The 56,587-nt window shown below is 60.0% G+C and carries 57 protein-coding genes and 2 tRNA genes (2 of these 59 only partly in view); 31 read left to right on the top strand and 28 right to left on the bottom strand.

Features of this window, described 5'->3' with window-relative positions; genetic code table 11:
- From MD273_RS15240 to MD273_RS15225, 4 genes are all read right to left on the bottom strand, one after another.
- Positions 1-99 carry the beginning of an FKBP-type peptidyl-prolyl cis-trans isomerase gene (locus MD273_RS15240; RefSeq protein WP_239038655.1) on the bottom strand. 372 nt of this gene lie to the left of the window's left edge, so only the first 99 of its 471 coding nucleotides appear in the window; its start codon is at positions 97-99; its stop codon lies off the left edge, out of view.
- Positions 99-2,306: an acetyl-CoA hydrolase/transferase C-terminal domain-containing protein gene (locus MD273_RS15235; protein ID WP_239038654.1), complete on the bottom strand. Its 2,208-nt coding sequence runs from the start codon at positions 2,304-2,306 to the stop codon at positions 99-101. The genes MD273_RS15240 and MD273_RS15235 overlap by 1 nt, the downstream gene beginning before the upstream one ends.
- 174 nt (positions 2,307-2,480) lie before the next feature.
- Positions 2,481-2,807: a hypothetical protein gene (locus MD273_RS15230; protein WP_239038653.1), complete on the bottom strand. Its 327-nt coding sequence runs from the start codon at positions 2,805-2,807 to the stop codon at positions 2,481-2,483.
- A gap of 221 nt (positions 2,808-3,028) precedes the next feature.
- Complete coding sequence (locus MD273_RS15225) at positions 3,029-4,066, bottom strand: NADP(H)-dependent aldo-keto reductase (RefSeq protein ID WP_239038652.1); 1,038 nt, start codon at positions 4,064-4,066, stop codon at positions 3,029-3,031.
- Between the two features lie 114 nt (positions 4,067-4,180).
- Here MD273_RS15225 and MD273_RS15220 point away from each other — a divergent pair, with 114 nt between their 5' ends.
- Positions 4,181-5,401, top strand: a complete 1,221-nt coding sequence (locus tag MD273_RS15220) for a glycosyltransferase family 4 protein (protein ID WP_239038651.1) — start codon at positions 4,181-4,183, stop codon at positions 5,399-5,401.
- Positions 5,367-5,939: a phosphatase PAP2 family protein gene (locus MD273_RS15215; RefSeq protein ID WP_239038650.1), complete on the top strand. Its 573-nt coding sequence runs from the start codon at positions 5,367-5,369 to the stop codon at positions 5,937-5,939. The genes MD273_RS15220 and MD273_RS15215 overlap by 35 nt, the downstream gene beginning before the upstream one ends.
- Here the strand turns inward: MD273_RS15215 and dinB are convergent, their stop codons facing one another.
- Positions 5,940-7,004: a DNA polymerase IV gene (gene dinB, locus MD273_RS15210; protein ID WP_239038835.1), complete on the bottom strand. Its 1,065-nt coding sequence runs from the start codon at positions 7,002-7,004 to the stop codon at positions 5,940-5,942.
- A gap of 115 nt (positions 7,005-7,119) precedes the next feature.
- Here dinB and MD273_RS15205 point away from each other — a divergent pair, with 115 nt between their 5' ends.
- The 5 genes from MD273_RS15205 to minE all read left to right on the top strand — a co-directional run bounded on the left by MD273_RS15205 (position 7,120) and on the right by minE (position 9,648).
- Positions 7,120-7,398 carry a DUF1244 domain-containing protein gene (locus MD273_RS15205; RefSeq protein WP_239038649.1) on the top strand — a complete coding sequence of 93 codons (279 nt, stop codon included), beginning with the start codon at positions 7,120-7,122 and terminating at the stop codon, positions 7,396-7,398.
- Positions 7,398-7,781: a HopJ type III effector protein gene (locus MD273_RS15200; protein WP_239038648.1), complete on the top strand. Its 384-nt coding sequence runs from the start codon at positions 7,398-7,400 to the stop codon at positions 7,779-7,781. The genes MD273_RS15205 and MD273_RS15200 overlap by 1 nt, the downstream gene beginning before the upstream one ends.
- Entirely contained in the window at positions 7,778-8,515 is a 738-nt protein-coding gene (minC, locus tag MD273_RS15195; RefSeq protein WP_239038647.1) for a septum site-determining protein MinC, read from the top strand. Before MD273_RS15200 ends, minC begins: the two co-directional genes overlap by 4 nt.
- 65 nt (positions 8,516-8,580) lie before the next feature.
- Positions 8,581-9,393, top strand: a complete 813-nt coding sequence (minD, locus tag MD273_RS15190) for a septum site-determining protein MinD (RefSeq protein ID WP_239038646.1) — start codon at positions 8,581-8,583, stop codon at positions 9,391-9,393.
- Between the two features lie 3 nt (positions 9,394-9,396).
- Positions 9,397-9,648 (top strand): cell division topological specificity factor MinE, encoded by a 252-nt coding sequence (gene minE / locus MD273_RS15185; RefSeq protein WP_239038645.1) that lies wholly within the window; start codon positions 9,397-9,399, stop codon positions 9,646-9,648.
- A gap of 10 nt (positions 9,649-9,658) precedes the next feature.
- Here minE and MD273_RS15180 read toward each other — a convergent pair whose 3' ends face one another.
- Complete coding sequence (locus MD273_RS15180) at positions 9,659-10,660, bottom strand: DUF2804 domain-containing protein (RefSeq protein ID WP_353050323.1); 1,002 nt, start codon at positions 10,658-10,660, stop codon at positions 9,659-9,661.
- Positions 10,661-10,897: 237 nt separating this feature from the next.
- On the opposite strand from MD273_RS15180, the gene MD273_RS15175 reads away from it, so the two are divergent.
- From MD273_RS15175 to MD273_RS15160, 4 genes are all read left to right on the top strand, one after another.
- Entirely contained in the window at positions 10,898-11,545 is a 648-nt protein-coding gene (locus MD273_RS15175; protein WP_353050330.1) for an START domain-containing protein, read from the top strand.
- Between the two features lie 68 nt (positions 11,546-11,613).
- Positions 11,614-12,105 (top strand): CBS domain-containing protein, encoded by a 492-nt coding sequence (locus MD273_RS15170; RefSeq protein WP_239038642.1) that lies wholly within the window; start codon positions 11,614-11,616, stop codon positions 12,103-12,105.
- 24 nt (positions 12,106-12,129) lie between these two features.
- Positions 12,130-13,515, top strand: coding sequence for a PhoH family protein (locus tag MD273_RS15165; protein ID WP_502846066.1), 1,386 nt, complete (start codon positions 12,130-12,132; stop codon positions 13,513-13,515).
- 130 nt (positions 13,516-13,645) lie between these two features.
- Positions 13,646-15,574 carry an alpha/beta fold hydrolase gene (locus MD273_RS15160; RefSeq protein ID WP_239038641.1) on the top strand — a complete coding sequence of 643 codons (1,929 nt, stop codon included), beginning with the start codon at positions 13,646-13,648 and terminating at the stop codon, positions 15,572-15,574.
- Here the strand turns inward: MD273_RS15160 and MD273_RS15155 are convergent.
- Entirely contained in the window at positions 15,564-17,714 is a 2,151-nt protein-coding gene (locus MD273_RS15155; protein ID WP_239038640.1) for a cation-translocating P-type ATPase, read from the bottom strand. The genes MD273_RS15160 and MD273_RS15155 overlap by 11 nt on opposite strands.
- Positions 17,715-17,750: 36 nt before the next feature.
- Positions 17,751-18,047 carry a cation-transporting P-type ATPase gene (locus MD273_RS15150; RefSeq protein WP_239038639.1) on the bottom strand — a complete coding sequence of 99 codons (297 nt, stop codon included), beginning with the start codon at positions 18,045-18,047 and terminating at the stop codon, positions 17,751-17,753.
- 282 nt (positions 18,048-18,329) lie between these two features.
- On the opposite strand from MD273_RS15150, the gene MD273_RS15145 reads away from it, so the two are divergent.
- Positions 18,330-18,851 carry a cytochrome b gene (locus MD273_RS15145; RefSeq protein WP_239038638.1) on the top strand — a complete coding sequence of 174 codons (522 nt, stop codon included), beginning with the start codon at positions 18,330-18,332 and terminating at the stop codon, positions 18,849-18,851.
- A 19-nt stretch (positions 18,852-18,870) separates the two neighbouring features.
- Here MD273_RS15145 and MD273_RS15140 read toward each other — a convergent pair whose 3' ends face one another.
- From MD273_RS15140 to MD273_RS15095, 10 genes are all read right to left on the bottom strand, one after another.
- Positions 18,871-20,223 carry a sigma-54-dependent transcriptional regulator gene (locus tag MD273_RS15140; RefSeq protein WP_239038637.1) on the bottom strand — a complete coding sequence of 451 codons (1,353 nt, stop codon included), beginning with the start codon at positions 20,221-20,223 and terminating at the stop codon, positions 18,871-18,873.
- Complete coding sequence (locus MD273_RS15135) at positions 20,220-22,034, bottom strand: sensor histidine kinase (RefSeq protein ID WP_239038636.1); 1,815 nt, start codon at positions 22,032-22,034, stop codon at positions 20,220-20,222. Before MD273_RS15135 ends, MD273_RS15140 begins: the two co-directional genes overlap by 4 nt.
- A 93-nt stretch (positions 22,035-22,127) precedes the next feature.
- On the bottom strand, positions 22,128-24,314 hold the full coding sequence (locus MD273_RS15130) for a TRAP transporter permease (protein ID WP_239038635.1): 2,187 nt from the start codon (positions 24,312-24,314) through the stop codon (positions 22,128-22,130).
- Positions 24,315-24,395: 81 nt separating this feature from the next.
- Positions 24,396-25,373, bottom strand: a complete 978-nt coding sequence (locus tag MD273_RS15125) for a TAXI family TRAP transporter solute-binding subunit (protein ID WP_239038634.1) — start codon at positions 25,371-25,373, stop codon at positions 24,396-24,398.
- A 265-nt stretch (positions 25,374-25,638) separates the two neighbouring features.
- On the bottom strand, positions 25,639-26,064 hold the full coding sequence (locus MD273_RS15120; protein ID WP_239038633.1) for a secondary thiamine-phosphate synthase enzyme YjbQ: 426 nt from the start codon (positions 26,062-26,064) through the stop codon (positions 25,639-25,641).
- A 16-nt stretch (positions 26,065-26,080) separates the two neighbouring features.
- Entirely contained in the window at positions 26,081-27,145 is a 1,065-nt protein-coding gene (locus MD273_RS15115) for a succinylglutamate desuccinylase/aspartoacylase family protein (RefSeq protein ID WP_239038632.1), read from the bottom strand.
- A gap of 3 nt (positions 27,146-27,148) precedes the next feature.
- Positions 27,149-28,054, bottom strand: a complete 906-nt coding sequence (gene rimK, locus MD273_RS15110; RefSeq protein WP_239038631.1) for a 30S ribosomal protein S6--L-glutamate ligase — start codon at positions 28,052-28,054, stop codon at positions 27,149-27,151.
- A complete protein-coding gene (locus tag MD273_RS15105; RefSeq protein WP_239038630.1) occupies positions 28,051-28,548 on the bottom strand; it encodes an ATP-dependent zinc protease family protein in 498 nt (165 codons plus the stop codon). Before MD273_RS15105 ends, rimK begins: the two co-directional genes overlap by 4 nt.
- On the bottom strand, positions 28,529-29,419 hold the full coding sequence (locus tag MD273_RS15100; RefSeq protein ID WP_239038629.1) for a mechanosensitive ion channel family protein: 891 nt from the start codon (positions 29,417-29,419) through the stop codon (positions 28,529-28,531). The genes MD273_RS15105 and MD273_RS15100 overlap by 20 nt, the downstream gene beginning before the upstream one ends.
- A 21-nt stretch (positions 29,420-29,440) precedes the next feature.
- Positions 29,441-30,256, bottom strand: a complete 816-nt coding sequence (locus MD273_RS15095; protein WP_239038628.1) for a DUF432 domain-containing protein — start codon at positions 30,254-30,256, stop codon at positions 29,441-29,443.
- A 145-nt stretch (positions 30,257-30,401) separates the two neighbouring features.
- Between MD273_RS15095 and phrB the strand changes: the two genes are divergently transcribed.
- On the top strand, positions 30,402-31,805 hold the full coding sequence (phrB, locus tag MD273_RS15090) for a deoxyribodipyrimidine photo-lyase (protein ID WP_239038627.1): 1,404 nt from the start codon (positions 30,402-30,404) through the stop codon (positions 31,803-31,805).
- Positions 31,806-31,936: 131 nt separating this feature from the next.
- On the opposite strand, the gene MD273_RS15085 is transcribed toward phrB, so the two are convergent.
- Genes MD273_RS15085 through hemA form a run of 4 tightly spaced genes read right to left on the bottom strand, consistent with a single transcriptional unit; the run spans position 31,937 to position 35,928 of the window.
- Positions 31,937-32,683: a HesA/MoeB/ThiF family protein gene (locus tag MD273_RS15085; protein WP_239038626.1), complete on the bottom strand. Its 747-nt coding sequence runs from the start codon at positions 32,681-32,683 to the stop codon at positions 31,937-31,939.
- 17 nt (positions 32,684-32,700) lie between these two features.
- Positions 32,701-33,564: a peptide chain release factor N(5)-glutamine methyltransferase gene (gene prmC, locus MD273_RS15080; protein ID WP_239038625.1), complete on the bottom strand. Its 864-nt coding sequence runs from the start codon at positions 33,562-33,564 to the stop codon at positions 32,701-32,703.
- Positions 33,554-34,642: a peptide chain release factor 1 gene (gene prfA / locus MD273_RS15075; protein WP_239038624.1), complete on the bottom strand. Its 1,089-nt coding sequence runs from the start codon at positions 34,640-34,642 to the stop codon at positions 33,554-33,556. Before prfA ends, prmC begins: the two co-directional genes overlap by 11 nt.
- A complete protein-coding gene (gene hemA, locus MD273_RS15070) occupies positions 34,639-35,928 on the bottom strand; it encodes a glutamyl-tRNA reductase (RefSeq protein WP_239038623.1) in 1,290 nt (429 codons plus the stop codon). Before hemA ends, prfA begins: the two co-directional genes overlap by 4 nt.
- A 221-nt stretch (positions 35,929-36,149) precedes the next feature.
- Between hemA and MD273_RS15065 the strand changes: the two genes are divergently transcribed.
- The 14 genes from MD273_RS15065 to lipA all read left to right on the top strand — a co-directional run bounded on the left by MD273_RS15065 (position 36,150) and on the right by lipA (position 47,862).
- A complete protein-coding gene (locus MD273_RS15065; RefSeq protein ID WP_239038622.1) occupies positions 36,150-37,901 on the top strand; it encodes a tetratricopeptide repeat protein in 1,752 nt (583 codons plus the stop codon).
- A complete protein-coding gene (gene lolB, locus MD273_RS15060) occupies positions 37,901-38,542 on the top strand; it encodes a lipoprotein insertase outer membrane protein LolB (protein WP_239038833.1) in 642 nt (213 codons plus the stop codon). The genes MD273_RS15065 and lolB overlap by 1 nt, the downstream gene beginning before the upstream one ends.
- The gene (gene ispE, locus MD273_RS15055) at positions 38,539-39,402 is read left to right on the top strand and encodes a 4-(cytidine 5'-diphospho)-2-C-methyl-D-erythritol kinase (RefSeq protein ID WP_239038621.1); all 864 of its coding nucleotides are present in this window, start codon (positions 38,539-38,541) and stop codon (positions 39,400-39,402) included. Before lolB ends, ispE begins: the two co-directional genes overlap by 4 nt.
- A gap of 19 nt (positions 39,403-39,421) precedes the next feature.
- Positions 39,422-39,496, top strand: a tRNA-Gln gene (locus tag MD273_RS15050).
- A gap of 52 nt (positions 39,497-39,548) precedes the next feature.
- Positions 39,549-40,499, top strand: coding sequence for a ribose-phosphate diphosphokinase (locus MD273_RS15045; protein ID WP_239038620.1), 951 nt, complete (start codon positions 39,549-39,551; stop codon positions 40,497-40,499).
- Positions 40,500-40,670: 171 nt separating this feature from the next.
- The gene (locus MD273_RS15040) at positions 40,671-41,315 is read left to right on the top strand and encodes a 50S ribosomal protein L25/general stress protein Ctc (protein WP_239038619.1); all 645 of its coding nucleotides are present in this window, start codon (positions 40,671-40,673) and stop codon (positions 41,313-41,315) included.
- A 21-nt stretch (positions 41,316-41,336) separates the two neighbouring features.
- Positions 41,337-41,927, top strand: coding sequence for an aminoacyl-tRNA hydrolase (gene pth / locus MD273_RS15035; RefSeq protein ID WP_239038618.1), 591 nt, complete (start codon positions 41,337-41,339; stop codon positions 41,925-41,927).
- A gap of 83 nt (positions 41,928-42,010) precedes the next feature.
- Positions 42,011-43,102, top strand: coding sequence for a redox-regulated ATPase YchF (gene ychF, locus MD273_RS15030; RefSeq protein ID WP_239038617.1), 1,092 nt, complete (start codon positions 42,011-42,013; stop codon positions 43,100-43,102).
- Positions 43,103-43,194: 92 nt separating this feature from the next.
- Positions 43,195-43,271 (top strand) — tRNA-Met (locus tag MD273_RS15025).
- A 201-nt stretch (positions 43,272-43,472) separates the two neighbouring features.
- On the top strand, positions 43,473-43,670 hold the full coding sequence (locus tag MD273_RS15020; RefSeq protein ID WP_239038616.1) for a hypothetical protein: 198 nt from the start codon (positions 43,473-43,475) through the stop codon (positions 43,668-43,670).
- An 84-nt stretch (positions 43,671-43,754) separates the two neighbouring features.
- Positions 43,755-43,937: a hypothetical protein gene (locus tag MD273_RS15015; protein ID WP_239038615.1), complete on the top strand. Its 183-nt coding sequence runs from the start codon at positions 43,755-43,757 to the stop codon at positions 43,935-43,937.
- A 68-nt stretch (positions 43,938-44,005) separates the two neighbouring features.
- Positions 44,006-45,220: a serine hydrolase domain-containing protein gene (locus MD273_RS15010; RefSeq protein WP_239038614.1), complete on the top strand. Its 1,215-nt coding sequence runs from the start codon at positions 44,006-44,008 to the stop codon at positions 45,218-45,220.
- Positions 45,221-45,403: 183 nt separating this feature from the next.
- A complete protein-coding gene (locus tag MD273_RS15005) occupies positions 45,404-46,681 on the top strand; it encodes an O-acetylhomoserine aminocarboxypropyltransferase/cysteine synthase family protein (RefSeq protein WP_239038613.1) in 1,278 nt (425 codons plus the stop codon).
- A 131-nt stretch (positions 46,682-46,812) separates the two neighbouring features.
- Positions 46,813-47,862 carry a lipoyl synthase gene (gene lipA, locus MD273_RS15000; RefSeq protein ID WP_239038612.1) on the top strand — a complete coding sequence of 350 codons (1,050 nt, stop codon included), beginning with the start codon at positions 46,813-46,815 and terminating at the stop codon, positions 47,860-47,862.
- Positions 47,863-47,964: 102 nt separating this feature from the next.
- Here lipA and MD273_RS14995 read toward each other — a convergent pair whose 3' ends face one another.
- Entirely contained in the window at positions 47,965-48,426 is a 462-nt protein-coding gene (locus tag MD273_RS14995) for a Spy/CpxP family protein refolding chaperone (RefSeq protein WP_239038611.1), read from the bottom strand.
- Positions 48,427-48,668: 242 nt separating this feature from the next.
- On the opposite strand from MD273_RS14995, the gene ylqF reads away from it, so the two are divergent.
- A complete protein-coding gene (gene ylqF / locus MD273_RS14990; protein ID WP_239038610.1) occupies positions 48,669-49,607 on the top strand; it encodes a ribosome biogenesis GTPase YlqF in 939 nt (312 codons plus the stop codon).
- Positions 49,608-49,637: 30 nt separating this feature from the next.
- On the opposite strand, the gene MD273_RS14985 is transcribed toward ylqF, so the two are convergent.
- Positions 49,638-50,132, bottom strand: coding sequence for an Mpo1 family 2-hydroxy fatty acid dioxygenase (locus tag MD273_RS14985; protein WP_239038609.1), 495 nt, complete (start codon positions 50,130-50,132; stop codon positions 49,638-49,640).
- A gap of 149 nt (positions 50,133-50,281) precedes the next feature.
- Between MD273_RS14985 and fabB the strand changes: the two genes are divergently transcribed.
- Together fabB and fnr are read left to right on the top strand one after the other, a co-directional pair.
- Positions 50,282-51,490 carry a beta-ketoacyl-ACP synthase I gene (gene fabB, locus MD273_RS14980; protein WP_239038608.1) on the top strand — a complete coding sequence of 403 codons (1,209 nt, stop codon included), beginning with the start codon at positions 50,282-50,284 and terminating at the stop codon, positions 51,488-51,490.
- A 136-nt stretch (positions 51,491-51,626) separates the two neighbouring features.
- Complete coding sequence (gene fnr, locus MD273_RS14975; RefSeq protein ID WP_239038607.1) at positions 51,627-52,376, top strand: fumarate/nitrate reduction transcriptional regulator Fnr; 750 nt, start codon at positions 51,627-51,629, stop codon at positions 52,374-52,376.
- 75 nt (positions 52,377-52,451) lie between these two features.
- Here fnr and MD273_RS14970 read toward each other — a convergent pair whose 3' ends face one another.
- Positions 52,452-53,327, bottom strand: a complete 876-nt coding sequence (locus tag MD273_RS14970; RefSeq protein ID WP_239038606.1) for a sugar nucleotide-binding protein — start codon at positions 53,325-53,327, stop codon at positions 52,452-52,454.
- A gap of 162 nt (positions 53,328-53,489) precedes the next feature.
- Here MD273_RS14970 and MD273_RS14965 point away from each other — a divergent pair, with 162 nt between their 5' ends.
- On the top strand, positions 53,490-53,846 hold the full coding sequence (locus tag MD273_RS14965) for a hypothetical protein (protein WP_239038605.1): 357 nt from the start codon (positions 53,490-53,492) through the stop codon (positions 53,844-53,846).
- Positions 53,847-53,861: 15 nt separating this feature from the next.
- Here the strand turns inward: MD273_RS14965 and alr are convergent, their stop codons facing one another.
- The 3 genes from alr to rplI all read right to left on the bottom strand — a co-directional run.
- Positions 53,862-54,938, bottom strand: a complete 1,077-nt coding sequence (gene alr / locus MD273_RS14960) for an alanine racemase (protein WP_239038604.1) — start codon at positions 54,936-54,938, stop codon at positions 53,862-53,864.
- The gene (dnaB, locus tag MD273_RS14955) at positions 54,938-56,344 is read right to left on the bottom strand and encodes a replicative DNA helicase (RefSeq protein WP_239038603.1); all 1,407 of its coding nucleotides are present in this window, start codon (positions 56,342-56,344) and stop codon (positions 54,938-54,940) included. Before dnaB ends, alr begins: the two co-directional genes overlap by 1 nt.
- A 138-nt stretch (positions 56,345-56,482) precedes the next feature.
- Positions 56,483-56,587 carry the 3' end of a 50S ribosomal protein L9 gene (gene rplI / locus MD273_RS14950; protein WP_239038602.1) on the bottom strand. Its footprint extends 342 nt past the window's final position, so only the last 105 of its 447 coding nucleotides appear in the window; its start codon lies beyond the right edge, outside the window; its stop codon occupies positions 56,483-56,485.

The raw sequence follows: 56,587 nt of genomic DNA, 5'->3' as shown, positions 1-56,587 counted from the left end.
GGGCTCACTGCCCTCGGACGTATCGACGAGTTCCCCCGCCTTGTTTTTCAGGACGTAGTGAACGGTAAAGACATCGGGCTTGGTATCGGGTTCTTGCATCAGGTTTCCGAGTTTCCTGTATCCGGTGGTGTTTCAAGCTGCTGCAGGCCGTGGATAACCAGGCGCTGGTCCAGTTTTTCCCGCAGGCCGCGGGGGTTCTGCAAACCCATTCGCTCCAGAAGGTGCTGATAGCGTCCTTCCTCATCACTGGCCCTGACAGCCTGCCAAAGGGTCGACAGTTTACCACGACGGGTGGCTGTTGCGGCCTTGAGCCCCTTAAGGGCTTTCCCTAACGCCAACTCTTCGTCCGTAAAGTCCCGGCCAAACGGAAAGGGAGGGAACCTGTCACCGTCACCCGCTGCAGCAAGCGCCGACCGCACCGCCTGTGGCGTGTTGTTGCACCACGAGGCCGGCAACCGGAAAGAGGGATCCACCTTGCCCGCCTTCTGGGCCTGCTTGAGCAACTCCGGCTGGAACCGCGAGTCGGCGATTCGAATCAAGCGCAGATAGACCTGTTCGTCTGACTGCCCACGCAGATCCGCGATGCCATATTCGGTCACCACAATGTCCCGCAGGTGGCGGGGTATGGTGCAGTGGGCGTAGTTGAAGACAATGTTGGATAGCGTTTTGCCTTTCGAGTTCCGGGTGGCCCTCATGGTCAGTATCGAGCGGGCGCCGGGCAATTCATGAGCCATGGCGACAAAGTTGTATTGTCCGCCCACGCCGCTGACTACCCTGCCATCATCCAGACCGTCAGAGACTGCCGCCCCGTTCAGGGTATACATCATTGCCGAATTGATGAACCGGCCATGACTGCGCTGTGCCACTTTCAGTTTCTGGTCGCCGAAGGGGTGATCGTACAGCTGGTTAATGAAATTCACGCTGGTCATGCAGATGCGTTCGCGCTGGGCTTTGGGCATCTCCCGGAGCGACTGGTAGAAATTCTCCGGCCCCACATAGAAGCCCCCGTGCATGGTGATGCCGCCCTTGAGGTGCTCGCCGAGCATCACGGTTTCGATGGCCTGCCGGGTCTCGGGGTTATCCAGATCACCGTCCACCGACTGCTCCGAAACCGTCAGGCGGCCTCCCTTGAACTCGACCCGGGCACTGAATATCCCCCAACTCACCAGCCAGTTCACATCCCGTGCCCGCAGCGGGGAATCAATCAGCCCGGCCTCGCGCAGCGTATCCAGCATGGCGAGGCTCGGTGTGGTATTGATCTCGCCCCGATTGATCAGCTCCTGCAGGCCGGCATGGTGATAGACCGCCCGGGACAGGATGCCGGCTTCCATCAGGTACAGGAACCCGTCCACCATCATTTCGCTGCAACCATAGAGTCCTTCATCAAACCGACCGTAGCCGCCAATCTCCTGCACCACGGGAAACTCGTCACTGACCCGGAGATGGTCGAAAACCGCCCTCCAGGCCTGGTTGTGTTGATGGCGGATAATGGTGCTGTGCACCAGGGCTGCGCCCAGGGATCCGATACCGACCTGCAAGGTACCGCCATCCTTCAGCAGGCAGCTCGCATAGAACCCGATCAGGTGGTCTTCGGGGCTGATCGCCATCTGTGGCGCAGAGAAGAGCGGGTAATCGGTCGACGGCTGATCCAGGACCAGGTCAAAACGACTTTCCTCGATCTCGGCATGGTGACCCATGAACGGGAGGTTGGTGTTCAGCTCCGCAACCAGCGCTACCGGTGTCCCCCCGGCTTCCAGTTCCCGCAATCGGGGAATGAGATCCAGGGTCAGATCCGGGTTGCAGCTGAGGCTCACCTTGCCGGGAACGTCCACGTTGTCGCCTGGCGACACCATTTGCGCAACAACATTCACGCCCTGGCCCATCAGATCCCGAACGGCGTGCGTGTAATTGCTGCACACGTAATGCCGTTGCTGCGAGCGATTATTGAGAAAGGAGCCGGCCTTGAAGAAGAACTCGGAAACGGTGACGTTGTCCGGCAACCGGTTCCTGGTCACATCCCGGGCGTAGGCCAGTTCCGGTATCTGGCCATAAAGCCGATCGGCAAAGGGCCCCATGAACCGCTTCTCCAGGGAGGAGCTGCCCTTTGGCGCGAGAAGCGACAAAGCGGTGACGATGTACAGCCGGATCTCCGGGTCCTGTTTCGCCCTCTCATACACTGCGTTGACAAAGCGGACCGGCTTACCCAGCCCCAGCGGAAGCCCGAGGGTTATCTGCTTGCCGACCCGACGGATCACCTCGTCCACACAGGCATCCACATCTTGCAGGCGTTTACTGCTTTCCGACATCACCAAGCTCCTTCTTGTTTTCCGGACCTGAACAGGATTACGGGCAAATCATCACACGGGAATGCGACCCAGACAATGCGCCAGATCAGTTACCGGGCGAGTTGGACATTTCAGGTGGAAGCAGAGAGAGGAACAGGAGAAGCGCAAATGCGGAAATCGGGGAATACCTGAGAGTCAGAAATTCCATTTCAGGTTGAGACAGGCGCCCTCATTCAGCAGGGCAATACCGTGGTCCGGCTGTGCGGGATCGGAGGCGTACTGTTTGCCCTCAGACCGGGACCGGGTGAAGGTGAGACTGAGCAGTCGGGAGCCGATTTCGGTCACGGCTTCGGAGCTGTCATCTTCGAAATTCCCCACCATCCGCTCCTGGATCTGGTAGATCTCCTGAGCGGTATTGACCGGGTCATGATCCTCGCCAAACGGGCGCTCGGCTGCATCGGCGCGGACGACAAAAGCGACGAGATTGAGAGCAAGCAGGGCGACAAAAATTCGAATAATCATGACACTGACAAAGACCTGTGAACCGGGAAAATATTGCTGAATGACCTAGGCTAAAGTCTAATGAATGATCCCGGAAAAGATGTGACTTTGCACACAATCACGCCGACTTTTTGTCAATTTTTGACCACTTTTTTGTCAAAAAATAATCCCCGATATTACAGAATGTAACCGCCGTTTCGAGCCCGGGGCCGGGCCCGAAACGGCGGTTCCCTGATCGAGCGTCAGGGGCAGGGATAGGTAAATTCCCGGTGAATCTCCTCGATTGCCTCAAGAACCGGCTCGCCGAGAGTGACACTGGCGGAACCAACATTTTCCCGAAGCTGATCCATGGTGGTCGCACCAATGATGTTGCTGGTCACGAAACTCCGGCTGTTCACATAGGCAAGGGCCAGCTGGGTCGGCGTCAGATCGTTCTGGCGGGCCAGCTCCACGTAGGCGCGGGTTGCTTCCATGCCACGATCCGAGGTGTAACGGCTGAAGCGCTCGAAAAGTGTGAGCCGCCCCTTTTCCGGCCACTTGCCACCGAGGTACTTGCCTGAAAGCATGCCAAAGGCCAGGGGCGAATAGGCCAGTAACCCGGTCTGCTCACGGTGGGCAAATTCCGCCAGCCCCGCCTCGAACGAGCGGTTGAGCAGATTGTAGGGGTTCTGGATGCTCACTACCCGGGGCCAGTCCTTTTCCCGGGACAAACGCAGGTATTCCGAGGTTCCCCACGGGGTCTCGTTGGACAGGCCAATGTGCCGCACCTTCCCTTCCCGGACCAGCTCGTCCAGCGCTGACAGCGTTTCCTCAATCGGCGTGGCGTCCTCATCGGCCTTGTGCACATAGCCGAGTTTGCCGAAGAAGTTCGAGTTCCGGTCCGGCCAGTGCACCTGGTACAGATCGATGTAATCCGTCTGCAAGCGTTTGAGGCTGTCCTCGCAGGCCTGTCGAATATGATCCCGAGTCAGTCGAGGACCGCCGCGCAGATAGCCCAGGCCATTGCCCGGACCCGCCACTTTGGAAGCGATCACCAGATCGTCACGACGCCCGCGCCGGGCCAGCCAGTTGCCCACATAGGTTTCCGTCAGCCCCTGGGTCTCCGGCTTCGGCGGCACCGGGTACATCTCCGCCGCGTCGATGAAGTTGATGCCCTCCCCCGTCGCATAATCAAGCTGCTCGAAGGCTTCCTGTTCGCTGTTCTGCTCGCCCCAGGTCATGGTTCCCAGGCAGATCATGCTCACATCAATGTCGGTCTTACCTAGCTTTCGCGTCTGCATATTGTCTCCGCTTCAGTTCATTGCACGGGTAAAAGGAATGTCACGGGAGTGTCGCATAACTGTCATGCGCGCTTTCCATAGTGAACGCATGTAGGAGGAACCACAGGAAACACCGTGACCCAGACCACCCAGCCCAACCTGCGCCAGCAACACATTACCATTGTTTCCGAGACTTTTCCGCCGGAAATCAATGGCGTGGCCAATACGCTGAGACACCTGTGCCAGGGGCTGATGCAGCGGGGCCACCGGGTAAGTGTGGTCCGGCCCCGGCAACATCACGAGGTGGCAGGCGCTGTCGCAAGTGCGGGAGAGGCCCTGTTCAATGAGGAACTCGTGGTTTCGGGGCTCCCTCTTCCTGGCTATGCCGACCTCCGGTTCGGCATAGCCAGCGCCCGTCGGCTGATGCGCCTGTGGCGGGATGCCCGCCCGGATGCAGTCTATGTGGCAACCCAGGGGCCGCTGGGCGTGGCTGCCGTCAGCGCAGCAAGACGGATGGGTATCCCGATCAGCTCCGGCTTTCACACGAACTTCCACCAGTACAGCCGCTACTACGGCGTGGGTGCCCTGGAACGTCTCCTGTGTGCCTACGGTCGCTGGTTCCACAACCGGACAGATATAACCCTGGTTCCGACCCACAAGATGCAACAGGTGACACGAGCCATGGGAATTCCGGCCACGGGGCTGTGGAGCCGGGGCATCGATTGTCACCGGTTCTCCCCTCACAAACGGGATAACGAGCTTCGTCGACAATGGGGGCTGGCCCCGAACGACAGGGCTGTCATCTATGTGGGGCGCCTGGCCCCGGAGAAGAACCTCCGTCTGGCCGTGGCCTGCTATGAACGGATCCGGGGACTGCACCCCAACTCCCGATTCATCCTCGTTGGCGAAGGCCCGTTGCGTCGCGAGCTGGCTGAACGCCACCCTGAGTACCTGTTCTGTGGCATCCGACGGGGCGAGGAACTGGCGAAGTTCTACGCCTCCGGTGACCTGTTTCTGTTCCCGAGCAAGACCGACACGTTCGGTAACGTCGTGTTGGAGGCCATGGCCAGTGGACTGGCGGTAGTGGCGTTTGACGACGCAGCCGCCAGTGAACACATCCGGAACGAGGAGAACGGTATGAAGATTGCCATGGATGATGACGAAGGCTTTATCGACTGCGCCCTGAGACTCGCGGACCAGCCTACGCTGCTCAGCCGACTGCGCGCCCAGGCCCGGCTCGATGCCCTGGAACTCAGCTGGTCGACCCAGATCGAACAGTTCGAACAGCTGGTTCTGAACCCTGACAACAAGGCGGGATACCATGCCCTCAGCAAGCAAAGCATCTCGATTCTTTGAGCGGGCCGACCAGCGGGAATACCTGCTGTGCCGGGCGATCAACCGTTCGCTGAGGTTCCGTCCGGTGCTGGGCTACTTTCGCGTCGTGAGCCGGTTGGGCGATGGCTGGCTCTGGTACGCGCTGATCCTGGCACTGCCTTTGGTGGAGCCGGCATCCGGTCCCGGGCTGGCACTGCTGATGGCCCTGACCGGCCTGGCCTGCACACTGAGTTACAAGCTACTCAAGCGATGGCTGATCCGGGAACGGCCGTTCATTTCCTTCCCGTCCATAAACTGCGGTACGCCGCCGCTGGACCGGTACAGCTTTCCCTCAGGCCACACACTTCATGCTGTGTGCTTTCAGGTCATGTTGTTGGCCGCGTTGCCCGGCCTGGCCCTCTGCCTCCTGCCGTTCACCTTTAGCGTTGCGGCTTCACGGGTGGTGCTCGGTTTGCACTATCCCAGTGATGTACTTGCCGGCGGGCTGATCGGTGGCGCAATCGGCTATCTGTCAGTTCACCAGTTCTCAGAGGCGACCATGGCCCTCATCGGCGGCTGATCAGTCGAACAACCTGAGCTGGGTTACCGGCGCATCGTCGTTACGAAACCGCACCCCGACACCCAGTAGCCGGACCGGTCGTTCCGTGTTGGTGACCAGTTCATCCAGAAGAGGCTGGTAATCAGCAACCAGGGGCTCCTTCACCTGTTCACGAACCCGTTCCAGCGTATGGGTGGAGAAATCACTGTAACGGATCTTGATAAACAGCTTGTGAATCGGCTTGTTACGGCCCTTGCGACCAAGGCGGAGGTTCAGGTCGGCCACCAGCGCGGGCAAGACCGACTCGCATGCTGTCTTGTCCGGTAAATCCTGGGAAAAGGTGCGTTCGACACTCACCGACTTGGCGATTCGGGACACCACCACCGGCCGATCATCACGACCATGCGCCATCTCGTGCAGGCGATAGCCCTGCTTGCCAAAACGCTCCAGCAGTACATCGGCGCCCAGTGCCTGCATGTCCCCGCAGGTCTTTACCCCAAGAGCATTGAGCTTGGAGGCGGTCACCTGCCCTACTCCGAACAGCTTTTCCACCGGCAGATCCCGGACAAACTCCTGAACCTGATCCGGCGTGATGACGAAGAGGCCATCGGGTTTTTGCCAGTCGCTGGCAATCTTGGCCAGGAACTTGTTGGGCGCCACCCCGGCAGAAACGGTGATGCCCACTTCGCGGCGGATGCGCTCCCTCAGGTAACGGGCCATCAGGGTCCCGCTACCTTTCTGGTCCGTGACATCAGAAACGTCCAGGAAGGCCTCATCCAGGGACAGCGGTTCCACCAGATCCGTCAGCTCCCGCAGAATATCCATGACCTGACGGGAAACCGCCCGGTACTTGCCCATGTCCGGCGGCACGGTCACCAGACCGGGACACAAACGCCTCGCTTCGCTACCGGGCATGGCGGAACGCACCCCGAAGGCGCGGGCCCGATAGTTACAGGTGGTTACCACGCCGCGGCCACCCTCACCACCCACCGCCAGGGGGACGTCCCGCAGGCTGGGGTCGTCTCGCATTTCCACGGCGGCGTAAAAGCAATCACAATCCAGATGGATGATCTTGCGCTGGGGCATGGTCAGGGGGCTCGCGTCCATACTCTGTACATATATACAGCCTTGTATATTACGCTAACATGCCGAGAATGTCAGGAACTCCAACAACTCCATCAAGGACTACCGCGAGGTCCCCATGAGCAACCCGATTCCCGAGTCTGAACGCACTGAAATCGAGGCGGCCGCCTTCCGCCGCCTGGTCAGGCACCTGCGTGACAACACCGAGGTGCAGAACATCGATCTGATGAACCTGGCCGGCTTCTGCCGCAACTGCCTGTCCAAATGGTACCGGGCCGAGGCCCAGGAACGTGGTTTCGAGATCTCCGACCCCGACGCCCGGGAAGAAATCTACGGCATGCCCTACGAGGAGTGGAAGGAGCGCTATCAGATCGGCCCCAAGCAGGAACACAAGTAATGAATGTGAATGAGGCGGTGCGGATTCACCTGGCGGCCCTGGAGGCGGGCCGCAGCAATTTCGAGGACACCCTGGCGCTGATCGATCGTTACTTCGACTACCAGCCCACCGCGTTTCACAATGGCCCCCTGTCCAATGCCGCCGGAGAAAATGCCGGTTCCTGCCGGGTATTTGCCCTTGGTCGTCACTGCAATCTCAATGAGTCCGAGACCCTGCGCCTGTTTGCCCAGCATTATGACCAGGTTCTGGCTGACCCGGCCGGTGACAGCCACGGCAATATCCGCCAGTTCATCAGTACCGGCTGGTCCGGCATCCGTTTTGACGGCGAACCACTGCGATCACACACTGCGCCCATCACCAGGGAAGAAGAGACACGTTCATGACCGATACCGCCAGCACCGGGGTACAGCAGAGTTTCCAGTTCAAGAGCGCCAATATCTCGATGACCGCGCTTGAACTCTATTACTTCGACAACGACGAGTTCGAGGCCAACCTGCGGGAAAAGATCAACCAGGCACCGGGATTCTTCAAGGACATTCCGCTGATCATCAGTCTGGAAAAATACGAGGGCCTGGACAGCGAGCTGGACTTTTTCAAGATTATCGGCGCCTGTCGCCGGCACAATATTCAGGTCATCGGCGTGCGTGGGGGAAATGAAGATCAGCGTCGACTGGCGCGGGGGGCATCCCTGGCACTGCTGCCCGGCTCCAGCCAGCGGGGAAAACCCGAAGAGCCCGAGGTGGCGACCGAACCCGAGAGCGAGCCGCCGTCCGTCGGGCCGGCACCTGCCCGGATCATCAGCCACCCTGTCCGTTCAGGCCAACAGATCCATGCGCCGGAAGGCGACGTGATCGTTCTCGGGCCGGTCCAGGCCGGTGCCGAAATCCTGGCCGCGGGCAACATTCATGTTTACGGCCCGCTTCGGGGCCGGGCGCTGGCGGGCATCTACGGCAGCGAATCCGCAAGGATTTTCTGTCAATCGCTCGAGGCAGAGCTTGTGTCCATCGCCGGACACTATAAAATCTCCGAAGATCTTCAGGATAACGGCTGGAAAAACGCTGTGCAGATCCAGCTCAGGGACGACCTGCTGGTGGTAACGCCACTGGAAAAGGCCTGATGTTTACACCCAACAATAACGACCAAGAAGACACGACGAATCCACCGCGAAACAGGAACTGAACCTTGGCTAGAATCATTGTCGTAACCTCAGGAAAAGGCGGCGTTGGCAAGACCACCACCAGCGCCTCAATCAGCACCGGCCTTGCCAAGCGCGGTCACAAGACTGTCGTCATCGATTTCGACGTGGGACTGCGCAACCTGGATCTGATCATGAATTGCGAGCGCCGGGTCGTCTACGACTTCGTCAACGTCATCCAGGGCGAAGCCTCACTCAACCAGGCCCTGATCCGGGACAAGCGGGTGGATACGCTCTACATCCTTCCCGCCTCCCAGACCCGGGAAAAGGAAGCGCTGACCCGCGAAGGTGTGCAGCGGGTCATCAACGAGCTGTCGGAAACTTTCGACTACATTGTCTGCGACTCCCCGGCCGGTATCGAACATGGTGCCCTGATGGCCCTGTACCATGCCGATGAGGCTATCGTTGTGACCAACCCCGAAGTCTCCTCCGTGCGTGACTCGGACCGCATCCTGGGCATTCTCCAGAGCAAGTCCCGGCGCGCGGAAATGGATATGGACCCGGTGAAGGAGCATCTGCTGCTGACCCGTTACAACCCGGACCGCGTTGCCAGGGGTGAGATGCTGTCCGTAGGTGATGTGGAGGAAATCCTCGCCATCCCGCTGTTGGGCGTGATCCCTGAAAGTCAGGTGGTGCTCAATGCCTCCAACCAGGGCCTTCCGGTTATTCTTGAAGAGGACAGCGATGCCGGCCAGGCTTACGAGGATGCCGTGGCGCGACTGCTGGGCGAGGAGCGGGAGCACCGTTTCATGACAGCCCAGAAGAAAGGGTTCTTCACGCGGATGTTCAAGGGAGGCTAAGGGATGAGTTTCCTCGATTATTTCAGGAGCAAGAAAAACGCCAGCGCCAGTGTCGCCAAAGAGCGGCTGCAGATCATCGTGGCCCACGAGCGGGGCCAGAGAGAACAGCCGGACTACCTGCCACAGCTTCAACAGGAACTGCTTGAGGTCATCCGCAAGTATGTGCAGATTTCCGACGACATGGTGCAGGTGGAAGTCGACCGTAACGAACGCTGTTCGGTGCTGGAACTGAACGTCACCCTACCCGAAAGCTAGCCCGACTCCGCTACCAGCGGGCGAAATGGTCCTCCATCAGTCCCCGTAGGCCTGCTACGGGGACTTTCTTGCCCGAGTCATCAATGATGGTGCCGTGAAAGGTTCCCACGTACTGGCGGAAGTTGGAGGCCAGAATACCGGCGTTCAGCCGTTCTTTCCGGACGCCGGCCGGCACGAAGTTCAGCTCCACCCGGCCATCGGTGGTACTCACCTGCCAGACTCCGTCCGGCCTATACCGGTCAAACCGGAACCTTGCCACATCCAGCTTCGAACAAATGCCATCAAACCAGACGGCGTTCTCAGTCATACCGGTTTCGTTGACGCCGGCCGCCAGGTTCAGCCCGAACGACCGACCGTCGGGAAGTACGCCCGCTATGCAGGCCCAGTTCCATGCCGTTTCCCGACGCATGAAGCCGCAACTCCAATCAATGGAACCGCGGGTATCACTGTCACAACGCCAGATTCGGTGATCCCAACGGATTTCACCCTCGACTCGCAGGCCAGCGGTCTTCCGCGTGAACACCCAGCCGTTGTAGCCGGCCGGACACACCAGTCGCAGCGGGTTTCGGTCCTCCCGTAACTCCAGATCAATCCGGATGCCGCCGGGCGCCGACACCGAAACATTCCGCCCACCCGTTGCCGGTGCAATCTGCAGAGTCACCCCACCTTTCCGGAACCGGGCGAGGCCATGCTCGGGATGCGGTTCCAGGTGCGTTCCAATCGCCAGAGGCTGCAGGAACGAACGCTCCAACAGCGTGCCGGACTCAAAGTCGTATAGGTAGAAGAAACCGTTGCCGATCAGATTGAGGTCCACCAGAGCCATACCGAACACCCAGCCCGGGGCCATGGCACTGACAAACTGGAACTGGTTGAACCGCCATCGGCGCGCCAGCCGGGATCGGGGCCGGTCCATGACCGAGCGCAGGTCATAGTCGAGATAATTGATTGTGTCTACCGGTTCCGGAAGTATTCCGGAGGGAACTCGCCCCTTGTCGTCAATCAGTTTTTTCATGGTCATGGCAGTCGTCAGATCGGGCCAATTCGCGGAACCATCAGCCAGTGAAGTTACCTGGTTCACAATCCCCTGTGTTCGTGCCTTTGCCGGCCTGCGCCCCATGCTAGACTCGGCGGCATTGTCTTCAAGGAAGTGTACTCTATGAGAAAGCCGAGAGCCCATGGATTTGCAGGCCGAGTCGCTGTTTGTACCATCGCGTTCCTGGCCTCGCTGGCTACCACCCTGACCGGTGCGATGGTAACGGCAGGGGAACTGCCCGATGAGCAGACAGCCGACTGGCGGTTGCGCAAGGAAGCCGGCAACATCCGGATCTACACCACCGAGCAGCCGGGTTCCAAATTCGAGGCTTTCAAGGCCGAAGCGCTGCTCGACACCCCGATCGAGAATGTCATGGCGGTCATGATCAACCCCGGCTCCTGCACCGAATGGGTCCACAACTGCAGCGAATCCTATGCCTTCGGTCGCGGCGACTTCCATGATCGTTATGCCTATTCGGTCAATGATATGCCATGGCCGGTGACCGACCGCGATTACGTCCTCCGCATCCGGACCCGGGGCGACCGCAGCAGTGGCGAGATCGTCATGGATCTGAACGCCACGCCCGGACAGCGGGCCGAGAATAGCAACCGGATTCGGGTGGATCGCTCCGACACGCTTTACCGGTTCATACCCGAAGGCAACCGCACCCGCATGATCTGGGTCCAGCACACCGACCCCAACGGTGCGTTACCCGGCTGGCTGGTGAATTCCCTGCTGGTGGACATCCCGGTGCGCTCGATACAGGCGCTGGAGGAGGTTGCGGGGAAATCCCGTTATCAGGGATTCGAGCTGCTCTGGGATGAACGGGGAAAACTGACGGATGTGGTGCACTCGGACTCGTGAGGGGTGACGCACCTGACAACACGCGCTAAGCTTTGTGAAAAAGTACAGCAAGAGGCAGGCTTCGCCAGATGACCGTTCTCGCCCACGAGATCATGACCCCCAGCATCAAGGCCGTACCCCAGAACTGGACGATGGATCGTCTGGCCCGTTTCCTCACCGATAACGAAATCACCGGCAGTCCCGTGACCGACGAACACGGGGATATCGTTGGCATCGCCACCCTCAAGGACATTACCGAATTTCGCTGGAATGCGAGCCGCTCGGACACCAACCCCGGACTGACGCCGGAAGAAGAAATCGAGGCACGGCGTCTGCGCCTGGCCATCTTCGAGGAAATGGGCAAGGTTCCGGTGGAAGTCCGCGATATCATGACTCCCATTGTTTTATCCGTTGACGAGCAGACGCCGGTGCGAGACATTGCCAATATCATGATGCGTGAGCACCTGCACCGGATATTTGTCACCCGGGACACGAAAATTACCGGCATCATCACGACTTACGACATGCTCAAACTGATTTCCGACAAGGAACTGACGCAGCGCTGCGCCGAGAACGACTGAGCAACCAGAGAGGTAGCCTCCCCTATGCCAAGAGCACCGCAAGCTCGGAAGAAGATGTACGTCCTCGACACCAATGTCCTGATCCACGACCCCAACGCCCTCCTCAATTTCGAAGAACACGATGTCATTATCCCGATGACCGTCCTGGAAGAGCTGGACAGCCTCAAGTCCGGAAAACAGACGGTAGCCGCCGATTGCCGCCAGGCCATCCGCAACATCGACAAGGTCCTGGGCGACGCCAGCCCCAAGGAAATCGAGAAAGGCGTCCCCATCGTGCGGGGCAAGAAAGCGCAGCCACTGGGCAAGCTGCAGATCCTGATGAGTACCGAGCATCTGGATTCCCACTCACTGCCCGAACACCTGAACGACAACAAGATCATCAACACCCTGGCCGCGCTGCAGAACCGACACAAGTCCCGGGATATCATCCTGGTGAGCAAGGACATCAACATGCGGCTGAAGGCCCGGGGGTTCGGAGTCGAGGCGCAGGACTACCACAACGACCAGCTGCTTGACGACATCGACCTGTTGCCCAAGGGCTACCACGAGTTCAGCAACTCCTTCTGGGACAACATCGAGAAGGTGGAAACCGTGCAGCGGGAGGGAGTCACCGAACACATCCTGCGTCGGGAAGGGCCGTTGGCAAAGATCAACATCAACGAATTCGTGCTCGACGAGCTGGGCTTTGTCGGCAAGGCCGTGGACCTGGACGAGGAACGGATCATCATCCGGGATCTGCACCAGCACGACCTGATGAACGAGGAAGTCTGGGGACTCGTACCCCGGGATATCTACCAGGCCATTGCCCTGAACCTGTTGCTCGATCCGGACGTGCACATGGTCAACCTGACCGGCTCGGCCGGCTCGGGCAAGACCATCCTGGCCCTGGCCGCCTGCATCGAGATGACGGTCGCCAGCAAGCTCTACAAACGCATCATTGCCACCCGCTCCACCCAGGGCCTGGACGAGGACATCGGTTTTCTGCCGGGCACAGAGGCGGAAAAGATGGAGCCCTGGCTCGGTGCCATCGTGGACAACCTTGAGGCCCTGCATGAGGACGACGAGAACATGACCGCCTCGGTGGACTACATCCTCAGCAAGGTGCCGCTGCACTTTAAATCAATGAACTACATCCGGGGTCGCAGCTTCCAGCACAGTCTGATCATCATCGACGAGTGTCAGAACCTGACTCCGCACCAGATCAAGACCATCATTACCCGGGCGGGCAATGGCTCCAAGGTGATCTGCCTCGGCAACCTGGCACAGATCGATACGCCTTATCTGAGCGCCCTGAGTTCCGGCCTCACCTACATGACCGAGCGCTTCAAGGGCTTCCGGCATGGTGCGCACGTACACCTGCAAGGGGTTCCCCGCTCGGTTCTGGCGGAGTACGCCGAAGCCAATCTCTAAGCCCACCTCTGTTGACCCTGGCGACATATGCCAGGGTCGATCCTGCCATCGCCGCGGGTTTGTTATCGAATTAATGTGATCCCTATCTCAAACGTGACACATCGTAATAACAAACGACAAAGGCGATATCATGAGGAAGTCCATCCTGTTCACCCTTGCCGGTCTCTCAGCAGCCGCCCTGAGCGGCTGCGGCGATTCCTCCGGTGACTCCGGTACCGAAGCCCGGACCCAGCAGAGAGAACCGGTCGTCAGCAGCTCCGATCCCACTCACTTCAGACGCCCCCTGCCCGAGAGTCGTGCAGAACTGGCTGCAGCGTCCTGCTCCGATGGCACCGATCTGAGTGGTGGAAGAAGCTACCGGGTGGAGATGCCCTCGAGAGTCGATGGCGCTGCGATCGTCTTCCAGGTATTCGAACCGACGCAGTTTGACTGCCAGACCCGCCACCCGCTGATCCTCCAGGGGCATGGTTTCAGCGGCTCCCGTACCACCGCAGCCGGCAATGACCCGCTGGCCCCGGTTGAACCCCTGATTGATGCCGGCTACGCGGTGATCAGCATTGACCAGCGAGGGCACGGGGAAAGCGGTGGATCCATCCGCGTTATGGACCCGGACTTCGAGGGCCAGGATCTGGTGCAAATCGTGGACTGGGCCGAAGCGAACCTCGACTATCTGAAGTACGAACAAAACAACCTGCTGCTCGGCGGCGTCGGCGGCAGTTACGGCGGCGGCTTCCAGTACCTGCTGTACAACGTCGATCCGGATCAGCGCATGGATGCCATGGTGCCCCAGATCACCTGGCATGATCTCACCTACAGCCTGAATCCCGGGAATGTCACCAAGAACTACTGGCTGGCCTTCCTCTCGACAATGGGGGATACCCAGACCGGGCTGTCCATGGATCCGTATCTGCGCAGCTCGCTCCTGGACGGCATTATCACCGGCCTCTTCCCCGACAGCGCCCTGGATTTCCTGCACTACCACAGCCCTAGCTATTTCTGGCAGAACGAACGCGACCTGGCGCTGCTGGATAGCGGCAGCACCGACGACTACCTGCTGGACCCGGTCACCGGCCAGCTTCCCCTGACCCGCGATGGCCGCTATATCGTCAAGACACCGCCCCGTGCTCCCTACCCGGTGGACGTGCTGATGTTCCAGGGCATGCGCGACAGCCTCTTCCCGTTCAATGAGGCCGTTGAAAACTATCGCACTCTCAAGGCTGCGGGCGGCGACGTTCGGCTGCTGACCTACCCGTTAAGTCACCATTACCTGGCACCCAATGTCGGCCTGATTCAGGAGACCCTCGCCAACCTCGCCTTCTACACTGGCGAACTGCCGACCCTGGCCAATGGTGACCTCAATGCCCTGGCCAAATGCGGTGACATTGGCTCCAACCAGGCGGCCGTGGCCTGGTTCAACGATAAACTGCTCGGCCGCGGCAGTGCCGACAACGTGATCACGACCGGCCAGCAGATCTGTTATACCCTGGCACCGGGCGATGCCATATCGGCCCCGGATATCACCACCGGCGGCACCACCTTCGAGGTTGGCTTTGATGCCCTGGGCAACCCGCTGCCGGCCTCGGTACTCATTGGCGCCGCGGGCATCACACCCACGGTGGTTCCCCTGGAAACCCTGGACACCGAAGCGGTTATCGCCGGCATCCCGACCGCCAGCCTCCGCGTCAGCACCGGCCTGCCGGAACTGGATAGCCAATGCCTCGAGAGTTCAGATCCGATCCTGCATGCGGGCACCTGTGACAGCATTGTCTTTGTCGGTGTCGGCATCATGCGCCAGGACCTGCCGGTACCGGAGCTCATCGACGAGCAGGTCCACCCCCTGCGTGGCCTTGGCCAGCACACGGTCGAGCTGACCGGAATCGCCGAGCGGCTCAACGCCGGCGACCAGCTGGTACTGATGCTCTACGGTCAGCACCCGACCTTTGCCGGAGCCTTCTCCCGGGATCCGGTGGTACCGGCGGTTCAGGTTTCCGGAGAAGTGGCCCTGCCCCTGCTGGCCCCGGACGGTCAGTCGCCACTGTCGTCCGGCGCTATGAACTGACATCGAGAGTACGCCAGCGGCGAACGGCCCTGGAAATGAAAGGAATGGCAACGAGCGCGCCGGTGAATGCCGCTCGTAGCCAGTCCTCCGCGTGCAGGGGGCTGAGGTGTAGCCAGTGAGCGGTAAACGGAATCTGGATCAGCACCAGTGCTGACAGCACTCCGCCAGCCGTCACAACCACAGCCACCCTCCCCCTCAAACGGCTGAGCGCGGCGGTGATCACGCCACCTGCGACAATGAGCGCTGCCAGAGCCATCGAACGCGCGTGCCCTACGTCCTGGAGTTCCTCCAGGCTCCGCAGATAACTCCAGTACACCAAACCGGTGGTGAGAAATCCGACCAGCAGGATCTGCAGCGTATCTGTCCGGGAAAGAAGGCGCACCCGCTCGCCAGGGGCTGTCGTCGGTAACCTGGCATGCTCCGGGAGATTCTGAAACACCAGCATGGCGGTCGGATGGATGATCAGCTCCAACCAGACGATGTGAATCGGCAGGTAAAGCACCGGAAACCCGAGCAACGGAATCAGGGAGGCCGTCAGTACCAGAGGAATGTGGATCATCAGCAGGTACTGGAAACTCAACCGGAGATTCCGGAACAACTGCCATCCTTCTTCCATGGCCCTGACAATCGTCCGGAAATTGTCATCCATAAGGACGATGGCGGATACCTCCCGTGCGCTCCTGGTACCTCGCTCACCCATTGCGATACCAATGTCCGCCGCCTTGAGGGCCGGCACATCGTTCACGCCATCGCCGGTGACCGCGACGATCTGACCCCGTCGTTGTAAAGCCTGGACCAGCTTCAGTTTGACCGAAGGCACGGCGCGAGCCACCACGTCCACCTCATCCAGCACGCTGTCGTCCCCGGCCGAAAGCCTGCCCAGAAAGTCTTCCCCGGTAATGACACGCGGATTACCGCCCCCCAGGCCAATCTGCCGCGCCACTGCCTCCGCCGTGCCGGCATGGTCTCCGGTCACCATGATCACCCGGACGCCCGCCGACCCACAGCTGGCAAGCGCCTCGGCAACACCCTCCCGGACCGGGTCTTCAAACGCCAGTAGCCCCAAGAACTGGAAACCTGATTCCGGTTCTTCGGTCGATTCGTTCCCTTCAGCCATTTCCTGCTGCGCGCAGGCGACAACCTTGTGTCCGGATTCAGCCAGCTTGTCCACCTTCTCCCGCCAATACTGTTGCCCGGCCTGCGATTCCGTGCTCATGGCGAGCACCGTCTCCGGCGCCCCTTTGACGGCGGCATAGACCTTATCGCCATGGAGGACGAGGGTGATCTCGCGCTTACGCTCCTCGGTGAAGGGAAAGGCGGACACGACCGACGCCTCCGGAGGTGACCCTGTCTCCTCCAGAATCGCACGGTCCATGGGATCACCGGAGTCGGGACGGCTGGCCCAAGCGGCGGTACGCAGAAGCACAGATTCCGGCACCTGGCCAGCCGGATACCAGTGGGCGAGAACCAGGCGCCCTTCCGTCAGGGTGCCCGTTTTGTCACAGCAAATGCAGGTGGTCCGGGTGATGTTCTCGACAGCAACAGCACGCCGCACCAACGCGTCACGTCGAGCCAGACGAAAGACGCCCAGGCCGAGGAAAAACGTCAGTACTACCGGAAATTCCTCTGGCAGGGCTGCGACGGCCAGAGTAACAGCACTCAACACTGCATCCATCAGACCATGGCCCTGCCAGAGACGGGTCATGGCCAGCAGGCCACAGATCGCCAGCGCAATCCCGAGCAATACCTTGACCAGGTTCGCAACAGCTTGCTGCAGGGGTGTCCGGCCCTGGGTTCCTTCCACCGCCGTGCGCACTATCTCACCGTACAAGGTCTCGTGGCCGGTGTAGGCAACACGCACTTGCGCGACCCCGGTGAGCACCCGGGTGCCGGCAAACGCCCAGTTGATCTCCCGGGCCTGTTCACCAGGCTGTAGCGCGGTCTGGTTCGGAAAACGGGATTTTCTGACAGGGTAGGCTTCACCGGAGAGAACCGATTCATCAACCTGGAGGTTCTCGGCATCAGCAACCACACCATCCGCTGGGAAAGGCTCACCACTGCGCACCTCCAGAAGGTCCCCGGGGACCACCTCTTCCGAGGGGACCAGTAACACCTGCCCGTCAATCCGGACCCGCGCCACCGAGGCCAGCTGACTCCTGAGTGTGGCGATGGAAACCTAGGTGCGATGATGCAGGAAGGCGTCCATACCCAGAAACGGAATCAGCGCCACCAGAAGAACCAGCGCCTCGGTCAGCTCACCAACCAGAAGAAAGAGGATTGCCGTGCCGACAAGAAACCAGAGCATTGGATCCTTCAGCGTATCGGCGAGGACACTCCAGACCCCATGTCGCGCCGATTCGACAATGATATTGGCTCCATAGAGTTTTCGACGCGCCAGCCGCTCCCGGGTGTCCAGGCCTACCGGACTACCCAGGAGACCCTCGAGACGGTCTCGGGGAAGTAACTGTTTCATCACGGTTGAGATTCACCCTGTGCGGCACGCTGCCAAGTAACTATAGCTCCTGCCCCGCTGTGGTGACCCCGATTCTGCAGGCTTCTGTCGCAAGATGTATCCCAGCGCCGGGCAAAGCGACAAATTGCGACAAACCCCCTGCCTCACCGACATAGTTCCGCGACAAATCCAGTGTCCAATAACCTCAGCAACCTGCAGTTGCCAATACGTGCCGGAGCAGCAGTAGGTGATCCTGCCTGTTACTTCCGGACTGGCAAAACGATCCCCTGAGGAGAGAGCGACATGAATTGGATGGATTCAGACAACCGATACGGAATGGTATCCCGGATCATTCACTGGCTGATGGCGGCCCTCCTGATTCTTATGCTGTTCAGTGAGGCCTGGATGGAAGCCCTGGGCGACCACGCCGGCGAACCCGGCATGGCCTGGCACCAGAGCATCGGCATCACGCTGCTCGTGCTGCTGGTCGGCCGTCTGGCCTGGAGGGCTCTCAACAGGGGGAAGGTGACGCCCCCGGAGCGCTGGCGAACAGCTGCACGGCTCGGGCACCTGGCACTTTACGGTGTCATGCTGGCCATTCCCCTGACCGGAGCGCTCACGGCCCTGGGCGAAGGTCACGGCATTGAACTGTTCGGTTGGGGAATCGTGGCCCCGGGTCCGGAAATCGAATGGATGGAGGAAGCCGGGGAAGAAACCCATGAGGTCATGGCAAACCTGCTTTGGGTCATTCTTGCCGGACATGTTCTGGCGGCCCTTGCGCACCAGCACCTGCTCGGGGACAACACCCTGAGGAAGATGGCCTGACGGCAGCAGACAGCATGGCTCAGTCCTTGAACTGAGCCTTGTCCAGGCCGTGCTTTTTCATCTTGTCGTACAGGGTCTTGCGGGCAATACCCAGTTGCACCATGGTGTCCTTGATACTGCCGTGACATGCATTCAGGGCACTGATGATGGCCGTTCGTTCGAAACCGTCCATCATCTCGGCAAGCGTTTGGCGTCCGGAGATGTTGCCTTCGCCTCCGGGTTCGCTCTCATCGAGGGCTGCAGGGCCAAGCAACACGTAGCGTTCGGCCAGATTCCGCAGTTCGCGCACGTTCCCCGGCCAGGACCGCTGCATCAGTCGTGCGGCCTGGCCCGCATCCAGGGGCACACTCTCCCGATCGTACCGGGCCGCAGCAATGAGCACGAAATGGTGGAACAGCAGCGGAATGTCTTCCTTGCGCTCCCGCAGCGGCGGGATGTCCACCTTCACCACGTTCAGGCGGTAATACAGGTCCGCCCGGAACTCCCCCTCGTCGCTGAGTTTTTTCAGGTCAGCCTTGGTGGCGGCAATGATGCGGACATCCACATCCTGTACCTGGTTGCTGCCCAGCCGTTCCACCTTCTGCTCCTCCAGCACCCGCAGCAACTTGATCTGCAGCGGCATTGGCATGCTTTCGACCTCGTCGAGGAACAGGGTGCCCTTGTGAGCGTGTTCGATCTTGCCGATCCGCCGCTTGTCCGCACCGGTGAATGCTCCGGCTTCATGGCCGAAGAGCTCGCTCTCGATCAGGTTCTCAGGGACTGCACCGCAGTTGATGGCTACAAAATTGTGGCTGCTACGCGGACTGTTCTCGTGGATGTAACGGGCCAGGGCGTCCTTCCCGGAGCCGGTTTCCCCGTGCAACAGAATGTTGGCGGAGATGTCCAGGATCGGATCAATGGTTGCCATCACCTTCTGCATGGTCGGTGAATCCCCGAGGATTCGGGGGCCCGGCTTGGCCATCTGGCGCAACTGGGCCTTCAGGCGACGGTTCTCCAGAGCCAGGTGGCGTTTTTCCAGAGCGTGACGGAGTAGCTCGATCAGCTCCTCATGGTCAAACGGCTTCTCGATAAAGTCGTAGGCCCCCTGCTGCATGGCTGTTACCGCCGTGCTGATATCGCCCTGGCCGGTGAGAATGATCACGGGAATGCTGTCGTCCACCTCGCGGACCCGCTCCAGCATTTCCAGCCCATCCATTCCCGGCATGTTGTAGTCGCACAGAACGATCCCCGCAAAGTCAGCCGTGATCATCTTGAGCGCCGAGGGGGCATCCTCAAAGCAGGCCACCGGCAGTTCCTCCAGAGTCAGACTCTGAGCCATGGCCTGCAGGATGTGCGGGTCATCATCCACAAAAAGAACCGAAGGTTGTGTCATTCCGTTGCCTCCCGCTTTTGCAAGGTCAGAACAAATTCCGCGCCGGGACCGTCGGGGCGGTTACGACCGGTAAGTGTGCCGCCCAGGGCATCGACAATCTGCCGCGAAATCGACAGACCGAGTCCCAACCCCTGCTTGACGGACTTGGTGGTAAAAAAGGGTTCAAATATCTGTTCAGTATTGCCCGGCAGTCCGTAACCGTTATCCCTTACGGTGCAGCGCCATTGACCATTGTCGGGTTCAACCTCGATGGTGACCACCGGCGCTTCACGCTCCTCAACCGCCTGTACCGCGTTGGCCAGGAGATTCACCATCACCTGTTCGATCCGGATCAGGTCACCATGGCACATCACCGGCTGTTCGGGACGGTTCCAGCGGATATCGATACCGGAAGTGTGTTTCTGGGCCTTAATGATTTTCAGGGCCGCATCCACTGACGATCGGAGGTCCACGCCCGATGGCGGTCCTTCGGACTTGCGGGCGAAAACCTTGAACTGCCGGGTCAGCTCGGCCATCTTGTCGCACAGCGTGATGATCTCGGCAAGGTTGGCGTCGACCATGTCCTCAGCGCCCTTCTCGAGAAAGCGGCGGCTGTTGCGGGCGTATGTCTGGATGGCCGTCAATGGTTGGTTCATCTCGTGATTCAGGCCGGCAGACATCTGGCCCAGCACGGCCAGCTTGGCGGCCTGGATCAGTTCCTGCTGGGTTTCCCGTAGCTCGCTCTGGGCCCGTTCCCGCTCACTGATCTCTTCCAGCAACTGCTGGTTCGAACGCTCCAGATCCCGGGTGCGTTCAGCCACCCGGCGTTCCAGCTGTTCACCCCGCAGCGCGAGCTCGGCCTCACGGCGATACCGCTCCCTGAGGTATAACCAGGCGAGCAGGATACCGAGGTAAATCGCAATGCCGCCAACCACAAAGGCAAGCCGGGTCCACAGCACCGGCGCCGTGGAGACCATCACCTGGAGTGTCCAGTCCAGGCGCGGCAGCGGGGTCTGGACGGTCAGGTAGTCCTGGCCGCCTTCCGGAGACTGGATCCGGATCTTGGCGGACCTTTCAGATAATCCCCAGGGCAGCCCCAGCTGCTCGATCTGCATGGGCCGAAGTTCGCGGTCCGGGTAGCGCTGTCGGGTTTCCAGCGGCAGCTCTCCCTGGCGACTCACGGTGAAATCCCGGTAAAGCCACGCCGGTCGGCTGGCCAGAAAGCTCACCCCGGAACCGTCGAGCACCACCATCTCTGCCTCGCTCAGCGACGCCGGCCGATGCCACTGGGATTCCAGCTCATGGACCAGCACTTTCACCGCGATCACACCGAGGATCTTGCCCCGGTCGCTTCGAATCGGGTGTGAAAAGTACAGACCCCGGACACCGGACATCAGGCCCAGGGCAAAATAGATGACCGAATCCCCGCGCGCCATGGCTTCAGAAAAATACGGGCGGAAGGAATAGTTGCTGCCAACAAAACTGTCCTCCTGAAGGTAGTTGTTGGCGGCAATGGTCAGGCCGGAGGTGTCCATCAGGTAAACATCGGAACTGCCGACGATGGTTGCCATCCTCTGCATTTCCTCGTTGGCCTGCAGAATAACCTGCGGATCCCCGGGGTTCAGCAGTGCCCGCTCCATGAGCGGATGCTCTGCCATCAGTTCCGGTATGGGAAGGTAACGGTTAAGTTCATTGGCAACCAACTGCCGGTAGCGGAATGACTCCTCGAGACTTTCCTGCTCCACCTGCCGGTACCCGGCCCAGCCACCCAATAGCCAGGACAGACCCAGGGTAATCAGCAATAGCAGGAAGGCACCGATACGGAGAGGCATGGCAGTCAGTTCCGGAAAATCGTTAGCCTAGCGCCCCGGTCGAGCGGAAACAACCAGCGCTGCGCCCGCCCGACCGGAATGCGACTCAGCCTGTCATGAGACTGCCGGTGCCAGACGGTCCCGACGCTGACGCTGAATCAGGAAGGCTACGACCGCGGCGCCTACGCCACCGAGATCGGTCCAGAGACCGCCTTCAATCATCATCAATGCGGCAAGAATCAGCAGCAAGCGGGTGGCCCAGGGCGCCGCGACCCGCGCAAACCATCCCATGACACCACCGGACAACAGGTAGACACCAAAAGTGGCGGTCACCAGGGCCCGACCGATCTCGAACCAGCCAGCTTCCATCAACAGTGCATCGTTGTAGAAGAACATGAACGGCACGATGAAAGCGGCAATACCGATGCGGAAGGACGCTACCGATGTCTCCATGGCGTTGGCCCCGGAGATACCAGCCGCCGCATAGGACGCCAGCGCCACTGGCGGCGTGATGGCGGAAACCACCGCAAAGTAGAACACGAAGAAGTGTGCGGTCAGCGGCTCAATCCCCAACTGCACCAGGCCGGGCGCCACCACTGAAGCCGCTACCGCATAGGCCGCCGTGGTTGGCATGCCCATCCCCAGCAGAATGGAAATGAACATCGCGAAGATCAGCGCCAGCAGATTGCTGTGTTCGGCGACATCCAGCAGCAGCACGGAGAACCGCGCACCGACACCGGTCAGGGAAATCACACCCACGATGATACCGGCGGCGGCGCAGACCACGATGATCTGGATCGACATGATCGACGCGATATCCAGCGCCCTCAGAATGGCGCGAATCCCCATCTTGTTCGGCGAAATCCAGCTGACCACTGCGGCGGACACGGTCGCCAGGGTACCGGCGCGAATGACCGAATAGCCCATGAACAGCGCCACCACCAGGATGATGATCGGGACAAACAGGTAGCACTGCTTCATCAGGCGCCCCAGCTTGGGCAACTCGTCCTCGCGCATACCGCGCATCCCGGTCTTGGCGGCTTCAAAATCCACCATGAAGTAAACGGATGCGAAGTACAGTATCGCCGGGATGATCGCGGCAATGGCAATTTCGGTATACGGAATGCCGGTAATTTCCGCCATGATGAAGGCGCCGGCCCCCATGATCGGCGGCATGATCTGGCCACCGGTCGATGCAGCGGCTTCCACCGCGCCGGCGGAAGTCTTCTTGTAGCCCACCTTCTTCATCAGCGGAATGGTCAGGGAACCGGTGGACACCACGTTACCGGCACTGGTGCCGTTGATCATACCCATCAGGCCAGACGCGAAGATGGACACCTTGGCGGGACCACCACGGGAGCGACCGGCCGCGGCAAAGGCGAAGTTGACGAAGTAGTCACCCACCTTGGACGCCTGCAGGAAAGCGGCAAAGATGATGAACAGAATGATGTACGTAGAGGAAACCGCGGTAGTCGGGCCGAGGATGCCGGCATCGGTGTACACCTGACTGAAGAAGCGCTTAACGCTCAGTCCCGGATAGCCCAGGAACCCGGGCAGATAGGGGCCGGCAAAGACATAGGCCAGGAACACCAGGCCGATGATCACCAGCGCCATGCCTGCCACCCGTCGGGTCAGCTCGAGAATCAGGGCGGAACCGGCAACCGCCGCAAAAGAAATCCCCACCGGAGAGAACGGGGTGCCGGTGGACATCCGGATCGGGGTGTTGAACACCACCAGTAGATAGGCCGCAACCGCGACCGAACAGACCATCAACACCAGGTCTGGAAGGCTGAAACGCCCCCGACCACGCTGATGGAACCAGCTCATCACAATACCGACTGCCGTCGCCGCAATCAGCGGCCAGCCGTAGTGCCAGGTTTCCAGCTCTGGCGCGATGCGCATCGCACCGCCGTTCAGCATCTGGTAGAAAGCGAAGCTCTGATACAGCGCGTACAGCGCGGGGAGCATGGCTACCCCGGCAATCCAGGTGGTCCACCGGTGGCGTGCCTCGCCCTCCTCAGCAGAGGCAAAACGGGCTCCTGCATAGAGCATGAAGCCGAGGAAAAGAGCGCCCGCAACGTGGATGATCCGGAAGGACCAGGTTTCGAGCGGCGCAATGTTCAGCGTGTATAGATGGAATGACGAGTAGGCGATCGTCAGCAATGTGACGAGTTTGAGCAGCCCGCCTTCGAACAGACGTCGATTCGCCTCAACAGGTTCCTCGTCGACATTGTGAGCAAGGATATGATCTTCGTCCTCGGTAACCCGGGGCGAATGCTGGATTTCGTGTTCAGTGGTCATGATTCAACCTGCTATCGAAGAAGCCGGATCGGTTGGGAACCGGAAGTTGGGGCCGCAGTGACGGCCCCTCAGACATAACGGTTATTTGCCAATGTTGCTTTCAGGAATCTCGTAGCCGTTTTCGTTGAACCAGCGAGCTGCACCCGGATGCCAGGGCAGGACGTTGTTCTTTGTGTAGTTCTCGGGAATCGTGGTCCGTGCCGCCTTATGAATGGAGACCATCTTGTCGTTGTTCTCCATGGTCAGCTTGACCATTTCGTACACCAGGCTGTCCGGGGCATCACAGTTTGCGATGGCGAAGTTCCACATGGACACCACGCGTGACGGCTCTTCGAGGGACTGGTAGGTGCTGGCCGGAATCACGAACTCAGAGACCGGGAAAGCGTCGGTGATCCTGGCCGCCTGCTCATCGTTCATGCCGATGATGTTCACGTCAGTCTGGACTTCCAGCTGGCTGACAGCAGGAATGGGGATGCCGGCAGCGAAGGCCACCACATCAATCAGGCCATCCTGGAGCTGCCCGCCCAGGTCGGACCAGCTGCCGTTACGACGCTCGAAATCCACACCCAGGGTTTCCATCATCCGCGGGAAGTAGGTATCGGAGGTGGAACCGGCCGGGCCGAAACCGATGGTCGCGCCATCCGGAATATCGTCGATGGAGGTGATGCCGGAGCTTGCCAGAGTGGTGATGGAGAACGGTGTCTCGTACATCGGAAACATGGCACAGACATTGTCCATCTGCATGCCCGGAGCCAGAGGACTGTTACCATCCAGCGATTCACGGGCGGGACCCATGGTGGTCAGGCCGAAATTCAGGTCGCCGGTATGAACCAGAGCCATGTTCTGCATCGGGCCGCCGGTAATCTCGGTGCCACCGGAAATACCCAGGTTCTCGGCCATGTAGTTGGCCCAACCGGAACCATAGGCAAAGTAGGTGCCCCCCTGGCTGGCAGTACCGATCGTGAAGCTTTCGGGCCAGTCAGACTTGTCCTGGGCAATGGCAGGGTTGGCAATGGCAGAAGTGGCAACAGCGGCTGCCAGAATGGCTTTGATATTCATAGAGGATGCTCCCCATATCGTTTTGTTTGTTGGGTTCTTGACGCGACCGTTAACGGCCACGTTGAGTCCAACAGTGAGCAAGGAGCGGACCAGCTTCGGAAAATACCTACAAAACAGACGCTTAAAGGCCACCTACTGAAAACGACAAGACCAGAATGTATGGAAACCCACCCATTACTGAATGCTAATGGGTGGATTTCCATACCTGGCGCAAGCAAGAAAGGATGTCGGGAAAGGGCAGGATCGCTTACCTGGCCCCGGGGCGTTACCAACGCCCCTGAAGCGTGGCGACAATCCGGCGGCTGCCGGCCCGGTCCCGGTGTTCACACAGATAGATGCCCTGCCAGGTTCCAAGGGCGAGGTGCCCCCGGGAAACCGGCAGGGTCAGGGATGGCCCGATCAGGACACTCTTGATATGGGCCGGCATGTCATCCGGCCCTTCCATGACGTGTTCGTAGTGGGACGCATTCTCCGGCACCATGACATTGAAGTGGCGCTCCAGATCACCACGCACATCAGGATCGGCATTCTCATTCACCGCCAGAGAAGCCGAGGTATGCTGGATAAACAGGTGTAACAGCCCCATCTCGCAGTTGGAAAGGCTCGGCGCCTGCGACAACACCTCGTTGGTGACCAGGTGGAAGCCCCGGGGCAGCGGAGCCAGCTCAATAATGGTTTGATCCCAGATCATGGCAACTCCCGGTCGACTATTTCTGAAGTTCATCCCACGGATGTACAGGTACCACCGCCTCGCTGACCTCCGCCTCGAAGGAACTGCGGAAATAATCCATCGCCTTCTCCGCTTCACTGAGCTCGTCGAAACGGGCAACGTGGTAGATCGCCTCGCCCTCGTTCACCAGCGGCAGATTGTTCACACAGATCACAATGCCGGAGCACGGGGACGTCACCGCCTCCTCGGTCTCACCGAAGGGATCGGCCACCATGGCCAGCCTCTGTCCCTTGCGCACCTTCTGCCCCAGTCGGGCCACCGGACGCATGATGCCATCAATGTCCGCCCTGACCCACTGGGAGTTGGCTGCCGTCTCCGAGCGTTTCTTCGGGGCCTTGGGCCCCTTCTTTGCCGGAACCATCTCCAGTTCCCGCATGACACGGATCACACCTTTGACGCCACTGGTAATAACGACATCATCAAATCTCAGGGCCTCGCCGCCTTCAAACGTGATGACCGGAATATCCTGGGAATCGGCATAGGCCCGCAGGCTGCCTTCCCGCAGGCTTGCGTTGATGATAATCGGTGCACCGAAGGCCTCGGCCATTCTCACCGTCTCCGGGTTCTTCAGTTCCGCCCGGATCTGCGGCAGGTTGAACCGGTGGATGGCTCCTGTATGCAGATCGATGATATGGGTCACACTCTCCATGATCTTGGTGCGCAGCAGGTAGGCGATGCGACCGCCGAGCGAACCGCTCTCGCTCCCGGGGAAACACCGGTTCAGATCACGGCGATCCGGCAGATACCGTGTTCTTTGGACGAAGCCGAAGATGTTGACGATCGGCACCGCCACGAGGGTCCCCCTCAGATGACGCAGCGCCGAGTTGGTCAGTACCCGGCGCACAATCTCTACGCCGTTGATTTCATCGCCATGGATGGCGCCACAGACCATCAAAACCGGGCCATCCCTGCGCCCGTGCACCACCTCTACCGGAATATGCAGAGGCGTGTGGGTGTAGAGCTTGGCAACCGGGACCTCGACCGTTTCCCGCGTTCCCGGTTTGACCTGGGTGCCCGCAATCTCGAACGGGGCTCGAGCCATGGGTCAGCCCCTTCCCTTGGTTCTGGTTTTCCAAGGCTTCTGGTTCTTCTCGGTCCAGTTGATGATCATCCCCGCCACATTTTTCCCGGTGGCATTCTCGATGCCCTCCAGGCCCGGCGAGGAATTCACTTCCATCACCAGGGGGCCGCGACTGGAGCGCAACAGGTCGACACCTGCCACATTGAGCCCCATGGACTTGGCAGCCATGATTGCCGTGCGCCGTTCCTCCGGCGTGATACGAACCAGCGAAGCCGTCCCACCGCGATGCAGATTGGACCGAAACTCTCCCTCCGCGCCCTGGCGTTTCATGGCCGCGATGACCTTGTCACCGATGACAAAACACCGGATATCCGCACCACCGGCTTCCTTGATGAATTCCTGAACCAGAATGTCTGCTTTCAGCCCCATAAAAGCCTCAATGACACTTTCTGCGGCCTTCCGGGTTTCCGCCAGCACCACACCGATGCCCTGGGTGCCCTGCAACAGCTTGATCACGACCGGTGCACCGCCCACCATTTTCAGCAGCTCTGGCACGTTGTCCGGCTTGTTGGCAAACCCGGTGACCGGCATGCCGACCCCCTTCCGCGCGAGCAGCTGGAGTGAACGCAGCTTGTCACGGCTGCGGGTGATGGCCACCGACTCATTGACCGGAAAAACGCCCATCATCTCGAACTGGCGCAACACCGCCGTGCCATAAAAGGTCACCGATGCCCCGATACGGGGAATCACCACATCGAAGTCCTCGAGAATCTCTTCGTGATAACTGATCTGGGGCTTGGCCGAGGTAATGTTCATGGAGCAGTGCAGGCAATCGATGACCCGCACCTCGTGGCCGCGATTGATGCCCTCCTCCACGAGGCGACGGGTGGAGTAGAGGTTCTTGTTCCGCGACAGTACTGCTATTTTCATTTTTCAGTCCTTAGAACCGGCTCACCGGCAAGATAGGAAGCTTCAGGGAATACCATCGAGCGGCCGGCCATGGCAGTGCGCCCGAGCAACATTCGAAATCTCATGGAATCCCGGTTGGTGAGAGTCATTTCAACGGGCCAGCTCTGGTCCCCGATCACCACCGTGGTCTCAATCACCAGGCGCAGCTCCCGATGGCCTCCGGAATCAGACACCTCGCGCTCATCCAGCACCTTCGCGTCACACTCCACCACCTGGTGCAGATTGTTCTGGACCGGGTGCACCCAGAACCGGACCCGCCGCTCGCCATTCTCGGTATACGGCTCGGTCCGGAACGTGTGCAGGCAGGAAGTGCGGGCTCCGGTATCCACCTTGGCCTTGATACGGGTGATATCCAGATCCGGCAACGCCACCCACTCCCGCCAGCCCAGGCTGACCCTGTTGTCAGCAGAGGCAGCCCCTTTCAACGTGGACTGGTCAGTCTCTTTTTTCGACATCCGGTAAATCCTTTTCTGCGTTGGGTATATCCGGGCCAAGCAGCCGCACCTGGAAGGGTTCTGAATGGCTGCCGGCATAGATACTGGTGTGCGGGAACGGAATCTCGATACCTTCGGCATCAAGCGCCTGCTTGATTGCTACCATCATTCGGCTGCGCCCCTCCAGGACTTTGTCACGGGGCACCCAGAACGAGAACTGGAGATCCACCGAAGAGGGTCCGAAGCCGGTAACCAGCACAAATGGCCGCGGCTCTTCCAGGCATACCGGATTCTTCCCCGCCAATTCCAGCAACAAACGTTCCACTTTCTCTACATCTTCAGCGTAGGCAATGCCCACGGAGAGGTCTAGGCGACGGATGGGAAAGCGCGAGCGGTTCACCACCGGACTTTTGATCAGGGTTTCATTGGGAATACGGACGTAGAGGTTGTCCGGCGTGCGCAGTTTCACACTCAGCATGTCAATACCGACCACTTCCCCGACCCGCGTATCCACTTCGATGAAGTCGCCGATTTCAAAGGGCTTTTCCACCAGGAGAAACAGACCGCTGATCATGTTCGAGGCGGACGTCTGGGAGGCAAAACCCACCGCGACCGTCAGAATACCCGCCGCTCCCAGGACCACTTCCAGGGAGAAACCGGCCTCCCTCAGGGCGGCAACCCCGAACAGGAGAACAATCACGTAGAACACGAGGCGACGGAACATCGCCACGTGGTGGCGAGAAGATCGCTGGGCCATCACCCGGCTGACACTGCGGGCGGCCAGGGAGGCCAGGACGATTCCAAGGACCAGCAGGAAGAGTGAGCCTATCCACTTGCCCCAGGCAATACCGTTCCAGATGTCGAGCAAAGCTGTATTGAGACTATCCAGCAAAACAGGAGCTCCCGATTACCGTTAACCAAACATCCGATCGAACGCCCGGACAAGCCGTCCCCGGGATGCCACTTCGCGGGCGTTACCCACCTTTTGGCAGTCACCGGCTGCCGGATGAAGCCCTTGCTCCACACGCAGAATCGCCGAGGTCATGTCGGTCTCGCATTCCACAGTAACACCCGGCGTCCATAACTGTCCCTTTTCATTCCGGTAAAGGGAAAGCATGGGGGTCGGCAGATTGAAACGCTCGAGCAGCAGTGGCTCTGAACGACCATTGATGATGGTCACCGGAGTCACAGCCCGCCAGGGCCGCTTGGGAACCGCCTCAAGCACCAGACGGGCAAAGCTGGAGGAGGAATAGCAAAGCTCCCCCTCCATGGTGTTGCCCCCAACCCAGGTCAGCAACGGCGTGGACAACGGCACTTCGGTAAGCACGGAGCCTTCCGCGCCACCTGCACAGATCTTCATCCACACCGTGGTCCCGACGTAGATCACGCATCGGGCTCCGGCCGGGATGGTCAACGGCTGGAACGGCCGGATAACCGTCGGAAGATCAGCCATCGCAGGAATCAGGGTCAGAGTGCCATCGTTCCGATCCGCACGCACAAATCGCTGCAGGGGCACGTCGGGTGACGGCAGAACGTGACTGGTTTCGGCAATCCAGCTTGACGGATCCCCCCGGGCCTCAAGATTCCTGACCCGAACCTGCCACTCCAGGTCCAGCAGCGTCACCCAGAGCTGAACATGGCCCAGTTCGTGATACCGGGTGTCGCCGGAGACCAGACTGTATGGTTGCGCCCAGGCGCCCTCTTGCCGGCTTTCGGTATCCTGTTCCATTCATTCCTGACCCTTGCTGCCATAAATGCTCCGCCTTACTATAATCCAAACCGGACACCCCAGCGAATATCCAAGTCAGTGATTTCATTACAAACAGGGGCCGTGATTACCCGTACAGGAACGGCCCGGAAACACAGGGTATCCAATGACGCAACTGGTCTGGTTCAGAAACGATCTCCGGCTGGCCGACAACCCGGCACTGACCGCCGCCTGCAACTCCGGGGATCGGGTCCGCGCCTGTTACATCCTCACCCCGGGGCAGTGGCAGGAGCACGACTGGTCACCGGCCCGGGTCCGGTTCGTGGTCGATCACGCCAACGCCCTCGCCGAATCCCTCTCCCGGCTCGGGATTCCCCTGACCTTCCTGTATGCGGACAGGTTCGAAGATAGCCTCGACTCGCTGCTGAACCACTGCCGCGACCATGATGTGACCCGGCTGCACTTCAATGAAGAATACGGGATCAACGAGCGTCGCCGGGACAAGACCCTGAAACAGCGGATCACCGATCTGCCCGTGGAACTCTGTAAATACCGGGACCAGACCGTTGCCCCGGTGGGCGAAATCCGGACCGGGCAGGGAGACCCTTACTCGGTCTTCACCCCCTTCTCCCGCCGCTGGCGCAACTGGATCGAGGAAAACGCGCCAGAACTGTTCCCGGCGCCGGCCGCCCGTGGCGACGCCCTCAAGCCAGAGTGGATCGAAGATACACCGCAGGCTTTTCGCAATGCACCAGCGGCACTGGTGAAAACCGGCGAGGATGCCGCCCATGACCAGCTCGAGAATTTCCTGCAGAAACGGGCCGGCGCCTACAAGGACCAGCGCGACTTTCCCGCCGTCGACGGCACCAGCCAGCTGTCGCCTTACCTGGCCAATGGCGTTCTGTCCGGCCGCCAGTGCCTGCTGGCAGCACGAGAGACCCAGGGTAAAGGCGGCAATCAGGAGGGGCTGACCACCTGGACCAACGAAATTGCCTGGCGGGACTTCTACATCCACATCCTCTACCACTATCCCCGGGTCAGCATGCATCGGGCGTTCAAGCCGGAGACTGAGGCGCTGGACTGGAACACACCGGGCGACACCTTCGAGGCCTGGAAAGAGGGCCGGACCGGCATCCCCATCGTCGACGCCGCCATGCGCCAACTCAACAAAACCGGCTGGATGCACAACCGCTTGCGCATGGTCACGGCCATGTTCCTGACCAAGAACCTGTTCATCGACTGGCGTCTGGGCGAAGCTTACTTCATGTCAAAACTGGTGGACGGCTTCCTGGCCTCGAACAACGGCGGCTGGCAGTGGAGTGCCTCCACCGGTACCGACGCCGCGCCCTATTTCCGGGTGTTCAACCCGGTGACCCAGAGCGAACGCTTCGACCCGGAGGGTGAGTTTATCCGGCAATGGGTGCCGGAACTGGCAAAACTGGACGGCAAACGGATTCACGACCCCGGCGCAAAGGGGGGCGTCATTCCGAAAGGGTATCCAAGGCCAATTGTGGATTTGAAGGAAAGCAGAAAAGAGGCCATCGCGAAGTTTCAGGCATTGAAGGACTGACTCACAGGTCAGCGGCAGGGTTGGGAAAGGTCTGTCCAAAACTGTGCGGAGCCATGGATGGCGGAGCGGAGCCTAAAGGGACGTATTCACGGCCTGTTTTGGGCAGGCCTCGGCCAACACTGCCTACCCCGTCACCCTGAACAGACCGGACAATCAGGATCCCGAGCCAGCTTCATCTCACGCCACTGCATCTCCCAGGCATCAAGCAACAGCAACCGCCCTACCAACGGCTTGCCCACACCAGTAATCACCTTGATTGCCTCCATCGCCTGGGCAGACCCGATCATGCCCACCAGCGGCGCAATCACCCCGGCCTGTGAACAGGTCAGGTCCTCATTACCCTGCTCCGGATAGAGACAGTGATAACAGGGACTGCCCTCAACCCGGCGGTCGTACACCGACAACTGGCCCTCGCCACGGATGGCCGCGCCCGACACAAGCGGCACTTTCGCGGCAACACAGGCCCTATTCAGAGAAAAACGGGTGTGGAAATTGTCACTGCAATCCACCACCAGGCTGGCTTCCTCCACCCATCGGGCCAGTTCCTCGCCATCCAGACGGTCCTTGAGTGCGGTCACCGACACCAGCGGATTGATCCGCCGAACCCGATCCGCCAGACTCTCTGCCTTGGAATCTCCGAGCTGATTCTGGTCAAAACCGATCTGGCGCTGGAGGTTGGCCAGCTCGATGTCGTCGTCATCCACCAGCGTCAGGTGGCCAACCCCGGCAGCCCCGAGGTACAAGGCAACCGGACATCCAAGACCGCCGGCACCAATCACCAGCACCCGTGCGGATTTGAGCTTCTCCTGCCCGGCAATATCAAACCGGGGCATCAGGATCTGTCGACTGTAGCGCAGTAGCTCCTCGTCACTGAGCATACCAGCCTCCCCTATCGTCATTGCGTGTTACCCGACTCGCCCGGCCACTGGCCCAGGGTCATGCGGTCGTTCTGGCCGTAGTCCTTTCGGCTCGCCACCGACTCGAAGCCCCGGGCCCGGAATATTGCCTGCACGGCCGGGGCCTGATCGTACCCGTGCTCCACCAGCAACCAGCCATTGGCGGCGAGCCAATCCGGAGCCTTTGCCACAATTTCGCGAATATCGTCCAGGCCATCGACACCTGACACCAAAGCCGAACCCGGCTCGAAACGGACATCGCCTTCGGCCAGATGGTGATCACCTTCTTTTATATAGGGTGGATTGGACACAATAAGATCAAAGCTGGCCTGTGGCAGATCGTCAAACCAGTGACTCTGCATCACGTTGACCGACAGTCCCAGCGCCTCCGAGTTTTCCTTCGCCAACGCCACGGCCTCAGCCACGCTGTCACAGGCACTGACCTGCCACTCCGGATGCTCCGAGGCCAGTGCCAGGGCAATCGCCCCGGTGCCGGTGCCAAGGTCGAGCACCCGCGCATTGCCGGGTAACAGAAGCCCGAGAGCAACCTCTACCAGACACTCGGTATCCGGTCGTGGTATCAGTGTCGAGGGACTGACCTTCAGAGGCAGCGACCAGAATTCCTGGTTCCCCAGCAGATAGGCGATTGGCTCGCCGCCAAGCCGGCGGCTCACCAGTTGCTCGAAAGCCTCTGCAAGGTCTCGAGCAACCTCCCGCTCCGGCCAGGCCCGGAAACTGGTCCGGCTCAGACCGGTAACATGGCTGAGCAAGAGCTCCGCATCGAGACGGGCAGTATCACTGGCAATCCGGTTTGACGCCCCACGGATCAGGGCTTCACAGGTCAGTGAGGGATTACTGGTCATCGGCAAGTGCGGCAAGCAACTCGGCCTGATGTTCCTGCTGAAGCGGAACGACCACCGCGTCCAGATCCCCGGCAATCACCTCGTCGAGCTTATACAGTGTAAGATTGATGCGGTGATCGGTAACCCGCCCCTGGGGGAAGTTGTAGGTGCGGATTCGCTCGGAGCGGTCGCCACTGCCCACCAGGCTTTTTCGGGTCTCCGCCCGGGCTTTCTGCTGACGTTCGATTTCCGCATTCTGCAGGCGAGACGCGAGCAGGCTCATGGCTTTGGCCCGGTTCTTGTGTTGGGACCGTTCTTCCTGGCACTCCACCACGATGCCCGTGGGCAGATGGGTGATCCGGATTGCCGAATCCGTCTTGTTGACGTGCTGGCCGCCGGCACCTGAGGCCCGGAAAGTATCCACCCGCAGGTCGCCCTTGTTGATTTCCACAGCCTCGGCCTCGTCGGCCTCCGGCATCACTGCCACAGTACAGGCGGAAGTATGGATCCGGCCCTGGGATTCGGTTTCCGGGACCCGCTGGACGCGATGAGCACCCGACTCGAATTTGAGCACACCGTAAACGCCGTCGCCGCTGACCCGGGCAATCACCTCCTTGAACCCGCCATGCTCCCCTTCATTTTCACTGAGCACCTCCACCTGCCAGCGGCGACGCTCGGCATAACGGGTATACATGCGGAACAGGTCTCCCGCAAAGATCGCTGCTTCATCGCCGCCGGTACCGGCGCGGATCTCCAGGAACGCGTTTTTCCGATCATTCGGATCCTTGGGCAGCATCAGGCGCTGGAGTTCCTCGTCCAGCTCCTCGCTTTTCTGGCGGGCGCTCTTCAACTCTTCCTCGGCCATCTCGCGCATGTCGGCATCGCCATCGGACGCCAGCTCCTCCGCGGCCTCAATGTCATCCAGGGACTGCTGCCAGGCCTGGAAACAATGCACCACAGGCTCGATTTCGGCGAATTCACGGGACAGGTCCCGGAACTTGTCCTGATTGGCAATGACGGAGGAATCACTCAACAACGCGCTGACCTCCTCGAAGCGGTCAACCAGCTGTTCGAGGCGGGACTGAATGGATGGCTTCATAGTTTTTCCGGTGTGGTGGCGGCGTCCGCTTCCTGGGTATCGAGCTGGTGCAGCTCTCGCAGCCACTCGGTCACCTCCGTACGGCCCTCGGTCGTGGCCTTGCGAACCTGTACGGAAGGCTCATGCAGAAGTTTGTTGGTGAGGCCCCGGGCGAGGCTGCGGAGAACCGTCTCCGGATCGCCGCCGTTGCGCAGTGCCCGCAGGGCTTTTTCGGTTTCCGCATCCCGCAGCGTCTCGGCTCGCTGACGGAACTGCTTGAGGGTGGACACGGCGTCGAGCGCCCTGAGCTGGTTCAGGAACGCCTGAACCCCGTCAGTGACCAGATTCTCGGCTTCCCGGGCGGCGCCCTCACGGGAACGGATATTCTCCTCGATCACCTGGCGCAGGTCGTCCACCGTATAAAGGTAGACATCCGCAAGCGAAGCCACCTCCGGCTCGATATCACGGGGCACTGCGATATCCACCATGAAATACGGACGGTGCTTGCGTTTCTTGAGCGTCCGCTCCACGGCGCCCTTCCCCAGGATAGGTAACGGGCTGGCCGTGGAGGAAATGATAATGTCCACATCGGCGAGATAGTCGGGAATCTCGGACAGGACGATCCCTTTTCCTCCGTAGGCCTCCGCCAGTGACTGGGCCCGTTCGAGCGTCCGGTTGGCAACCACAAAATCCTTTACGCCCGCCTCCGAAAGGTGCTGGGCCACCAACTCGATGGTCTTGCCGGCACCAATAAGCAAGGCGCGGTTGCGGGACAGGTCGGAAAAGATGTGGTGAGCCATGCTCACGGCGGCATAGGCCACAGAGACCGGATTTTCACCGATGGCGGTCTGGGTGCGCACTCGCTTGGCGACCGAAAAGGTCTGTTCGAACATGCGCGAGAGAAACGACCCACTGGCGCCATACTTGCGCGCCAGGGCATAGGCATCTTTCAGCTGGCCAAAAATCTGGGGCTCACCCAGGACCATGGAATCCAGGCCGGCGGCAACGCGCATGACATGGCGAACTGCATCCGCATCCCGGTGGACATAAACCGCCTCTTCCAGTTCGCCCGCATCCAGATTGTGGAAACCCGCCAGCCAGCGCAGCACCAAGGGCGCGCAATCGTCATCACCGGCAAGATACAGTTCGGTGCGATTGCAGGTCGAAAGGATCGCCGCCTCGCTGGCCCCCGAGGCAACCCGGAGTTCGGCGAACGCCTCTTCCATCCGCTCAGGGGTGAACGCTATCCGCTCCCGGAGCTCCACGGGCGCAGTGCGATGATTGATTCCCAGCGTTACCAATGCCATTTCGAGCGAAAAAACCCCGTGCCAATAAAGGATATATTGCCGACATTTTAACTGTCACTGCCCGGACCTGCCACCCGAAAGCCGCCAATCTTCGGCAAGTGCGGACAGGTTGGGCAAGATCAGATGCTTATGCCATTATAGGGGCTCGGTGAAGGCCGGGACCCGATCTGCCTCAAGTTCAGGTCATTCTGATGTGTCGTTGACAAGTAACGGGAAGTTGCATGCATAAATCCGCACCGTTTTTGGCCACCTGCCTGATGGGCGCCACCCTCATTATTGTCCCTGGCTGCGCCAGCCTGACCGGAACCGAGGAGCAAGCTCCCGCGCAGCAGCCCGAAACGACTCAGACCGAGCCTGCGAAACAGCCGATCGAATACGCAGATTTCGAGCCGGAGGTCCTGTACCTCCTTTTGAGCGGCGAGATCGCTGCCCAGCGCGGCCGTTACGACGTCACTCTGGTCCATTACCTCAAAGCCGCGAAGCAATCCCGGGATGAAGGGGTCATTGAGCGAGCCATGCGAATCGCCCAGTCCCTCAACGGCGATAACGCGCAGACCCAACTGGCGGAACTCTGGCTCGAAGTGAACCCCGAGAGTACGCAGGCCCACCGGGTCTCCGCAATCCAGGCGGTAAAACGCAACGATTTGAAAACTGCCCTCGACCATATGGAAACGATCATGGATCAGGGCGGTGACGCAGACTTTGACAGCCTGGCGATCGTCGCGGGCAATATGCCACCGGAACAACAGCAGGAACTGCTCACCCTTTACCAGCAGCTGGCCGAACGCCACCCGGACAGCCCCGAACTGGAATACAGCATCGCCCTGCTGATGAAAGTTTCCGGGCAGCCCCAAGAGGCCCTCGCCCGCCTCGAGCCGTTACTGGAGAACCATGAGAACTTCCAGCCAGCCATCGTACTGAAGGGTGACCTGCTGTACGAAACCGGCGAAAAACGGCAGGCACTGGACTACATGCTGGTGAATACCCGTCGCTTTCCGGCCAATCGGCAGATGGGCACACTCTACGGGAGGATGCTCATTAACGAAGGCGAGCTGCAGGCTGCACAGGATGAATTCAACCGGCTGGTCAATCGCTACCCGGAAATTCCCGGACTGAGGCTTTCCCATGCTCTGGTGGCCCTGGAGAATGGCCAACTCGAACTGGCACGCACGGAACTGACCCAGCTCATCGAGCAGGGACACCACGTCAACGAAGCCAACTACTATCTGGGCCGGATCGAGGACCAGGCAGACAACACCGAGCAGGCCATCGGCTACTATCAAAGTGTGGCCCAGGGCAACTACTACTTCCCCGCCCTGGCCCGCTCCAGCGCCCTGCTGGCACAGGAAGGTCGCCTGAAAGAGGCGCTTGACCATATTCGCAGCATGAGGGAGGCGCACCCCAAGCAGGCCGAGAATTTCTGGCTACTCGAAGTCAACCTGCTTCTGGATGAGAACCGCCAGCAACAGGCCCTCGAGTCTGCCACCAATGCCCTGGACCAGTTCCCGGAAAATGTCCAGGTGCGCTATGCGCGCGCCATGCTCTATGACGCCATGGACCAGCCGGACAAGGCCGAAGATGATCTGCGCAGGATCATCGCAGCCGAGCCGGAAAACGCGGTCGCACTGAATGCGCTGGGTTACATCCTCACAACCCGCACCGACCGGCTGGGAGAGGCCCGCAAGTACATCGAGCGCGCCCTGCAACTGGATCCGGAGAATCCCGCCATCCTCGACAGCATGGGCTGGGTGCTGTTCCAGCAGGGACAACTCCAGCCCGCACTCGAATACCTGAAACAGGCATGGGAGGCATACCCGGACCCGGAGGTGGCCGCCCATTACGGCGAGGCGCTCTGGATGGCCGGGGCGGAAGAGCAGGCCCGCATCGTCTGGCAGGAGGGCCTGGACCAGGATCCGGAACACGAGATCCTGCGCGAAACCATACAACGGCTGACCGGTGACGGGACGCAATGATGATCCCTGGAGCAAGACTTGCCCCGGTCCTCGCCCTGATCACCCTGCTGCAAGCCTGTACCACCATTCAGCTGCAGCCCTTGCCGGAAGGCATGACCGACCAGCCACCGGCCGGCTGGGCCGACAGAAGCCGCCAGCTGGGCCAGTTCGATCAATGGGAACTCTCGGGCAAGCTGGCCGTCCGCCAGCCATCGGACAGCGGTACTGCCCTGATCAATCACTGGATCCAGAATGGCGAGGCCTATGACCTCGCGTTGTCCTCTTCATTTCTGGGTATGGGCAGCACCTCTCTGCGAGGGGTACCCGGTTTCATCGAACTGACGCTGCCCAACGGTGACAGCTACCGCTCCAGTAACCCCGAGGAACTCGTTCAGGCCGCCACCGGCTGGCAACTGCCCATTGAAAACCTCGTGTGGTGGATACGTGGCCTGCCCGCCCCCGGGGGGAACTTCCGGCTCCTGTTCGACGAACAGGAACAACTGGCCATCATCCGCCAGTCCGGATGGGAGATCCGTTACGACCGCTGGCAGAACTTCCTGGATGGGTATCCGGCACTGCCCGCCCGGATCACGGCCCTGAAAGGCGAGAAGCGGGTGCGAATGGTAATCGGCCAGTGGCGGAACCTCGGGAACAGACCATGAGAACCTCCATCACCCTGCCCTCGCCGGCCAAGCTCAACCTGTTCCTGCACATCGTCGGCCGCCGGCCAGATGGCTATCACGAACTCCAGACGCTGTTCCAGTTTCTGGACTACGGCGACGAGATCCGCTTTGACCTGACCCCCGACCAACCGGGCATCCGACTTGCCGAATCCGTGCCGGGAGTGCCGGACAAAGACAATCTGATTATCCGCGCAGCCCGGGCCCTGGAAGCCCGAACCACCACAGAGCTGCCCGGCGTCACCATCAAACTGTTCAAACGCCTCCCGATGGGGGGCGGCCTGGGCGGCGGAAGCTCCAACGCCGCCACCACCCTGCTGGGACTCAACTATCTGTGGCAGATGGACCTCAGCCTTGATGAACTGGCTGAGATCGGCCTCAGCCTCGGGGCCGACGTACCCGTGTTCGTCCGCGGCCACTCCGCCTTTGGAGAAGGCGTAGGCGAAAAACTGACCCCCGTGAACCCGCCGGAAGACTGGTTTGTTGTGATCAAGCCCGCCTGCAACATCAACACCGGAAAGATTTTTTCCGAAGAAGGGTTGACAAGGGACACCCCAAAAATCAAAATAGCGCCCGCTTTTGAGGGAGACGCCTCGAGGTACCGAAACGACTGTGAGGATGTAGTTCGTAAACTGTATCCTGAGGTTAACCAGAGCCTGGAATGGCTTTCACAATTCGGACCTGCAAGATTAACCGGAACCGGGGCTTGCATTTTTGGACGTTTCCCGACAGAATCCGCAGCCCGGATTATCTGGGAAAGCAAACCCTCCGGCATCACGGGGTTCGTAGCTAAAGGGGTGAACATATCGCCTCTTCACCAAAAGCTGACAGAGCTGAAATGATGCCAAAAAAGCACGATACTGGGGTGTCGCCAAGTGGTAAGGCAACGGGTTTTGATCCCGTCATGCGCAGGTTCGAATCCTGCCACCCCAGCCACCTTTCTCCCGCTTCTTCTGAATCAAACGCCGATACTGAGAAGGATGCTGTCGTGTCCAAACTGATGATTTTCGCTGGCAATGCCAACCCGGCCCTTGCCCAGGATATTGCCAAGAAACTTCACATTCCCATGGGTCAGGCCACCGTAGGCCGTTTCAGCGACGGGGAAACCACCGTCGAGATCAATGAGAATGTCCGGGGCCATGATGTTTTCATCATCCAGCCTACCTGCTACCCCACCAACGATAACCTGATGGAACTGATCGTGATGGCTGACGCCCTGCGTCGCGCCTCCGCCACACGCATCACCGCGGTTATTCCCTACTACGGTTACGCTCGCCAGGATCGCCGCGTTCGCTCCAGCCGGGTTGCCATCAGCGCCAAGGTCGTTGCCGACATGATCTCCAGCATCGGCGTGGATCGTGTACTGACCGTGGACCTGCACGCGGACCAGATTCAGGGGTTCTTCGACATCCCGGTGGACAACATCTACGCCACTCCTGTGATGCTCGAAGACATCGAGAAGCAGCGTTTCGAGAATTTTGTGGTGGTGTCGCCGGACGTCGGCGGCGTGGTTCGCGCCCGCGCCGTGGCCAAGCGCCTGGATGACGCCGATCTGGCGATCATCGACAAACGTCGCCCGAAGGCCAACGTTTCCCAGGTCATGCACATCATCGGTGATGTGAAGGACAAGACCTGCATCCTCGTGGACGACATCATCGACACCGCAGGCACCCTGTGCAAGGCGGCTAACGCACTGAAGGAACACGGTGCCGCGAAGGTCATTGCCTACATCACCCACCCTGTTCTGTCCGGACCGGCGATCGACAACATCAACGCCTCTACGCTGGACGAACTGGTGGTCTGCGACACCATTCCGGTGGATGACAAAGTTCGCAATTGTGATAGAATCCGCGTCCTCAATATGGCCGGACTGCTCGCCGAATCCATTCGTCGCGTGAGCAACGAAGAGTCCATCAGCGCCATGTTCGAGAACGTCTGAGCCGGCCAGGCGCCGTAACCTCAGACCAATAAAGCAGTTTTCGGGTCGGGAGCCCCTTCGGGCTCCCGACTCTTTTCGTCAGTCGGGGACAGAAACCCCCGGCTTCATCAGAAACATCATCTGTTCCGAGCCTGGTCGCGGGCCGCTCAGATGACGATTGAGGTAAGAACCATGTCTCAGGAATTTGTAATCGAAGCATTTCCTCGTGACGACCAGGGGAAAGGTGCGAGCCGCCGCCTGCGTCGCGAGGAGCGTAAAATCCCGGCCATCATCTACGGTGGCGGCAAAGATGCGACTCCGGTTGCCATCTGGCACAACGAGCTGAAAAAGGCCCTGGAAAACGAAGCCTTCTTCTCTCACGTTCTGACCGTTGAACTGAACGGCAAGAAAGAAAGCGTGATCCTGAAGGATCTGCAGCGTCATCCGTACAAGCCGATCCTGACCCACGCCGACTTCCTGCGTGTCGACAAGGACCACGAGATCCACGTCAACGTACCGCTGCACTTCGTCAACGAAGACAGCGCTCCGGCTATCAAACTGCACGGCGGCGTTGCCAACCACCAGATCAACGAAGTAGAAGTGATCTGCCTGCCGCAGAACCTGCCTGAGTTCATCGAAGTCGACATGACGACTGTCGAAATGGACCAGGTTGTGCACCTGAGCGACCTCAAACTGCCGGAAGGCGTCAAGATCGCCGCTCTGCTGCAGGGCGAGGACCACGACCTGCCGGTTGTGGCTATCCACAAGCCTCGCGGCGCCAAGGTTGACGAAGCCGAGGAAGGCGAGGAAGGCGAAGAAGAAGGCGGCGAGGAGTAATCACTCCGGGGGCAACGGCGAATGGCACAGGATATTGTCATGGTGGTCGGACTGGGTAATCCCGGCCCTGACTACGAGAATACCCGCCACAACGCCGGCGCCCTGTTCGTCGAAGCGCTGGCCCGCGATGCGGGCCAGACGCTACGCCCTGATAAGAAATACCACGGGCTCTACGCCCGCATCCAGTGGCAGGGACTCGACCTGCATCTGCTGAACCCCAGCACGTTCATGAACCGTAGCGGCCTCGCCATCAAGGCACTGGCGGACTTTTTCAAGATTCCCCCGGAAAAGATCCTGGTCGCGCACGATGAGCTCGACCTCCCCGCCGGTACCGCGAAGCTCAAGAAAGGTGGCGGCCACGGTGGCCACAACGGCCTTCGCGACACCATCGCCCACCTCGGCACCAACAGCTTCCAGCGCCTGCGCCTTGGCATTGGTCATCCCGGTGACAGCCGCAAGGTCACAGGCTTTGTCCTCGGCCGGCTGGGCAAGCAGGAAACCGAACAGCTCAACGCGGTGTTTGACGAAATCATGCGGGTACTTCCGAACGCCGCGAATGGCAAGCTTGCCGCTGCCATGAACCGCCTGCACAGCTTCAAACCCCTGCCCTGATCAAGGCACAACCCCTTACTCGCACCCTTACCGATACACCGGTATAATCCGCCCCAAATTTTCAGTACCAGCAGAGGCATTCCATGGGATTTAACTGCGGCATCGTCGGCCTTCCCAACGTCGGCAAATCCACCCTGTTCAACGCGTTGACCAAATCCGGTATCGGCGCCGAAAACTTCCCGTTCTGCACCATCGAGCCGAATGCCGGCGTGGTCCCCATGCCGGATCCGCGCCTGAACAAGCTGGCCGAGATTGTGAAACCCGAGCGCGTCGTACCGACCGCCATGGAATTCGTGGACATCGCCGGACTGGTCGAAGGCGCCTCCAAGGGCGAAGGCCTCGGTAACCAGTTCCTGGCCAACATCCGCCAGACCGACGCCATCGCCCACGTGGTCCGCTGCTTTGAGGACGGCAACGTTATTCACGTGGCCAACAAGGTGGACCCGGCCTCGGACATCGAGGTGATCAACACCGAACTGGCCCTGGCCGACCTGGAAACCGTGGAGAAAGCCATCAAGCGGGTACAGCGCGTCGCCAAGAGTGGCGACAAGGACGCCAAGGCCCAGCTGGCGATGTTCGAGACGCTGCTGCCGGTGCTGAACGAGGGTAAACCTGTGCGCAGCATGAACCTGGACAAGGACCAGATGGCCCTGATCCGGGAACTGTGCCTGCTCACGGTAAAGCCCACCATGTACATTGCCAACGTCAATGAAGACGGCTTCGAGAACAACCCGCACCTGGATACCGTGCGCAAGATCGCCGAAGCTGAAAACGCCGTCGTGGTACCCATCTGCAACAAGCTGGAAGCCGAGATCTCCGAACTGGAAGACGACGAGAAAGCCATGTTCCTCGACGAGATGGGCATGGAAGAGCCGGGCCTGGACCGCGTCATCCGCGCGGGTTACAACCTCCTGGGCCTGCAGACCTACTTCACCGCCGGTGTAAAGGAGGTCCGCGCCTGGACGGTCAAGATTGGCGCCACCGCTCCTCAGGCCGCCGGCGTCATCCACACCGACTTCGAGCGTGGCTTCATCCGCGCCGAGGTGGTGAGCTACGACGATTTCGTCCAGTACAACGGCGAACAGGGCGCCAAGGATGCCGGAAAATGGCGTCTGGAAGGCAAGGACTACATTGTCCAGGATGGAGATGTCATCCACTTCCGTTTCAACGTGTAATTTTTAGGGAAAATTCCGGTTCAGGGCCTTGACAGGACAAGCCGGAATACTGAAAATACGCGCCTCGTTTGGGGCGTATCCCGAAGCGAAATGGCAAGGTAGCTCAGTTGGTTAGAGCACAGCACTCATAATGCTGGGGTCGGCGGTTCGACTCCGCCCCTTGCTACCAGTATTCAGAAAGGGTTGCGATTCCGGTCGCGGCCCTTTTTTTTGGTCACTCCCCCGCTCCACACCAGAATCTATTGGCTGACGTGCGACAGCATTTTGCGAAATTGCACATCCCTTATACAACCTTTGACAATCCCCCCGGGCCAATTGCCCTATCATTAGCGGAGCAATCCCGACATCCGGATGGGGGCATCCAGCCTGCATGAAAACATCGCCCGCAGAGGCGGCTTTCCTTACCATCGTCATTCTGGCCGCTACCCTGGTATTCTCCGGTTTTGACCTGAAAATGCTGTCGATCTCCATCGGGCTGTTTCTGCTGTATGTGGCCATTTTCTTCTCTGGCTCCATCAAGGATTATCTCCGGGCACAAGCGCGACCATCTGGCGACGAGGAAGACTGAGCCCTTATTCCAAAGTCTCAGTGGCGTCGGGCTGGCCTCGGGGTACAATCTCGGGCCTTTTCACCGGTATACCCCATTAGCGACATGAAAAAGATTCTCCTGGAACTCATTGTGGTTCTGGCCATCACTTTGCCTGCCGTGCTCATCATCGCCGGACAGCCCGCTCACGTGCTGTTTATTTCAGGCTCTATCCTGGTGGCCTACACAATCATTTTCCTGTCCATGAACATAGGTTCCCGCCGCCAGAATCGGCGCTGGCGTGCCTGACTCTTCCTTGCGCTTCTCCCATCTGCAGTAATGGCTTAAGCTTTCCTTTTTGACCATGGGATTTGTTCATGCCGTCATCCAATATTGTCGCCGGCCTGTCACTTGAGCGCCTGAACCGTATCGGCCAACACCTGGACGACAAGTACATTCGCCCGGGCAGATTGCCATGCACGGTGACACTGGTAGCCCGCCACGGTGAAATCGCCTGGGTGAAGGCCCAGGGCCTGATGGATGTTGAGCGCAACAAACCGGCACGACGGGATACGCTGTTCCGGATCTATTCCATGACCAAGCCGGTCACCTCCATTGCCATGATGCAGCTTTATGAGCAGGGTCGGTTCCTGCTGGATGACCCGGTGCACAAGTACATTCCGTCCTGGCGCAACCTGCGGGTCTATAAAGGCGGAACTTACCCGGCTTTCGAAACGGAACCCGCCGCCTCCGCCATGACCATCCGGGACCTGCTGACCCACACGTCCGGCCTGACCTACGGTTTCCTGGAGCGGACCAACGTGGATGCGGCCTACCGTAAGCTCAAGCTGGACGGAAGCTCCATTCTGACCCTCGACAAATTGGTGGACCGGCTGGCTGAACTGCCTCTGGAGTTCTCCCCCGGCACGGCCTGGAATTATTCAGTGTCAACAGATGTGGTGGGCTACCTGGTCCAGCTGCTCGCCGACAAACCTCTGGACGACTACTTCCGGGAGCACATTTTCTCGCCCCTGGGCATGGTCGACACCGGCTTTCAGGTCCGGGCCGACCAGCTGGACCGTTTCGCCGCCTGCTACCTGCATCAGCCCGGCGACACCATGAAACTCCAGGACGATCCGGACCGCTCCAGATTCCTCAAGCCCCCCAGATTCCTCTCTGGTGGAGGCGGGCTGGTCTCCACCATCGACGACTATCACAGTTTCGCCCAGGCACTGTGCCAGGGAGGCGAATACCGCGGCCAGCGGATTATTGGCCGGAAGACACTGGAGTTCATGCGCCGGAACCACCTGCCGGGAAACCAGGACCTGCCCGCGCTATCCGTCGGTGCGTTCAGCGAGACGCCCTACGAGGGCAGCGGATTCGGGCTCGGGTTCTCGGTCAAGACCGATGTCGCCAAGTCCCTGACCAACGGCTCTGAAGGTGAGTTCGGCTGGGGCGGCCTGGCCAGCACCAACTTCTTTGTAGACCCCCAGGAGGATATGGTGATGATCTTCATGACCCAGCTGATGCCCTCCTCGTCCTATCCACTGAGACAGGAACTCCGGGCCATGGTGCACGGGGCGCTGGTATAGGCAAAACGAGAAATCGGCCCCCGCCTCCTGAACGCGCCCCCCGGGGACCAGGCCCGCTGTCTGCTACGAAAACCGTCGTCTTATAACCATATGAGGTTTGGAACTGTGCTCAGGTTCGCCCGCCTATGGCATACTCGGTGTCCTGATCCAATCAAGAATAATCCACCAGCAAGGAATGTTGCGATGAAACCGGAAACTCTCGCCCTTCACGCAGGCTTCAAGAGCGACCCGACCACCAAGGCGGCCACCACACCGATCTACCAGACCACGTCCTATACGTTCGATGATACCCAGCACGGCGCCGATCTGTTTGATCTCAAGGTCCAGGGCAACATCTACACCCGTATCATGAACCCCACCAATGCGGTGCTCGAAGAGCGCATGGCAGCCCTTGAAGGGGGCGTGGGCGCCCTGGCCGTAGCCTCCGGCATGGCCGCCATCACCTATGCCCTGCAGACCATCTGCCGGGTAGGCAACAACATCGTCAGCACGAGCCAGCTGTATGGCGGTACCTACAACCTGTTTGCCCACTCCCTGCCCAACCAGGGCATCGAGTGCAAAATGGTGCCCCACGACGATTTCGAGGCCGTCGAAAATGCCATCGACGACCAGACCCGGGCCCTGTTTTGCGAATCCATCGGCAACCCGGCCGGCAACGTTGTGGACATCCAGAAGTGGGCCGAGATTGCCCACAAGCACGGTATTCCGCTGATCGTGGACAACACGGTGGCCACGCCGTTCCTGTGCCGTCCCTTCGAACACGGTGCCGACATCGTGATCCACTCCCTGACCAAGTACATCGGCGGCCATGGCACGACCGTAGCCGGTGTCGTGGTGGATTCCGGCAAGTTCGACTGGAAAGCCAGCGCCGACAAATTCCCGATGCTGAACGAACCGGACCCCTCCTACCACGGCGTGGTCTACACCGAAGCTCTGGGCGAGGCAGCATTCATCGGCCGCTGCCGCGTGGTCCCGCTGCGCAACACCGGCTCGGCCCTGTCACCGTTCAATGCCTTCCTGATCATGCAGGGGCTGGAGACGCTTGCGCTGCGCATGGAACGCCACTGCGAGAACGCGGAAAAAGTAGCGCAGTTCCTGCAGGAGCATCCTGCCGTGGAATGGGTGAACTACGCGGCCCTGGCCAATAGCCCGTACAAGGCTACCTGCGACAAGATCTGCGACGGCAAGGCCTCCGGCATCCTGAGTTTTGGCATCAAGGGTGGCCGCGAGGCCGGCGCGAAGTTTATCGACGCCCTGGACATGATCCTGCGCCTGGTGAACATCGGTGATGCCAAATCCCTGGCGTGTCACCCGGCTACCACCACGCATCGCCAGCTGAATCCGGACGAACTGAAGAGTGCGGGCGTCAGCGAGGACCTGGTGCGCCTGTCCATCGGCATCGAACACGCCGATGACATCATTGCCGACATTACCCAGGCCCTGGAAAAATCCCAGGCTTGATCTATCTCATCCGGGTACGACCAATGTCGTGCCCGGACACCCCGTGATTGCCCGTACCCGCCTTGTAACTGCGCCCTCCGCGCATTAACCTTTAGAGTTCTCCATACCTTTCATATGAGAGTCTCCGGTCAATGAGCGAAAGCGCAAAGTCCCGCGTCACCAGTGGTACCAAATTCCGCAGCGAGCATGGATTCTCCGCCATCAAGGACGGCGTCAAACGCACCGCCTCCGCAAGCACGGAAGACAAACCGGTGGAGCGCAAGCCCAAGTGGCTGCGGGCACGCATGCCCGGTGGCGAGCGCTATGATGCGGTGCGCCGCAACGTCAACGAGCACCGCCTGAGCACCGTATGCCAGGAATCCCACTGCCCGAACATCGGCGAGTGCTGGACCAATGGCACCGCCACCATCATGGTGATGGGCTCGGTGTGCACCCGGGCCTGCAAGTTCTGCGCGGTGGATACCGGCAACCCCAAGGGCTGGCTGGATCCGGACGAACCGGAGAACACCGCCAAATCGGTCGAGCTGATGGGCCTTCGCTATATCGTGCTGACTTCGGTCGACCGGGATGACCTGGACGATGGCGGCGCTGCCCACTACGCCGCCTGTGTCTCGGCCATCAAGCGGCGCACCCCGGAAGTGGCGGTGGAAGCCCTGACCCCGGACTTCGATGCGGTGATGAGCGACGTGGAAAAAGTTGTGGACTCCGGGTTGGATGTGTTCGCCCAGAACGTCGAGACCGTCAAGCGTCTGACCAGCCGGGTACGCGATCCCCGGGCCGGCTACGAGAAAACCCTGAGCGTGCTGGCCCATGCCAAGAAATACCGGCCTGATGTGCTCACCAAGACCAGCCTGATGCTGGGCCTGGGCGAGACCGAGGAGGAAATCCTCGAGACCATGGACGACCTGCGCGCGATCGGTGTCGACATCCTCACCCTGGGCCAGTACCTGCGCCCCACCCCGAACCATCTGCCGGTGGAGCGATACGTCACTCCGGAGGAGTTCAACCGCTACCGTGAAATCGGTCTGGAAAAAGGTTTCATGGAAGTGCCATCCGGTCCAATGGTCCGCTCCAGCTATCGCGCCGACAAAGTGTTCGACAAGAACAACCTGGGCCTCGCCGTGCCGGAAGTCCCCAAGCCGGACAACGCCATGCAGATTCCGGTGAAGGCAGTCGACTGACGGAGCCGGCATAAAAAAATCCCCCGTGCGGACAGTTCCGACGGGGGATTTTTTATGCCAACTCCGGCCCGGATGCTCCGTGGCCGGGGCTGTGGGCCAGGATTACTGGCCTTGCTGTTGCTGCTGCATCTGCTGTTGCATCTGACGCTGCTGTTGCATCTGCTGCTGCATCTGACGCATGCGCTTGTCCAGCTCGTCACGCTGTTCCTGGGTGAACACGCTGTCTACCTTGGCCTGCATCAGGGTAGAGAGTGCGGCGATCTCGCCAGTCAGGTCACCCAGCTCCTCGGCGTTTTCCCGGATCGCTGCTTCGTCATAGTCGGCTTTGATCTCTGCCTGCATCTGCTGCTGGATCTGCTGGGCTTCCTGGCGCAACTCACCGATCTTACCCTGCATCTCTTCGAGAATAGCGCGGATCTCGGTCTGCTGATCATCGGACAAGCCGACCATCTGTGCCAGCTGATCCACCTGGTCCGGCTGTCCACCGGCTGCCTGCTGGGCGAAAGCAGGGGCGGACAGAGTCAGTGCCACAAGGGCGGTTCCGAGGAACTTCGCAAGCTTCATAAATATCTCCGTTATTGGGGTGGCCACTACCAGAAAACCACCAACAGTCGTTAATTTCACGATTCAGGTGGTACACCCTAAAACATCCGGACCGGGGATTTCATCCCGATATCCCCCCTTTTTGTACACACGTCTCACCCGGCACCCCCTCAGCCCGCCACACACGCGGATTCAATGAAATGTGAAACTTTATCCATTCCCCTTCATAATGGCGCGATTTGAACACGTCCGGAGTACTCGAGATGGCGATTAACTGGTTTCCAGGGCACATGCACAAGGCCCGCAAGGAGATCAAGAAGGTAATGCCCCAGATGGATCTCATTATCGAGGTCCTGGATGCACGCATTCCGTTCAGCAGCGAAAACCCGCTGGTTCCCTCCCTGCGCGGCGACACTCCGCTGATCAAGGTCCTGAACAAACGGGACCTGGCGGATCCGGAGATCACCGAGCGCTGGCAGCAATGGCTGGAGAAGGAACGAGGCGTCCGCGCCATCACCCTGACCCACAACCAGCGTGGCGAGGCCCTCGACATACTCAAGCTTGCCGAGGAAATGACCCCGGACCACGACCGTCAGAAAAGCGCCCTGAGGGTGATGATCCTGGGCATCCCCAATGTCGGGAAATCCACCATCATTAACACCCTGGCAGGCCGCCCGGTGGCGAAAACGGGCAACGAGCCGGCGGTGACCCGGGCCCAGCAGGCCATCAAGTTGCCGGGCAACGTCCTGCTGTACGACACCCCGGGCTTCCTCTGGCCCAAGCTGTCGCCGGAAGCCTGTGGCTACCGGCTGGCGATCACCGGAGCCATTCGCAGTGCCGTGCTGGACTTCGAAGATGTTGCCCTGTTCGAGGCCGACTACCTGCTGGAAGCGTATCCGGAGCTCGTCCGGATGCGGTACGGCCTCGCCGAGTTACCGGAGGACGGCATCGGTCTGATGGATGCCATTGCCGAGAAACGGCGATTCTTTGCCCGCGGTGGTATCCCGGACTTGCACAAGGTGGCCGAGGTTCTGCTGAACGAATTCCGTTCCGGCACCCTGGGGCGGATCTCCCTCGAGACGCCGGAAATGGTCGAGCGGGAAGCCCGGATTGCCGCTGAAGAGCAGGCTCACAAGGCAGCGGAGCAAGAAGCTCGCGGAAAAGGGACAGGGAAGAAAAAAGGCGGTGGCAATAAACGTTGACACCGCCTTTCCCGAAACCGGGTTACCCGATCAATGACCCTGTGCGTGGGGGACCGGGAGTCCGAGCTTGGCGGCAAACTCGATGCTGACGAAAATAGGCCCGATCAACAAAAAGACGAGGTCATCGACGAAGGAGGGCTTCTTGCCTTCGACCTTGTGACCGTAGACCTGGAAGATCCACGCCACCACAAATACGCCAACACTGGTCCAGAGCAGGGACCAGCCTGCAGACAGCACGCTCTGGATAATCCATGCGGAGAGTGCAAACCAGCCGGCCATCAGCACCAGGACCCAAAGGGAGAGGCGCGCGTAGATGACGGCGGAGAGCGCTGCGACCAGCGTCGCACCGTTTACCCACTCGACGGCAGCCCCGCTCAGCCCCAGCCAGCTTCCTATCGGTACAAGCCACAGCAGGCCCAGTGTCGAAATCAGGATCGCGGGAACACAGATAATGTGTACCCACTGGTTAAAAGAGTTCTGGTGGCTCTCCCCGTAATCCCGGAGGAACTGTTCGAGGGTGCGCATGGTGCTGCTCCTTCTGTTCTTGTTGTGGTGAATATTTCACCTCCCCTTACCAAGGTCAAATATAACCCGGGAGCCAAAGGGCCTACACTGTCAAATAATGTCAATGTTTCGCTGGCCCACCTATCGGAGGCCAATAAAGGAGGAAGAACATGAGACGCGTCGTCGTCACCGGTATGGGCATCGTTTCCTGTCTGGGCAATTCCATAGAAGATGTGCTGGATAGCCTGACGAACGGTAAGTCCGGCATTCGTTTCAATGAAACCTACAGGGACAAGGGCTTCCGCAGCCAGGTTTCCGGGTCTGTCGATGTAGACACCTCCGTGATCGACCGCAAAATGCGGCGGTTCATGGGGCCTGCCGCCATGTACAGCTACCTGGCAATGGAACAGGCCATAGCCCAATCGGGCCTGACCGAAGACCAGATATCCAATGACCGCACCGGCCTGATCGCCGGTTCCGGTGGCGCGTCCTGCTCCAGTCAGGTCGAGGCCACCGACACCATGCGCGAGCGCGGTGTAAAGCGTATCGGACCCTATATGGTGCCCCGCATCATGACCAGCACCGTGTCTGCCTGCCTGGCCACCGCCTACAAGATCCGTGGCGTGAACTATTCCATGTCTTCAGCCTGTGCCACCAGTGCCCACTGTATCGGCCATGGCATGGAGCAGATCCAGTCCGGCAAGCAGGACATTGTGTTCGCCGGCGGCGGTGAAGAGGAAGACTGGAGCCTCACCATGATGTTCGACGCCATGGGCGCACTCTCCACCAAATACAATGACGCGCCGGAGACCGCCTCCCGACCATTCGACAGTGGCCGTGATGGCTTTGTTATCGCCGGCGGCGGAGGCATGGTGGTACTCGAGGAGCTCGAGCATGCGAAAAAGCGCGGCGCCAACATCATTGCAGAGCTGACCGGATACGGTGCCACCTCCGATGGTTACGACATGGTTGCTCCATCGGGGGAAGGCGCCAAGCGCTGCATGGAGCAGGCCATGGCCACCATCCGCGGCAAGATCCAGTACATCAACGCTCATGGCACCAGCACCCCGGTCGGCGACGTGGCAGAGATGGGTGCGGTGAAGAACACCTTTGGCTCCGACATTCCCGCCATATCCTCTACCAAGTCCCTGTCCGGCCACTCCCTGGGTGCCGCCGGTGTCCAGGAGGCCATCTACTCGCTGCTGATGCTTCAGCATGGCTTCGCAGCCGGCACTGCCAACCTGCTCGATGCCGATGAAAAAATCCGGGATCTGCCCATTGTCGGTCCGGAAGCCCGGGATATGACACTGGATTGCGTGATGTCAAACAGCTTCGGCTTCGGTGGCACAAACGCGTCGCTGGTCTTCGAAAAGCTCTGATTATGGCCGGTGGCGGTTCGAGAAACCGCCACCGGATCAGAATTTGCCGTATACCATGCGATTCATCATTGGCAAAAGGCTCTGTACGTATTAAGGTACGAGGTTGATATGGATCAATTTGGACGGTTCATCCGCTATGGCGCAAGCAATCCCCATTCGTAAGAACTCGCCCCTCAAAGCCTCTTGCCACCAGTGCAGTCTGAGCAATCTCTGCCTGCCCCTGGCCATTGAGGAAAACGAACTCGAGCGCCTGGAGGACATAGTCCAGCAGGGACGTATCTTCAATCGAGGCGAGCACATCTTCGATCAGAGCACTCCATTCCGCTCCTGTTTTGCAGTGAAAAGCGGCTCAATCAAGACTTCGATCATTACCGAGGGTGGTGACGAGCAGGTCACAGGGTTCTTCATGCCCGGCGAACTGGTAGGTCTGGATAGCATGAGCGGAGAAAGCTACGCCTGCACTGCCAAGGCCCTGGAGCGCACCAGTGTCTGTGAGTTCCCGATCGAGAAACTGGAAGAGCTGACCGGAAAGATGCCGGAACTGCAGCACCACATGTACCACCTGATGAGCCAGGAGATCCAGAACAGCCATCAGCTGGCCATGCTGCTGAGCAAGAACACCGCGGAAGAACGTATCGCCGCGCTGCTGCTGTCGCTTTCAAGCCGCTTCCAGCGCCGCCGGCTGTCGCCGACCAACTTCAGCCTGCCAATGGCGAGGAACGACATCGCCAACTTCCTGGGTCTGGCGGTAGAGACCGTCAGCCGTGTGTTTACCCGCTTCCAGAACCAGGGCCTGATCCGCGCCCGGGGCCGGGAAGTGGAACTGCTGGACGTGGAAGCGCTGCAGACTGTAACCCGCGAGTTTTCCCGCCAGGGTTGCCAGTAAGGTCTCTTGAACAGGGCCAGAGACTAAAGACGGGGTCAGAAGAAAGCCTTCTTCTGACCCCGTGTTCACATCGACCTACCCGGTTACCTCGGTCGTCCCCTTCCCTTCCCGCTTCTTCAACATCGCAAGCTCCTCGACCAACCCGGACCGCCACGGCTGCTGCTTGATGCCGAAGGTGTTGCGAATCTTGGTGCAGATCATCGTGGTATTCACCGGCTCCAGGTGCCCCCAGTCCGGAACCTCATCGATGACTCGGATACCTTCGGGAATACCGGGCAACCCGGCAATGGCCAACCCGAGCTCGTACAGATTGATCTCCTCGGCACCGGCGTACTGGTAAGTGCCCCACACCTCGGCACCACAGTCCAGCTGGAGAATGACCGCGGTCATCACCCGGGCCAGGTCCTTGACCGCAACCGGCTGCCCCCGACACCGACCGGGAAGCGACAGGGTCTCGCCCGCGACTGTGCTGGCCTGGACCTTGCGGATGAACCGGGCGAGGCTCCAACCGGTCCGGAGAATGATATGTCTCGGCAGTAGCGACCGTAACGCCTGCTCGCACTCCCATTGCCAGTTGCCCAGCTCGTTCACAGGCTGCCCCGGATTGGAGGTGATGTAACCGCTCTGCTTGCGGCCGTCAAACACATAGCAGGAGGACAACTGGAACAGCGCGATATCGTGCTCACGGGCATACTCCGCCATGGCCACGGGCAGGGAGAAAGCCGCCTTGTGGATGCCCTCCGGATCCTGTTGAGCCACTTCCGGATCAGCCAGCCACAAGGCGTTGACGATCAGGTCGGTATCTTCCGGAATCCAGTTATCCAGGGCATTGAGGTCGGCACTCTCAGGATCACTGACCAGCAATGGGCTGACCTGCAGATGAGTCTCCCGGAGGCGCTCCAGAAGGACTTTTCCCAAGGGACCGTAGTCATGGACAACAAGTACGTGCACGAGGAATCAATGCCTCCAGGTTTTCACTTCGGTGACGGAAAGCCCGAAACCATCAGGCCAATGGTTTGCTGGACGGACCTCTTAGAATAACACTCGGCCTGACACGCCAGCGTCTAATATTTTTGTCATCTCTTTCAAGAGCATACAACAACGGGAAGTCACATGCTGAAACAACAGAGCCATATCGTTGCGCCAATACCCGACGAACTCCGAACCCGTGCATTGTACACCGTGGGTGAACTCCGCGAACGCGGCAAGGCCGATAAAGAAGCGATCGACAAGCTCTACGAGCTGATCGTCGAAATGACCGAAGAGGGCCTGGACTTCTTTTTCCTGGAACCGCTGCGCCGGCTCAAGGCCAGCAGCATGATGCTGGGCATGGCCAAAATGGGCATCGGCAGCATGCTCAAAGGCAGTAAGATGGTCGTCCACAAGGTGCTCAAAAAGCTGGACGACCGAAGCCTCGCCGCCATACTCGACTTCATCGAGGAAATTATTCACGAACCGGAAACGACCTGAGAGCCGACGGGGGCGCTACCGGTATTCCCGCGGCACCCGGGCGGTAATACCGGTCATCAATTCATAGGAAATCGTGTTGGCGCAGGCAGCGACTTCATCCACGCCTACCGTTCGGCCCCACAACTCCACCGCATCGCCCGGCCGTGCGTCCGGCGCGTTGGTGAGGTCCACGGCCAGCATATCCATCGAGACCCTGCCAATCAGCCGGATGCGCTGGCCCCTCACTGCGGCAGGGGTGTCGGTACCGGCGTGTCTCGGATATCCGTCACCATAACCGATGGCGACCATGCCCATCAGCGTCTCCCGTTCTGCCACCCAGGCGGAGCCATACCCGACGGCCTCTCCCGCCTTTACGATACGGGTGCTCAGCAGGGGGGCCTCAAGGGTCATCACCGGCTGAAGACCCAGCTCCGGGCCGATCTTGCCCAGAGACGGCGAACCGCCATAAAGCATGATGCCGGGGCGACTCCAGTCAAACAAAGGCTGGTCCGGAAGAAAGTGCGCTGCCGAGTTGCCAACGCTGCGCATAAGATCCGGCCAGGCCGCAGTGCCCCGAACGAAACACTCGGTCTGCTCCGCCGTCCGGGCACTGGCGGGGTCGTCGGCGCATGCGAAGTGGGTCACGAAGCCCAGCAAGCGGGAGCGCGCGCCCATGGCATCGATCGCCGCCATAACCTCAGGCAACTCGGCCGGTCGGAAACCCAGGCGGTTCATGCCGCTGTTCACCTTGAGCCAGAATTCCGGGCGGCTCTCGCTCTGTGCCAGCCAGTTCAGCTGGGTGCTGCAGTGCAGAACCGGTTCAAAATCGTGAGCGCTGCAATCCCTGACGTCACCCGCCTCGTGCATGCCCTGCAGCAAGACCACCGGTTGGCGGAGACCCGCATCGCGAATAGCCAGCGCCTCTTCGAGGCAGGCCACCGCGTACTTCGGCGCCATCTCCGCCAGCGCCAAGGCCACCGGCCGAATGCCATGGCCGTAACCATCGGCTTTAACCACGGCCATGGCCCGGGCACTCCCGGCCAGCTTCTGTGCCAGCGCGTAGTTATGGCGGAGGGCCTGCAAATCGATTCGGGCAATGGTGCTTCGAGGCATCAGTAATCGTCACCGTAATCGCTGTAATCGCCGTGGGCCAGATCCTCGAACTTGGTGTACTTGCCGATAAAGGCCAGGCGCACGGTACCGATCGGGCCGTTCCGCTGCTTACCAATGATAATTTCGGCAATACCCTTGTCCGGTGTGTCCTCGTTGTACACCTCGTCACGATATACAAACATGATGACGTCGGCATCCTGCTCGATCGCACCGGATTCCCGAAGGTCCGAGTTCACAGGGCGTTTGTTAGGCCGCTGCTCCAGACTCCGGTTCAACTGTGACAGGGCCACCACCGGACAACTCAGTTCCTTGGCAATCCCCTTCAGGGACCGGGAGATTTCCGAGATCTCCGCCGTCCGCCCCTCGGTATTCCCGGGCACCCGCATCAACTGGAGGTAATCCACCATGATCAGGCCCAGCTTGCCACCGTTTTCCCGGGCGATACGACGGGCCCTGGAGCGCATTTCCGTCGGGCTCAGGCCGGGAGTATCATCAATGTACAGTGGCTTGTCCTTCAGCAGGCTGACCGCCGAGGTCAGCCGGGGCCAGTCGTCCTCCTCGAGCTTCCCGCTTCGGACCTTGGTCTGATCGATCCGCCCGAGCGAGGAAATCATACGCATGGCCAGGGCATCCGCCGGCATCTCCATACTGAACACCAGCACCGGCGTTCCGGTACTGATCAGGGCGTTCTCGACGATGTTCATGGCGAACGTGGTCTTACCCATGGAGGGGCGGCCCGCCACGATAATCAGGTCGGCCGGCTGCATACCGGAGGTTTTCTCGTCCAGGTCCCGGAAACCGGTGGTCAGGCCGGTGGTCTGCTCGCCGGACTCGAACAGCTCCTCGATCCGGCTCAGGGTCTGGGTCAGGATCGGATTGATCGCTTTCGGGCCAGACCCCTCCTTGTTACGGGATTCCGCAATCCGGAAAACGTTACGCTCTGCCTCGTCGAGGATCTCGTTACTGGTACGGCCCAGGGGATTGAAGGCGGAATCGGAAATCTGCCCGGAAACCTCCACAAGCTGACGCAAGATCGACCGCTCGCGGACAATATCGGCATAGGCACGGATATTGGCAGCGCCGGGGGTCTTCTCCGCCAGTTCTGCCAGGTAGGACAGGCCGCCGGCATCCTCGATATCGCCGGCCCGTTCCAGAAACTCGGCCAGGGTCACGACATCCAGCGGCTCGCTCTCGCTGGCCAGGCGCTCGACTGCCCCGAAGATCAGGCGATGGTCCTGCCGGTAAAAATCAGCGGCCGAAATGACCTCGGCGATTTCGTCAAACCGACGGTTATCGAGCATCAGGCCACCCAGGACCGCCTGCTCGGCTTCCACCGAATGAGGGGGCACCTTGATGCGGCTGGTTTCCAGATCAGTACTGGCAGGTTTCAGATTGGGCTTGGCCATATGAACGCTTCAGGGTTGGGGTAAGCTCAGGAACTGATAAGAATACCAGAAACAAACAGGCCCGAAACCGTCTCCGGTTCGGGCCCATTCAATCAAGCACGGCCGGGTTGCCCCGGCCAGGCAGTGCGCTGTCGCGGATCAGTCCGCAACAACCGCCAGCTTGATGGTTACTTCAACGTCAGAGTGCAGCTGAAGCTCGATGTCGTACTCGCCGGTCACCCGGATCGGGCCTTCCGGCAGACG

This window comes from Marinobacter sp. C7 (assembly GCF_022343555.1).
In the GTDB taxonomy this organism is placed as follows: domain Bacteria; phylum Pseudomonadota; class Gammaproteobacteria; order Pseudomonadales; family Oleiphilaceae; genus Marinobacter.
The sequence above is the reverse complement of the archived record's forward strand: the minus strand, read 5'-3'. Positions and strand labels throughout refer to the sequence as shown.

Excerpts from the sequence above, each read along its gene's own strand:
- MD273_RS15235 (WP_239038654.1), bottom strand. The coding sequence starts at position 2,306 with ATGTCGGAAAGCAGTAAACGCCTGCAAGATGTGGATGCCTGTGTGGAC.
- MD273_RS15230 (WP_239038653.1), bottom strand. The coding sequence starts at position 2,807 with ATGATTATTCGAATTTTTGTCGCCCTGCTTGCTCTCAATCTCGTCGCT.
- MD273_RS15225 (WP_239038652.1), bottom strand. The coding sequence starts at position 4,066 with ATGCAGACGCGAAAGCTAGGTAAGACCGACATTGATGTGAGCATGATC.
- MD273_RS15215 (WP_239038650.1), top strand. The coding sequence starts at position 5,367 with ATGCCCTCAGCAAGCAAAGCATCTCGATTCTTTGAGCGGGCCGACCAG.
- dinB (WP_239038835.1), bottom strand. The coding sequence starts at position 7,004 with ATGCCCCAGCGCAAGATCATCCATCTGGATTGTGATTGCTTTTACGCC.
- MD273_RS15205 (WP_239038649.1), top strand. The coding sequence starts at position 7,120 with ATGAGCAACCCGATTCCCGAGTCTGAACGCACTGAAATCGAGGCGGCC.
- MD273_RS15200 (WP_239038648.1), top strand. The coding sequence starts at position 7,398 with ATGAATGTGAATGAGGCGGTGCGGATTCACCTGGCGGCCCTGGAGGCG.
- minC (WP_239038647.1), top strand. The coding sequence starts at position 7,778 with ATGACCGATACCGCCAGCACCGGGGTACAGCAGAGTTTCCAGTTCAAG.
- minE (WP_239038645.1), top strand. The coding sequence starts at position 9,397 with ATGAGTTTCCTCGATTATTTCAGGAGCAAGAAAAACGCCAGCGCCAGT.
- MD273_RS15180 (WP_353050323.1), bottom strand. The coding sequence starts at position 10,660 with ATGAAAAAACTGATTGACGACAAGGGGCGAGTTCCCTCCGGAATACTT.
- MD273_RS15175 (WP_353050330.1), top strand. The coding sequence starts at position 10,898 with ATGGTAACGGCAGGGGAACTGCCCGATGAGCAGACAGCCGACTGGCGG.
- MD273_RS15170 (WP_239038642.1), top strand. The coding sequence starts at position 11,614 with ATGACCGTTCTCGCCCACGAGATCATGACCCCCAGCATCAAGGCCGTA.
- MD273_RS15165 (WP_502846066.1), top strand. The coding sequence starts at position 12,130 with ATGCCAAGAGCACCGCAAGCTCGGAAGAAGATGTACGTCCTCGACACC.
- MD273_RS15160 (WP_239038641.1), top strand. The coding sequence starts at position 13,646 with ATGAGGAAGTCCATCCTGTTCACCCTTGCCGGTCTCTCAGCAGCCGCC.
- MD273_RS15150 (WP_239038639.1), bottom strand. The coding sequence starts at position 18,047 with ATGAAACAGTTACTTCCCCGAGACCGTCTCGAGGGTCTCCTGGGTAGT.
- MD273_RS15145 (WP_239038638.1), top strand. The coding sequence starts at position 18,330 with ATGAATTGGATGGATTCAGACAACCGATACGGAATGGTATCCCGGATC.
- MD273_RS15140 (WP_239038637.1), bottom strand. The coding sequence starts at position 20,223 with ATGACACAACCTTCGGTTCTTTTTGTGGATGATGACCCGCACATCCTG.
- MD273_RS15135 (WP_239038636.1), bottom strand. The coding sequence starts at position 22,034 with ATGCCTCTCCGTATCGGTGCCTTCCTGCTATTGCTGATTACCCTGGGT.
- MD273_RS15130 (WP_239038635.1), bottom strand. The coding sequence starts at position 24,314 with ATGACCACTGAACACGAAATCCAGCATTCGCCCCGGGTTACCGAGGAC.
- MD273_RS15125 (WP_239038634.1), bottom strand. The coding sequence starts at position 25,373 with ATGAATATCAAAGCCATTCTGGCAGCCGCTGTTGCCACTTCTGCCATT.
- MD273_RS15120 (WP_239038633.1), bottom strand. The coding sequence starts at position 26,064 with ATGATCTGGGATCAAACCATTATTGAGCTGGCTCCGCTGCCCCGGGGC.
- MD273_RS15115 (WP_239038632.1), bottom strand. The coding sequence starts at position 27,145 with ATGGCTCGAGCCCCGTTCGAGATTGCGGGCACCCAGGTCAAACCGGGA.
- rimK (WP_239038631.1), bottom strand. The coding sequence starts at position 28,054 with ATGAAAATAGCAGTACTGTCGCGGAACAAGAACCTCTACTCCACCCGT.
- MD273_RS15105 (WP_239038630.1), bottom strand. The coding sequence starts at position 28,548 with ATGTCGAAAAAAGAGACTGACCAGTCCACGTTGAAAGGGGCTGCCTCT.
- MD273_RS15095 (WP_239038628.1), bottom strand. The coding sequence starts at position 30,256 with ATGGAACAGGATACCGAAAGCCGGCAAGAGGGCGCCTGGGCGCAACCA.
- phrB (WP_239038627.1), top strand. The coding sequence starts at position 30,402 with ATGACGCAACTGGTCTGGTTCAGAAACGATCTCCGGCTGGCCGACAAC.
- MD273_RS15085 (WP_239038626.1), bottom strand. The coding sequence starts at position 32,683 with ATGCTCAGTGACGAGGAGCTACTGCGCTACAGTCGACAGATCCTGATG.
- prmC (WP_239038625.1), bottom strand. The coding sequence starts at position 33,564 with ATGACCAGTAATCCCTCACTGACCTGTGAAGCCCTGATCCGTGGGGCG.
- prfA (WP_239038624.1), bottom strand. The coding sequence starts at position 34,642 with ATGAAGCCATCCATTCAGTCCCGCCTCGAACAGCTGGTTGACCGCTTC.
- hemA (WP_239038623.1), bottom strand. The coding sequence starts at position 35,928 with ATGGCATTGGTAACGCTGGGAATCAATCATCGCACTGCGCCCGTGGAG.
- MD273_RS15065 (WP_239038622.1), top strand. The coding sequence starts at position 36,150 with ATGCATAAATCCGCACCGTTTTTGGCCACCTGCCTGATGGGCGCCACC.
- lolB (WP_239038833.1), top strand. The coding sequence starts at position 37,901 with ATGATCCCTGGAGCAAGACTTGCCCCGGTCCTCGCCCTGATCACCCTG.
- ispE (WP_239038621.1), top strand. The coding sequence starts at position 38,539 with ATGAGAACCTCCATCACCCTGCCCTCGCCGGCCAAGCTCAACCTGTTC.
- MD273_RS15040 (WP_239038619.1), top strand. The coding sequence starts at position 40,671 with ATGTCTCAGGAATTTGTAATCGAAGCATTTCCTCGTGACGACCAGGGG.
- pth (WP_239038618.1), top strand. The coding sequence starts at position 41,337 with ATGGCACAGGATATTGTCATGGTGGTCGGACTGGGTAATCCCGGCCCT.
- ychF (WP_239038617.1), top strand. The coding sequence starts at position 42,011 with ATGGGATTTAACTGCGGCATCGTCGGCCTTCCCAACGTCGGCAAATCC.
- MD273_RS15020 (WP_239038616.1), top strand. The coding sequence starts at position 43,473 with ATGAAAACATCGCCCGCAGAGGCGGCTTTCCTTACCATCGTCATTCTG.
- MD273_RS15015 (WP_239038615.1), top strand. The coding sequence starts at position 43,755 with ATGAAAAAGATTCTCCTGGAACTCATTGTGGTTCTGGCCATCACTTTG.
- MD273_RS15010 (WP_239038614.1), top strand. The coding sequence starts at position 44,006 with ATGCCGTCATCCAATATTGTCGCCGGCCTGTCACTTGAGCGCCTGAAC.
- MD273_RS15005 (WP_239038613.1), top strand. The coding sequence starts at position 45,404 with ATGAAACCGGAAACTCTCGCCCTTCACGCAGGCTTCAAGAGCGACCCG.
- lipA (WP_239038612.1), top strand. The coding sequence starts at position 46,813 with ATGAGCGAAAGCGCAAAGTCCCGCGTCACCAGTGGTACCAAATTCCGC.
- MD273_RS14995 (WP_239038611.1), bottom strand. The coding sequence starts at position 48,426 with ATGAAGCTTGCGAAGTTCCTCGGAACCGCCCTTGTGGCACTGACTCTG.
- ylqF (WP_239038610.1), top strand. The coding sequence starts at position 48,669 with ATGGCGATTAACTGGTTTCCAGGGCACATGCACAAGGCCCGCAAGGAG.
- MD273_RS14985 (WP_239038609.1), bottom strand. The coding sequence starts at position 50,132 with ATGCGCACCCTCGAACAGTTCCTCCGGGATTACGGGGAGAGCCACCAG.
- fabB (WP_239038608.1), top strand. The coding sequence starts at position 50,282 with ATGAGACGCGTCGTCGTCACCGGTATGGGCATCGTTTCCTGTCTGGGC.
- fnr (WP_239038607.1), top strand. The coding sequence starts at position 51,627 with ATGGCGCAAGCAATCCCCATTCGTAAGAACTCGCCCCTCAAAGCCTCT.
- MD273_RS14965 (WP_239038605.1), top strand. The coding sequence starts at position 53,490 with ATGCTGAAACAACAGAGCCATATCGTTGCGCCAATACCCGACGAACTC.
- alr (WP_239038604.1), bottom strand. The coding sequence starts at position 54,938 with ATGCCTCGAAGCACCATTGCCCGAATCGATTTGCAGGCCCTCCGCCAT.
- dnaB (WP_239038603.1), bottom strand. The coding sequence starts at position 56,344 with ATGGCCAAGCCCAATCTGAAACCTGCCAGTACTGATCTGGAAACCAGC.